At 65.8% G+C, this 56349-nt stretch carries 51 protein-coding genes (1 of these 51 running past the window's edge); 24 read left to right on the plus strand and 27 right to left on the minus strand.

Annotation, left to right across the window (positions count from 1 at the left end):
• From msrB to C8E02_RS04155, 5 genes are all read right to left on the minus strand, one after another.
• Positions 1-137, minus strand: the beginning of a protein-coding gene (msrB, locus tag C8E02_RS04135; RefSeq protein WP_120809754.1) for a peptide-methionine (R)-S-oxide reductase MsrB. The gene continues 277 nt to the left of window position 1, outside the view; 137 of the gene's 414 nt are visible here — the first part of the coding sequence; its start codon is at positions 135-137; the stop codon falls past the left edge of the window.
• A gap of 73 nt (positions 138-210) precedes the next feature.
• Positions 211-846, minus strand: a complete 636-nt coding sequence (locus C8E02_RS04140) for a histidine phosphatase family protein (RefSeq protein ID WP_120809755.1) — start codon at positions 844-846, stop codon at positions 211-213.
• A 12-nt stretch (positions 847-858) separates the two neighbouring features.
• Positions 859-1734: an AEC family transporter gene (locus tag C8E02_RS04145; protein WP_120809756.1), complete on the minus strand. Its 876-nt coding sequence runs from the start codon at positions 1732-1734 to the stop codon at positions 859-861.
• Positions 1735-1854: 120 nt separating this feature from the next.
• A complete protein-coding gene (locus C8E02_RS04150; protein ID WP_120809757.1) occupies positions 1855-3204 on the minus strand; it encodes a deoxyguanosinetriphosphate triphosphohydrolase in 1350 nt (449 codons plus the stop codon).
• A 111-nt stretch (positions 3205-3315) separates the two neighbouring features.
• Positions 3316-4197, minus strand: coding sequence for a hypothetical protein (locus C8E02_RS04155; protein WP_120809758.1), 882 nt, complete (start codon positions 4195-4197; stop codon positions 3316-3318).
• 340 nt (positions 4198-4537) lie between these two features.
• On the opposite strand from C8E02_RS04155, the gene C8E02_RS04160 reads away from it, so the two are divergent.
• Positions 4538-5020, plus strand: coding sequence for an AtaL-like protein (locus C8E02_RS04160; RefSeq protein ID WP_170152097.1), 483 nt, complete (start codon positions 4538-4540; stop codon positions 5018-5020).
• A gap of 115 nt (positions 5021-5135) precedes the next feature.
• Complete coding sequence (locus tag C8E02_RS04165) at positions 5136-5711, plus strand: lysophospholipid acyltransferase family protein (RefSeq protein WP_120809760.1); 576 nt, start codon at positions 5136-5138, stop codon at positions 5709-5711.
• Between the two features lie 51 nt (positions 5712-5762).
• Here the strand turns inward: C8E02_RS04165 and C8E02_RS04170 are convergent, their stop codons facing one another.
• Together C8E02_RS04170 and C8E02_RS04175 are read right to left on the minus strand one after the other, a co-directional pair.
• Positions 5763-6329, minus strand: coding sequence for a DUF1415 domain-containing protein (locus tag C8E02_RS04170; RefSeq protein ID WP_120809761.1), 567 nt, complete (start codon positions 6327-6329; stop codon positions 5763-5765).
• Positions 6330-6413: 84 nt separating this feature from the next.
• Positions 6414-6617 carry a cold-shock protein gene (locus tag C8E02_RS04175; RefSeq protein ID WP_047965275.1) on the minus strand — a complete coding sequence of 68 codons (204 nt, stop codon included), beginning with the start codon at positions 6615-6617 and terminating at the stop codon, positions 6414-6416.
• Positions 6618-6948: 331 nt separating this feature from the next.
• Here C8E02_RS04175 and C8E02_RS04180 point away from each other — a divergent pair, with 331 nt between their 5' ends.
• Positions 6949-8058 (plus strand): HD-GYP domain-containing protein, encoded by a 1110-nt coding sequence (locus C8E02_RS04180; RefSeq protein WP_170152098.1) that lies wholly within the window; start codon positions 6949-6951, stop codon positions 8056-8058.
• 72 nt (positions 8059-8130) lie between these two features.
• Here the strand turns inward: C8E02_RS04180 and ubiT are convergent, their stop codons facing one another.
• The 14 genes from ubiT to C8E02_RS04250 form a co-directional block, all read right to left on the minus strand.
• Entirely contained in the window at positions 8131-8565 is a 435-nt protein-coding gene (gene ubiT / locus C8E02_RS04185) for a ubiquinone anaerobic biosynthesis accessory factor UbiT (protein ID WP_120809763.1), read from the minus strand.
• A complete protein-coding gene (locus C8E02_RS04190) occupies positions 8552-9475 on the minus strand; it encodes a U32 family peptidase (RefSeq protein ID WP_245961059.1) in 924 nt (307 codons plus the stop codon). The genes ubiT and C8E02_RS04190 overlap by 14 nt, the downstream gene beginning before the upstream one ends.
• Before the next feature lie 18 nt (positions 9476-9493).
• Positions 9494-10501 carry a ubiquinone anaerobic biosynthesis protein UbiU gene (gene ubiU, locus C8E02_RS04195; RefSeq protein ID WP_120809765.1) on the minus strand — a complete coding sequence of 336 codons (1008 nt, stop codon included), beginning with the start codon at positions 10499-10501 and terminating at the stop codon, positions 9494-9496.
• A gap of 177 nt (positions 10502-10678) precedes the next feature.
• Positions 10679-10990: a pyrimidine/purine nucleoside phosphorylase gene (gene ppnP, locus C8E02_RS04200; RefSeq protein ID WP_120809766.1), complete on the minus strand. Its 312-nt coding sequence runs from the start codon at positions 10988-10990 to the stop codon at positions 10679-10681.
• Positions 10991-11171: 181 nt separating this feature from the next.
• Positions 11172-12020, minus strand: a complete 849-nt coding sequence (locus tag C8E02_RS04205; RefSeq protein ID WP_170152099.1) for an SPFH domain-containing protein — start codon at positions 12018-12020, stop codon at positions 11172-11174.
• Positions 12021-12126: 106 nt separating this feature from the next.
• Positions 12127-13239 (minus strand): 2-methylaconitate cis-trans isomerase PrpF family protein, encoded by a 1113-nt coding sequence (locus C8E02_RS04210; RefSeq protein ID WP_120809768.1) that lies wholly within the window; start codon positions 13237-13239, stop codon positions 12127-12129.
• Positions 13236-14471, minus strand: a complete 1236-nt coding sequence (locus C8E02_RS04215; protein ID WP_120809769.1) for a multifunctional CCA addition/repair protein — start codon at positions 14469-14471, stop codon at positions 13236-13238. The genes C8E02_RS04210 and C8E02_RS04215 overlap by 4 nt, the downstream gene beginning before the upstream one ends.
• Positions 14468-15418 (minus strand): complex I NDUFA9 subunit family protein, encoded by a 951-nt coding sequence (locus C8E02_RS04220; protein WP_120809770.1) that lies wholly within the window; start codon positions 15416-15418, stop codon positions 14468-14470. Before C8E02_RS04220 ends, C8E02_RS04215 begins: the two co-directional genes overlap by 4 nt.
• A gap of 24 nt (positions 15419-15442) precedes the next feature.
• Positions 15443-17281 carry a lytic transglycosylase domain-containing protein gene (locus C8E02_RS04225; RefSeq protein WP_245961060.1) on the minus strand — a complete coding sequence of 613 codons (1839 nt, stop codon included), beginning with the start codon at positions 17279-17281 and terminating at the stop codon, positions 15443-15445.
• A 2-nt stretch (positions 17282-17283) separates the two neighbouring features.
• The gene (locus C8E02_RS04230; protein ID WP_211329152.1) at positions 17284-18738 is read right to left on the minus strand and encodes a TrkH family potassium uptake protein; all 1455 of its coding nucleotides are present in this window, start codon (positions 18736-18738) and stop codon (positions 17284-17286) included.
• Positions 18732-19130, minus strand: a complete 399-nt coding sequence (gloA2, locus tag C8E02_RS04235) for an SMU1112c/YaeR family gloxylase I-like metalloprotein (protein WP_120809772.1) — start codon at positions 19128-19130, stop codon at positions 18732-18734. Before gloA2 ends, C8E02_RS04230 begins: the two co-directional genes overlap by 7 nt.
• Position 19131: 1 nt before the next feature.
• The gene (gene trkA, locus C8E02_RS04240) at positions 19132-20502 is read right to left on the minus strand and encodes a Trk system potassium transporter TrkA (RefSeq protein WP_120809773.1); all 1371 of its coding nucleotides are present in this window, start codon (positions 20500-20502) and stop codon (positions 19132-19134) included.
• Between the two features lie 392 nt (positions 20503-20894).
• Positions 20895-21074, minus strand: coding sequence for a cbb3-type cytochrome oxidase assembly protein CcoS (gene ccoS / locus C8E02_RS04245; protein WP_120809774.1), 180 nt, complete (start codon positions 21072-21074; stop codon positions 20895-20897).
• On the minus strand, positions 21074-23497 hold the full coding sequence (locus C8E02_RS04250; RefSeq protein ID WP_120809775.1) for a heavy metal translocating P-type ATPase: 2424 nt from the start codon (positions 23495-23497) through the stop codon (positions 21074-21076). The genes ccoS and C8E02_RS04250 overlap by 1 nt, the downstream gene beginning before the upstream one ends.
• A gap of 48 nt (positions 23498-23545) precedes the next feature.
• Here C8E02_RS04250 and C8E02_RS04255 point away from each other — a divergent pair, with 48 nt between their 5' ends.
• Positions 23546-24538 (plus strand): NAD(P)H-quinone oxidoreductase, encoded by a 993-nt coding sequence (locus tag C8E02_RS04255; protein ID WP_245961061.1) that lies wholly within the window; start codon positions 23546-23548, stop codon positions 24536-24538.
• A 248-nt stretch (positions 24539-24786) separates the two neighbouring features.
• Here the strand turns inward: C8E02_RS04255 and C8E02_RS04260 are convergent, their stop codons facing one another.
• Positions 24787-25650, minus strand: a complete 864-nt coding sequence (locus C8E02_RS04260; protein WP_120809776.1) for a hypothetical protein — start codon at positions 25648-25650, stop codon at positions 24787-24789.
• A gap of 116 nt (positions 25651-25766) precedes the next feature.
• Here C8E02_RS04260 and typA point away from each other — a divergent pair, with 116 nt between their 5' ends.
• The gene (typA, locus tag C8E02_RS04265) at positions 25767-27584 is read left to right on the plus strand and encodes a translational GTPase TypA (protein WP_047965291.1); all 1818 of its coding nucleotides are present in this window, start codon (positions 25767-25769) and stop codon (positions 27582-27584) included.
• Positions 27585-27718: 134 nt separating this feature from the next.
• Here typA and fliW read toward each other — a convergent pair whose 3' ends face one another.
• Positions 27719-28159 (minus strand): flagellar assembly protein FliW, encoded by a 441-nt coding sequence (gene fliW / locus C8E02_RS04270; RefSeq protein WP_120809777.1) that lies wholly within the window; start codon positions 28157-28159, stop codon positions 27719-27721.
• Between the two features lie 98 nt (positions 28160-28257).
• Between fliW and C8E02_RS04275 the strand changes: the two genes are divergently transcribed.
• From C8E02_RS04275 to argS, 5 genes are all read left to right on the plus strand, one after another.
• Positions 28258-29094, plus strand: coding sequence for a ferritin-like domain-containing protein (locus tag C8E02_RS04275; protein WP_120809778.1), 837 nt, complete (start codon positions 28258-28260; stop codon positions 29092-29094).
• Between the two features lie 4 nt (positions 29095-29098).
• Positions 29099-29314 carry a hypothetical protein gene (locus C8E02_RS04280; protein ID WP_047965294.1) on the plus strand — a complete coding sequence of 72 codons (216 nt, stop codon included), beginning with the start codon at positions 29099-29101 and terminating at the stop codon, positions 29312-29314.
• Between the two features lie 157 nt (positions 29315-29471).
• Positions 29472-29891 carry a hypothetical protein gene (locus C8E02_RS04285; RefSeq protein ID WP_120809779.1) on the plus strand — a complete coding sequence of 140 codons (420 nt, stop codon included), beginning with the start codon at positions 29472-29474 and terminating at the stop codon, positions 29889-29891.
• Positions 29892-29912: 21 nt separating this feature from the next.
• A complete protein-coding gene (gene trhP / locus C8E02_RS04290) occupies positions 29913-31262 on the plus strand; it encodes a prephenate-dependent tRNA uridine(34) hydroxylase TrhP (RefSeq protein WP_120809780.1) in 1350 nt (449 codons plus the stop codon).
• Between the two features lie 133 nt (positions 31263-31395).
• Positions 31396-33114, plus strand: coding sequence for an arginine--tRNA ligase (gene argS / locus C8E02_RS04295; RefSeq protein ID WP_120809781.1), 1719 nt, complete (start codon positions 31396-31398; stop codon positions 33112-33114).
• 271 nt (positions 33115-33385) lie between these two features.
• Here the strand turns inward: argS and C8E02_RS04300 are convergent, their stop codons facing one another.
• Entirely contained in the window at positions 33386-34279 is an 894-nt protein-coding gene (locus C8E02_RS04300) for a LysR family transcriptional regulator (protein WP_120809782.1), read from the minus strand.
• A gap of 205 nt (positions 34280-34484) precedes the next feature.
• Between C8E02_RS04300 and C8E02_RS04305 the strand changes: the two genes are divergently transcribed.
• Positions 34485-35561 carry an alpha/beta hydrolase gene (locus C8E02_RS04305; RefSeq protein ID WP_120809783.1) on the plus strand — a complete coding sequence of 359 codons (1077 nt, stop codon included), beginning with the start codon at positions 34485-34487 and terminating at the stop codon, positions 35559-35561.
• Positions 35562-35564: 3 nt separating this feature from the next.
• On the plus strand, positions 35565-36785 hold the full coding sequence (locus C8E02_RS04310) for an MFS transporter (RefSeq protein WP_170152100.1): 1221 nt from the start codon (positions 35565-35567) through the stop codon (positions 36783-36785).
• A 275-nt stretch (positions 36786-37060) separates the two neighbouring features.
• Here the strand turns inward: C8E02_RS04310 and C8E02_RS04315 are convergent, their stop codons facing one another.
• The 3 genes from C8E02_RS04315 to C8E02_RS04325 all read right to left on the minus strand — a co-directional run bounded on the left by C8E02_RS04315 (position 37061) and on the right by C8E02_RS04325 (position 40727).
• Positions 37061-39163, minus strand: a complete 2103-nt coding sequence (locus tag C8E02_RS04315) for a methyl-accepting chemotaxis protein (protein WP_245961062.1) — start codon at positions 39161-39163, stop codon at positions 37061-37063.
• Positions 39164-39357: 194 nt separating this feature from the next.
• Positions 39358-40023 carry a class I SAM-dependent methyltransferase gene (locus C8E02_RS04320; RefSeq protein ID WP_120809786.1) on the minus strand — a complete coding sequence of 222 codons (666 nt, stop codon included), beginning with the start codon at positions 40021-40023 and terminating at the stop codon, positions 39358-39360.
• Positions 40024-40145: 122 nt separating this feature from the next.
• Positions 40146-40727, minus strand: coding sequence for a DNA-3-methyladenine glycosylase I (locus C8E02_RS04325; RefSeq protein ID WP_120810086.1), 582 nt, complete (start codon positions 40725-40727; stop codon positions 40146-40148).
• 142 nt (positions 40728-40869) lie between these two features.
• Here C8E02_RS04325 and C8E02_RS04330 point away from each other — a divergent pair, with 142 nt between their 5' ends.
• The 12 genes from C8E02_RS04330 (at position 40870) to C8E02_RS04380 (ending at position 56225) form a co-directional block, all read left to right on the plus strand.
• Complete coding sequence (locus C8E02_RS04330) at positions 40870-41448, plus strand: ANTAR domain-containing response regulator (protein ID WP_047965300.1); 579 nt, start codon at positions 40870-40872, stop codon at positions 41446-41448.
• Positions 41433-41618, plus strand: coding sequence for a hypothetical protein (locus C8E02_RS17150; RefSeq protein ID WP_147424431.1), 186 nt, complete (start codon positions 41433-41435; stop codon positions 41616-41618). Before C8E02_RS04330 ends, C8E02_RS17150 begins: the two co-directional genes overlap by 16 nt.
• Before the next feature lie 181 nt (positions 41619-41799).
• Positions 41800-43068: a CmpA/NrtA family ABC transporter substrate-binding protein gene (locus C8E02_RS04335; RefSeq protein ID WP_120809787.1), complete on the plus strand. Its 1269-nt coding sequence runs from the start codon at positions 41800-41802 to the stop codon at positions 43066-43068.
• 11 nt (positions 43069-43079) lie between these two features.
• A complete protein-coding gene (ntrB, locus tag C8E02_RS04340) occupies positions 43080-43979 on the plus strand; it encodes a nitrate ABC transporter permease (protein ID WP_120809788.1) in 900 nt (299 codons plus the stop codon).
• A 1-nt stretch (position 43980) separates the two neighbouring features.
• On the plus strand, positions 43981-44772 hold the full coding sequence (locus C8E02_RS04345; protein WP_047965303.1) for an ABC transporter ATP-binding protein: 792 nt from the start codon (positions 43981-43983) through the stop codon (positions 44770-44772).
• Positions 44773-45151: 379 nt separating this feature from the next.
• Positions 45152-46363: a nitrate/nitrite transporter gene (locus C8E02_RS04350; protein WP_120809789.1), complete on the plus strand. Its 1212-nt coding sequence runs from the start codon at positions 45152-45154 to the stop codon at positions 46361-46363.
• Positions 46364-46473: 110 nt separating this feature from the next.
• Entirely contained in the window at positions 46474-48138 is a 1665-nt protein-coding gene (locus C8E02_RS04355) for a bifunctional protein-serine/threonine kinase/phosphatase (RefSeq protein ID WP_120809790.1), read from the plus strand.
• A 305-nt stretch (positions 48139-48443) separates the two neighbouring features.
• Positions 48444-50891 (plus strand): nitrite reductase large subunit NirB, encoded by a 2448-nt coding sequence (nirB, locus tag C8E02_RS04360; protein WP_120809791.1) that lies wholly within the window; start codon positions 48444-48446, stop codon positions 50889-50891.
• A 67-nt stretch (positions 50892-50958) separates the two neighbouring features.
• On the plus strand, positions 50959-51276 hold the full coding sequence (gene nirD, locus C8E02_RS04365; RefSeq protein WP_047965307.1) for a nitrite reductase small subunit NirD: 318 nt from the start codon (positions 50959-50961) through the stop codon (positions 51274-51276).
• A gap of 39 nt (positions 51277-51315) precedes the next feature.
• A complete protein-coding gene (locus C8E02_RS04370) occupies positions 51316-54000 on the plus strand; it encodes a nitrate reductase (RefSeq protein WP_120809792.1) in 2685 nt (894 codons plus the stop codon).
• A 109-nt stretch (positions 54001-54109) separates the two neighbouring features.
• Positions 54110-54862, plus strand: a complete 753-nt coding sequence (gene cobA, locus C8E02_RS04375; protein WP_245961063.1) for a uroporphyrinogen-III C-methyltransferase — start codon at positions 54110-54112, stop codon at positions 54860-54862.
• Positions 54863-55028: 166 nt separating this feature from the next.
• The gene (locus tag C8E02_RS04380) at positions 55029-56225 is read left to right on the plus strand and encodes an amino acid aminotransferase (RefSeq protein WP_120809793.1); all 1197 of its coding nucleotides are present in this window, start codon (positions 55029-55031) and stop codon (positions 56223-56225) included.
• The last annotated feature ends 124 nt before the right edge of the window (positions 56226-56349 follow it).

Raw genomic sequence — 56349 nt, forward strand, 5'->3', positions numbered from 1 at the left:
TAATTGCCGATCTGGCTGTGTAGGTAGTAATCCCCGCTGAACGGGCGCTCGGTGCCGGCCTCGCGGGTGACATAGTATTGTTCCGGTGTGAGGATGGCGCGCCATTCGGCCGGGGTCTTGAAAAGCTTGTCGGGCATGATGGATCTCCTTTGCGGCCAACCTTGGGGACTTCTTGGGCACTGGCGGATAGTCGTGCCGGCGGCGGTTTTCTTACAGCTCATCCAGGGTTTGTGCCAGATGGCGCTGGTCGGCCCATTCGATGATAGACCATTGCGCGGCGTCGACGCCCAGCCAGTTGAGCGCGGCATTGGGGATTGGCACCGCACGCTGCGCCGTCAGCGGCTGGCCGCTGGCCAGGCGGTAGGCCATGTCCAGCACCCCGCCGTGGGAGACCAGCAGGATACTCTGGCCGTGGTGTTCCGCCGCCAGCCGTGCCAGCGCGTGGTGTACGCGCGCGGAGAACGCTAGCAGGCTTTCGCCGCCGCTCAGGTCGTGCGCCGGTTCGCGCTGGCTGTAGCCGTGCCAGGCGTGCGGCTGCTGGCTCGGGCCCTGATCCAGGGTGACGCCCTGCAAGGCGCCGAAGTGGCGCTCGCGCAGCTCCGGCAAGGCGGACACCGCCAGCCCCAGCTGCTGTGCAATCGGCGCCGCGGTGCTGGCGGCGCGTTGCAGATCGCTGCTGTACAGCGCGGCAAACGGGTGGGCGGCCTGCTTGAGGGCGGCGGCGAGGCGGATAGCCTGCTGCCGGCCGTTGTCGTTCAGCGGGATATCCAGCTGGCCTTGCAGGCGCCGCTCGGCGTTCCAGTCGGTTTCGCCGTGACGAACCAGGCAGATGCGGGTAACAGTCATGTCGGTGGCACTCTAGCGCAAGGCAAAAGCCAAGCCTAACGGTACAAACAGCAGGCTGGCAAGGTTGCCGATCAGCACGATGGACGCCATGCGCTCCGGCTCCTGCTGGTACAGCTCGGCCATCAGGAAATTCAGCACCGCCGGCGGCAGAGCGCCGAACAGCACCACCAGCGCCGTCTGCTCCGGCGCCAGCTGCAGCAGCGGGATCGCCAGCGCGGCACCGGCCAGCCCGGTCAGCGGGCACAGTACGGCGCCGAGCAGGCCGACGCGCCAGCCGGCAAGGCTGACATCCACCATGCGCACGCCCAGCGCGAACAGCATCAGCGGAATGGTCATCTCGCCCAGCATCCTGATGCCGGCCATCAGCCACGCCGGCAGGGTGATGCCGCTCAGACCAAAGACAAGGCCGAGCAGGGTGGCGATCACGATCGGGTTGCGACGCAGCCCGGCCAGGCTGGTGTGATGGCTGAAAATGAAGGCGCCGAGGGTGAAGTGCAGCAAGTTGGAAACGATGAACAGCACCACGAAGGCCTGGAAGCCCTGCTGACCGAAGGCCAGCAGCGCCAGCGGCAGCCCCATGTTGCCGCAGTTGTTGAACATCATCGCCGGCAGCAGGGTGCGCGGGTCGATGCGGCACAGTCGCGCCACCGGCCAGCTCAGCACACCGGACAGCAGCACGATCAGCGCCGCCGCCGGCACCAGCTTCCAGTGCGCCAGCAGGTCGAAATCCTTGGCCGCCAGCGCGGAAAACACCAGCAGCGGCACACAGACATCCATGTTCAGCTTGTTGGCGGCGCGCATGTCCGGGCGCACGCGGCGGGCGTACACGCCGCCGATCAGCACGATGACCAGAACCGGCAGGATGATGGTAAGGATGCGTTCGAACATGGACGGGCTCGCGAGGGTGGGGCAAACATTGTGGCGCAGCGCCCGGACGTCGTGTGCAAGGGTAAACCCTTGTGCGGGGTGGGGCTGGCAGAACAGCGTGTTCTGCCAGCACGGGCGGGATTACAGGATGCCGACCCCGGAGATTTCGCGCGCAAGGTTGGCCGCATAGTTGTCGGTCATGGCGCCGATGTAGTCCAGCACCTGCATGTAGGCGTGGTACAGGCCCTGTTCGGCGTGCAGCGGCGTCGGCAACAGGTTCAGTGCCAGCTGGTGGCGGGCGCTGAGCGCGTTTTCGCCCAGGGTCAGGCGGGTGTGGATCGCCGGCACCAGCACGTCCAGCACCGTGCCGATGCAGGGGTAGGACGCCAGCTCGGTGACCAGCTTGGTGCGGTGGCGGTATACCTTTTGGCTGGCAAGTAGCTTGGCGGCGAGCAGGGTTTCCTTGATCTGCGGCGCGCAGACGTCGATCAGGTCCTTGCCGGGGAAGCTGCCGCGCAGCAGGGTGTCCTGGTGCACCATGAATTTCTCGGCGACCTCGGCGACGCAGCGGCCGATGGCGATGCCGCGCAGCATCGCGCACTTCTGGCGCGGATCGTCGGTGTGCCACAGCCGCTCGGTTTCGCCGAAGTGGCTGAACAGCGCCTCGAACTCGCGCACGTCGAGTATGCCGATTTCCACCGCGTCTTCCAGGTCGAGGATGGCGTAGCAGATGTCGTCGGCGGCTTCCATCAGGTAGGACAGCGGGTGGCGTGCCCACTCGTGCGCGCCCTTGCGAATCAGCCCCAGCTCGGCGGCGACATGCTCGAAGTAGGCCAGCTCGGTGCGGTAGATATTGAACTTGCCGCGCGCCTGCGCCCGCGGGGCGTCCGAGGTCCACGGGTACTTGATCAGCGCGCCGAGCGCGGCAGAGGTCAGCCGCATGCCGCCTTCGCTGCCGTACATTTCCAGGCTGGCGACCATGCGCAGGCCGTGGGCATTGCCTTCGTAGGTCTGAATGTCGGCCTGCTCCGCCGCAGACAGACCGTGCAGCAGGTGGGCATGTTGCGGGTCACGGAACCATTCGCGCAGCGCGTCTTCGCCGGTATGGCCGAACGGCGGGTTGCCGATGTCGTGGGCCAGGCAGGCGACCTGCACCACGCTGCCGATGTCGAACGGGGTGTAGCCGGCCGGCAGCAGCTCGGCGTGCTGCATCATGGCGCCGACGCGGTTGCCGAGGCTGCGGCCAACGCTGGCGACTTCCACGCTGTGGGTGAGACGGTTGTGGGTGTGGTCGTGGCTGGCCAGTGGGTGCACCTGGGTCTTGCGGCCGAGGCGGCGGAAGGCGCTGGAAAACACCAGCCGGTCGTGGTCGATGTGAAAATCGCTGCGCAGGCCTGCCGCAGCCTCCAGCGTGGCGGGTGCCTGCGACGCCAGCACCTTTCCGGCCTGCAGTTTGAAACGGCGGGTGGAAAGCAGCGCTTCCCAGTTCATTACATGATCAGTCACGGCGGCATGGTCCTTGAGGTCGGCAGGCATGGCAACCGTGCGGTCACCATGCTCCGATCATGCCAGAAACGCGGGGGACGTGCAGGCGGGGCCGCCTCAGTCGGTCAGCAGGCTGCGGCCGGAGCGGGCCGGTTTCTTGGCCAGCGGGATGTCATAGCCGATCATGAACAGCGCGGCCTCGACGCGGCGCAGGCCGGCGTCGCCCTTGCACCAGTCGCTGCTGGCGGCGTCGCAGGCGGCACCCAGCACCCAGCCGGCGCGGATTTTCCATTCGGCGTGGAAGCGGCTGCGGTTGGCCAGCTGCTTGAAGTGCAGCAGCTCGGTGCTTGGGTTGCGGTTCATGGTGGACGCGCCCGGTGCCCACGGGAAGCACAGGTTCGGGTCCAGCAGCAGGCGGTTCTTTTCGCAGAACTGGCGCACCAGATAGCCCAGCGCGGCGCCGGTGCGACCGTCATAGGCCAGCAATCGCGGCGCGGCCAGGGTGTACACTTTGGTAAAGCCGGCGTTCATGCGCAGTTCGCCGTCGAAGGCGCTGCAATCCGGTGTGTCGCTGGCGAAAATGGCGAGGCTGCGCTGCAGCTTGACGGCAAGGTTGGCCGCATGGCTGCGGGCCCAGTCGCGGTTCAGGGTGTACAGCTTGATCACCTTGCCGCCGGAGGCCCACAGCAGGGTGTCGTCGATGATGTCGACCAGCGCGTCGTGCTGCTGGCTCAGTGCCAGGCTCAGCCGTTCGCGCAGCGACTGCTGGATCGCCAGATGCTGGTCGTAGTGGCGGCCATTCCAGTAAAAGCGCTGGAAGGCCTGCTGCAGGGTGTCGGCACGGAAAGCGCGGTCGTAGCCATCCGGCAGGATCTTGTCGCGGATGTAGAACCGGTGTTCGCCAAACGCCTCGCCATCCAGCCAGCCGGCCAGCTGGGCCACAAACTGGCTGACGCTGGCATTGCCGAGGTACGACGCTTTTTGTAATGGTGCAATCATGGGAAGAAGCGAACCCGTGTCTCGATGTTGGTGTGGGGTTGATCTTCTGTGCTGCTATGGCCGGCCGCTGCGGTTGGTAGCCGGCTGGCGGTGCCACAACATGGCCTTATGGGCATGCTCTGTTATGGCATAGCGTATGCAATTAAAGCATGTCTAAATGTTTATTTATGGGCGTTATCGGGATCGCTTAATAATGTGTAATTAATCGATTTAAGCTGCTGTGTTGTTTGATTAAAGAATGCCGTGGATGCCGGCTTTTTATGTTGCGAAATTGCAACCAAGCTACAATGGCCGGCATCAGAACATCACCGGCGGAACCGCCACTGTGAGGATTGTTGTCATGCAGTTTGAACATTTGATTCGCATCTCTCCCGCCGATAGCAGCCAGGCGCCGGCGTTGACCCGGCAGCAGTTGTGGCAGGGACTGGTATTGCGCGCCGAGCTGCCGATGCAGTTCGACGAAAACATCACCAGTGCGCGCATCGTGGCGCGCGAGGGCAGTGTCTGGCAGCGCGAAATCGCCTTCGGCACCTTGATCGTGCACGAGCGTATCGAGCTGGAGGTGGAGCAGGAGGTGCGCTACCACGCGCAGGCCACGGAGCTGCACCCGGGCGGCTCGCGCATCATGCGCATCGAGGAGCCGGAGCCGGGCGTGTTGTTCGTGCGCTTCATCTACGACATGTCGGCACTGACCGCGAATGCCAGCGAAGCGGAACTGGCGCGCCTGCTGCCCTACGTCAAGTCGGCCTACCAGCAGGCGGACATGGACACCGCCGAGCGCATCATCGAACTGATCGTCACCGGCCAGCTGACGGCGCAATAAGCCTGTGCCGCGACACATGGTGTACACTCTCGCCCTCTTTGCGCCGGCCACCCTGGTGGCCGGCAAGCTGATCGGATTGCGCTAGCCCCTGCGGTTATCGCCTTTGGGGCGTTGCATGCACTACACCATTTTCGATACGCCGGTCGTGCGTACCCTTTGTCGCTGGTTTTCCGTTGCCACCCTGCGCCTGCTCGGCTGGCGGCTGGAAGGCGACTTTCCCCGTCTGCAGAAGTACGTGCTGATCGGTGCGCCGCACACCAGCAACTGGGATTTTCCGCTCACCCTGATGTTCTGCTTTGCCGCCCGAGCCCGGATCTACTGGATGGGAAAGCACACCCTGTTCAGCGGGCCGTTCGGGCCGCTGATGCGCTGGCTGGGCGGCGTGGCGGTTGACCGTCGCCAGAACAATTCGCTGGTGGAGCAGATGGTGGCCGAATTCCGCCAGCGTGATGCGCTGGTGCTGGCGGTGCCGCCGGAGGGAACCCGTGGCCGGGTGACGGAGTGGAAGAGCGGTTTCTATTACATCGCGCAGGGGGCCGGCGTGCCGATTGCTTTGGCGTATCTTGATTACCCCAGCAAGCGTGGCGGCATCTTGGCGCTGTATCAGCCCGGTGGCGATATCGCGGTGGACATGCCGCAGATCCGTGCCTTTTATCGCGACATCACCGGCAAACATCCGCGCAACCAGTAAGCGACGCCACGGACGATAATGGAAAAACATCACGCCAGGCGTGATGTTTTTTTATGGCTTATTGCGCTCCGGGCCGACATCCAGTGCCGCCCAGCCGGTGTGCCCCAGTTCTTCCAGCACCTCGATATTGCGCTCGAAGATCGCCTCCGCCTCCGGAAAGGCCTCCACTGCCCGCGCGATGCTGCTTTCGCGGATCAGGTGCAGGGTCGGATAAGGCGAGCGGTTGGTGAAGTTGCCGATATCGTTGATGGTGGTATCGGCAAACTGGAATTTCGGGTGGAAGCTGGCGACCTGGAGTTCGCCTTCCAGGCCCATGTCGGCCACCGCGGCATCGACAATTTCCAGGAAGTCGTTGAAATCGAGAAAGCGCTGCAGCGTGTGCGGATGCACCAGCAGGGTGGTGTCGATTTCCTGTGGGTCGGTTTCCTGCAGCAGGCGCAGTTCCAGCATCAGCTGTTCCAGCAGGGTGGCCGGATCGCGGGCTTCGCTGACGATGATGCGCACCTGGTTCTTGACGTAGACCGACTTGGCAAACGGGCACAGGTTCAGCCCGATGACGGCATTTTCCAGCCAGCGGCGAGTTGCATCAAGAATGGCGTCTTGGTCGGTAGGGTTCATGGCAGTGCCTTGTGCGCGGTGACAAAACAAAAAACCCGGACATGATCCGGGTTTTTTTCGGCTTTCGTTCAGCCAGCGACAGAATTACTCTGGCTGGATGTTGGAAGCTTGCTTGCCCTTAGGGCCGTCAACGATGTCAAAGCTTACACGCTGGTTTTCAGCCAGGGTGCGGAAGCCTTTGGAGTTGATCTGGGAGAAGTGAGCGAAAACGTCGTCACCGCCGTTGTCTGGAGTGATGAAGCCGAAGCCCTTGGAGTCGTTAAACCATTTAACGGTACCGGTTGCCATGTTCTGTTCCCTTTGGAGAATAGGTAAATTGAGAAAAGCGCATGTCAATCAAGAGAAATGACAAACTGTGGTACGGGCAGGGCCACTACAACAACTGACAGATCACATCTTGAAAAACTGCAGAACGCAGTCTGCCTGTTGGTGTCGTCCTCGGCAAGTGTTTTTTGGCGTGCGGGGAGAAAATTGTCGGAAATCCGGGGCGGAAGCGGGCAATCATTGCGTCTGGTCAAGCTTTGGCGGCGCGTTGCCGCCGGCTATGGCACATTGGCCTGTCATTGGCTATACAGCATCGATAAGCCAAACAAGACCCGACATTCTCCGGAGGCGTGGCGTGGCCAATTTACCTGCGTATTACCGCATCGAAGACGAAGAAAGCTTTACCGATTTCCAGAATGCGCTGGAAGACTATGCGCCGCGGATCGCCCATTTGCTGACTGCGCTGCGGCAAAAACCGGGCGACACGGCGCTCTTGGGCGAACTGATGCGCCTGCTGCACACCATCAAGGGCGATGCCGGGCTGTGCCGGCTGGGCTTCGTGGCGCCCTTGCTGCACGGCATGGAGGAAGTGCTGGTACGGGTGCGCAGCGGCGAGCTGCTGTTCGGCTACAACATCGAGCAGGTGCTGTTTCTGGCGCTGGACCGGCTGGAATTGCTGATGCAGACGCTGGAGCTGCACAGCGAGGCGCAGCTGGCCGACTTTCACCTGCTGTGCCACGAGCTGACGCAGGTCGCGCAAACGCCACCGGCGGCGCTGGACGAGGCCATTGCCCACCTGATCGAGACGGTGACCGGCTACAAGCCGGTGGTGCCGTACCAGGCCGATGCCCGTGCCGCCGCGCTCAGCGCCAGCCAGCGCGATGACCTGCGCCTGTTCCACCAGCTGGCGATGCAGTTCGAGCAGCGTTCGCTGTTGTTCCAGGGACGTACCGAGCGCAACCTGCTGCTGGCGCGCGCCTGCAACGAGGCGGCCGGCTTTGCAGTGAACCCGCTGCAGCTGGAGGCGGCAATCTACCTTCACGATCTGGGCATGATGTTCCTGCCGGAAGCGCTGTGGCTGAAGCAGGGGCGCTTGAGTGAGGAAGAGCGGGTGCAACTGGCGCATCACCCGCAATGGGGCGCCGACCTGCTGGCGCGGATGGCGGGCTGGGAAGAGGCGACGCTGATGGTGCGCCAGCATCACGAACGGCTGGACGGCAAGGGTTATCCGGCCGGGCTGGGCGGCGACAGCATTTGCGACGGCGCGCGGCTGATCGCGATTGTCGACGCGTTCGAGGCGGTGATCCTCAAGCACAGCCAGCGCCAGCAAGCCCGTTCGCTGCTGCGCGCGGTGGCGGAGCTGAACGCCTGCGAGTCGCAGTTCGACCGGCGCTGGATCGGGCATTTCAATGCCGTGGTGCACCAGCGCATTGCCAGTGGCGAAGGGCTGTCGCACATCCGCTAGCAGTGCATGGCTGACAAACAGACAAAAGGTTGGCCGCAACGCTGCAAGGCGTTGCGGCCAACCTTTTGTTATCTAGTGCTGCATGAAGCGGCGGAGCGGTGTACTGTCCCAGTCGACGCTGTCGAGCAGGTTTTTCACGATCAGCCCCAGCTCGGTGTCGCCCTCGATGCGCAGCCGGCGCGAGAAGAACAGCGTGTCCGGGTCTTCCTCGCGCAGCATCAGCCGCAGGAAGTCGGCCAGGTTGGCGGCCAGCCGCAGGTCGGGCGCGTCGCCGCTACTGCCGGTGTGGAAGCGCTCGTCATCGGCACAGAAGGTCAGCGTCAGGCCGGCGTCGCAAATCTCCACCGCGAAGGTCTTGCCGCTGAGCAGGCTCATGTCGGCGGCCAGCACCTGCCGCTTCTGCAGCTGGTTGAGACTGTGCACCAGCAGCCACGCCGGTGGCGTTGCCGGCAGGCGTTGCAGCCAGCGGCGGCCGAAGGGCGGCAGGGTAAAGTCAGGAACAGGCATGGTGGTCTCCCTGGTAGGCAATGCCGGCCTCGCCGCGCCAGTAGCCGTCGGCCAGCGGCATCGCGGACAGCGACTGCAGGCGGTTCGCGGCAGCGGCGGCGGTCGCCGGCTGGGTCAGCACGTCACGGAACTGCTGCACGATGGCGGCCATGTTGTCGGCCTGCGGGCTGAGACGCAGGATGTCGACGCCGCTGTGCTGCAGCGCCGGATAGTGCGCCAGCAGCGATTGCCGCGCCGCGGACTGGGTCTGGATGCCGTTGATGGCGAGGAAGGGCTGGCCATCCTGGGTGTGCATGGTCATGCCTTCCGGATGCTCCAGGCACTTGAACTGGCAGTCGTCCTTGTTCAGCCGGTAGTGGCGGGCGGTAAAGCAGCGCGCGGAGTAGGCCAGCGGCAGCCGGCCCCAGGCGAACAGCTCGGTCTGTGGCAGGTCTTCCTCATCACCGAGGATGTCGCGCAGCAGGCTGGCGCTGCACTCCAGCGGGCAGACCCAGCGATAGGCGCCCAGTTGCTGGAACAGGCGCAGGGTGTCGCGGTTGTAGATGTTGAGGTGCGGCCCGGCGACGAACGGCAGCTGGCGCTCGTGCAGCAGGCGCACCGCGCCCAGGTCGTTGGCCTCCAGTCGCACGGCACCGTGTTCGATCAGCTGGCGCAGGCGTTTGAGGTCGCTTTCGCTCTCCAACAACACCTGGCTTGAGAGAATGATCTCCTTGCCGCTGTCGGCGAGGTCGGCGGCGAGGGCGATCCAGTCGCGGGTGCGCAATTGCTGGCGCCGCGAACAGACCACTTCGCCCAGATAGATGATGTCCAGCGGCCAGCCGGCGGCTTCGGCGTAAAACGCCATTACCTGGTCGCGATACCAGAAGTACTGCAGCGGCCCGAGCGAGAGCCTCATGGCGGGATGTGACATGACTGAAGCGTCTCCTTGTTATTTCCACGGTCGGTCGTAGGCACCGAGGGTGACCTGCTGGCCTTCCGATACCTTGGCCAGCGCCTGTTGCCATGCCGGCTTGACGCTGAAGCGCTGCGTACTCTGCCCGGCCTGGTCCAGTGCCTCGCGCAGCGCGCGGGTGACCTGCGCGACGTAGGCTGGGCTGCGCTGGCGGCCTTCGACCTTGATCGCGGCGACGCCGGCGTCCAGCAGCTGCGGCAGCATCGCCAGCACGTTGAGGCTGGATGGCTGTTCCAGCACGTAATCGGTATGGCCTTCCACCTCGAAGCGGCCCTTGCACAGCGTCGGGTAGCCGGCGGTTTCGCTGGCGCCGTAACGGTCGATCAGGATGTGGTTGAGGCGGGCGTCCATGCCCTGGCCGTTGTCCTCCCAGCGCACGAAACGCGCCGGCGAACAGACGCCGTGGCTGTTCGGCGATTCGCCGGTGGCGTAGCTGGACAGCAGGCAGCGGCCTTCCACCATCACGCACAGGCTGCCGAAGCCGAACACCTCGATCTCGACGCTGGTATTGGCGATCACGTGGCGCACCTGATCCAGCGTCAGCACCCGCGGCAACACCGCGCGCTGCACGCCGAACAGCGATTGCGCCAGATTGATGGCTTCGTAGTTGGTGGCCGAGCCCTGTACCGACAGGTGCAGGCGCAGCGCCGGGTGGCGTTCGTGCGCGTAGGCGAGCAGGCCCATGTCGGCGAGGATCACCGCGTCGACGCCCAGCGCGGCGGCCTCGTCGATGGCGGCGCGCCAGCGCAGGCTGTCGCCGCCGCGGGCGTAGGTGTTGATCGCCATCAGCACCTTGCGCTTGCGATCGCGGGCGTAGCGGATGCCCTCGCTGGCACTGCGGTGGTCGAAGTTCAGGCCGGCAAAATTGCGGGCGTTGGTGTCGTTCTTGAGGCCGAGATAGACCGCGTCCGCGCCATTGTCGATGGCGGCCTTCAGTGCGGGCAGGCTGCCCGCCGGGCAGATCAGTTCGGGAAGACGTTGCATGCTGTGTTTCCGTCAGTCGGGACCGGCGCACAGTAGCAAGCGGCAAGGCGGGCGGCCTTGTCCTGGGTCAAGGGCGACCATCCGGCGGAAGCGGCCACCACCAATGGCGTAGTCAAGGTTGGCCGCAATGAAAAAGGGGCCACCGAAGTGGCCCCGCTGGTCTTGGCGGCGTGCGGCTCAGCCGAAGTGGCAGACGTAGTGCACGGTATCGCTGACCTCGATCTGGAACGAGCTTTCGCCCGGCACCTTGAACGAGTCGCCGGCCTTGTAGCTGCTGGCGCTGGTTTCGCCGGCGAGGGTGACCTTGCATTCGCCGGCCAGGATTTCCATGATTTCCGGGGCGCCGGTGCTGAACAGCAGCTTGGCCGGCAGGATCACGCCGACGGACTTGCGGCTGCCGTCCGGCATGATGATGCCGTGGCTGACGCACTTGCCGTCAAAATAAACATTGGCTTCTTTTACAACGCTGACGTTGTCGAACTGACTCATGGTTTCTCCGATTCCTTTGTCTGCAGCACGGGTGAATCCCGCTGTTTTGCGCTCTGGCATCATGCCCGCTGCCGCGGTGCAACGTCAACAAGCTTGCCGCATTGTGATGGCGGCCGAAATGCAAAAAAGCTTGGCCGCAATATGGCGGCCAAGCTTGCTCTGCGCTGCGGACGGGTCCGGCTCAATCCAGCGGAATCTGCAGCCCGGCCTGGCTGGCCGGCGCGCGCAGGTCCATCAGCACCAGCTTGCCCTTCTCGCTGGCGTATTTCACGGTGTCGAGGCGGTTGGTTTCCAGCAGCAGGTACATGATGTCGTTCTCGCTGATGCCGCTGCCCTTGGCCTGGGCGATGGCCTCGGTCAGGCTGGCGGCCAGCACCGTGCGGGCGCGGGCGAGGCCCTCGGCGCGCAGCTGCTGCGATTCGGCCTCGGCGCGGGCTTCACCGACGATCAGGATGCGCTTGGCTTCCGCCTCCTGCACCGCCGCCTCGCGCTTGCGCTCGGAGGCGATCACGCTGTTGAACGCGTGCTGCACCTCTTCCGACACCGTCGGCTGGTCGATCAGCACGCTGACGATCTCGTAACCGTAGGTGCCCATGCGCTCGGCGAGACTGGCCTGCATCTGTTGCGCCAGCTCGTCGCGGTCCTCGTACATGTTCATCAGCGTCATCGCCGCGGTGGACGAGCGCAGGGTGTTGAGCACCCAGGTCTTGACTTGCTCCTGCGGCGACGCCAGCTGGTAGTAGGCATCGGCGGCGCGCTCAGGAATCACCCGCACCATGATCGCCACCGGCAGGGTGACGAACATGTTGTCGCGGGTCTTGACCTCGACCTGCGCCGACAGCTCCTGCACGCGCAGGTCCATGAGGCAGGCGATGCGTTGCACGCCGGGGATGATCCAGTTCAGACCCGGGGTGAGCACACGCGAGAACTTGCCGAAGGTCTCGACGATGGCCAGCGTCTGCTGGTCGATGACGCGCAGGCCGGCGATGACGATGAGGGCGACGAGGCCGAACAGGATAAGGATGGCCATGGGGGCTCCTGATGCTAGGGGAAAGCCGCAGTATGCCAGCATGTGATGACAAAGGGCTAACGGGGCACCGTTGCGGCCAACCTTGCGCCAGGGTTGGCCGCAACCGTCAGTACTGGCTCGGCAGGAACAGGCTGCCCTGCAGCAGCGGTCGCGCGGTGCGCGTCATCACCACTTCGTCGATGTGCCAGCCGGCCGGCGTGGACGACAGCCGCGCCTCCAGTTGCTGCTGGCCGCTGGCGTGGGCAAAGCGCAGCGCCTCGCCGCGCACCACGCCGCCGCAGGCTTCGGCCACCAGCGTGCCGTCGATCGCGGCGGCGGCTGCCAGTGCGATGGCACCGGTGCCGGTGTAGGCGTGGTGCAGCCTGCCCATCGACAGGATGCGCGCGGTCAGTGCCACGCCGGGCTCGGTGCTGGGCGACACAAAGCTCACCTTCGGCGTCGCCGGCCGCTCGCGGCTGGCGGTGGCGATGTCGGCACAGAGGCCCATCGCCACCGCACCGGCGGCGCGCGCCCATTCCAGGCGCCGGTTGACCGCGGCATCGGCGATGTCGCCGCGCTCGTCACCGGCGAGGCCGATATCGGCGGCGCGCACGAACACGGTCGGGTTGCCGGCGTCGATCAGCGTGGCGGCGAGGGTGCTGCCGTCCGGCAGACTCAAGCTGTCGCAGACGCGGCCGGTGGGGAACAGCCGGCCGCTGGCACCGCCGGCGGGATCGAGAAAGCGCAGCGTCAGCGGCGCGCCGGGAAAGGCGACGCCGTCGATGCGGTAGTCGCCTTCCCACACCGGCCGGCCGTTGCGCATGCTCAGCTCGGCGATGATGGTCTTGCCGATATTGGCCTGCCAGATGCGCACGCTGACGGCGCCGTCGCGCGGCGCGTGCGCCACCATGCCTTGCAGCAGCGCGAACAGCGGCACCGCGGCGCTGAGGTTGCCGCAGTTGCCGGACCAGTCGATCAGCGGCTCGGCGATCGACACGTGGCCGAACAGGTAGTCGATGTCGTGGTCGTCACGTAGCGACGGTCGCAGCAGCACCACCTTGCTGGTGGTGGAGATGCCGGTGCCGAGGCCGTCGATCTGCTTGCCGTAGGGGTCGGGGCTGCCCAGCACGCGCAGCAGCAGCGCGTCGCGCGCCGCGCCGGCCGGCGGCAGATCGTCGTGGCGGAAAAACAGGCCCTTGCTGGTGCCGCCGCGCAGCAGCGTGACGTCGAGCGTGCTCACGGCTGGCTTTCGGCGGGGAACAGCTGGCGCCGGCAGGCGGCGATGGCGGCGACGCGGGCGCGGTCCACCGCCTGCGGGATGTCGCGCTTGTCGGCGCAGTCGCGGGCAACGGCACCGGCATCGACCGACTGCGCCGCGGCCAGCAGCTGGCGCAGCCACTCGGCCTGCGGGTAGTCGCAGGTCTCGAAGTGCAGCCGGCCGCGGGCGTCGGCGAGACAGACGTCCAGCAGTTGCAGGAAGCGCTCCGGCCGTCGCAGCGCGTCGCAGTCGCGCAGCAGGCGCAGCACGGTGTCGGCGCGCAATTCGGCGGCGCGGTGGATCTTGGTGTGGTAAAGCGTGGCCAGGCGCGCCAGGTCACGACAGTCGGCCGGTACCCGCAGTCGTTCGCACAACGCCAGCAGTGGCGCTTCGCCGTGTGCCTCGTGGCCGAGGTGGCGCGGCAGGATGTCGGCCGGCGTGCGCGCCTTGCCCAAGTCGTGCATCAGCGCGGCAAAGCGCACGCTCAAAGGTTGGCCGCAGGCGGCGGCGTAGTCCAGCACCCGCATGACGTGGTCGCCGGTGTCGATCTCCGGGTGGTAGTCGGCGCGTTGCGGCACGCCGAACAGCGCGTCCAGCTCCGGCAGCAGCCGCGCCAGCGCGCCGCAGTCGCGCAGGACGGTGAACATGCGCGACGGTCTGGCCGTCATCAGGCCCTTGGCCAGCTCCTGCCATACCCGCTCCGCCACCAGCGCGTCGGCCTCGCCGGCGGCCACCATGTCACGCATCAGCTGCATGGTCTCCTCGGCGACGGCGAAGTCGAAGCGCGCGGCAAAGCGCGCCAGGCGCAGGATGCGCACCGGGTCCTCGGCGAAGGCCGGGCTGACGTGGCGCAGCAGCCGCGCCTGCAGGTCGGCCTGGCCGCCGTAGGGGTCGGTCAGCGCGCCGTGTTCGTCCTCGGCGATGGCGTTGATGGTGAGGTCGCGGCGGATCAGGTCTTCTTCCAGCGTCACCTCCGGCGAGGTGTGGAACACGAAGCCGTGGTAGCCGCGCCCGCTCTTGCGTTCGGTACGTGCCAGCGCGTATTCCTCCTGCGTTTGCGGATGCAGGAACACCGGAAAATCCTTGCCCACCGGGCGGAAACCGCGCGCCTGCATCATCTCCGGCGTGGCGCCGACCACCACCCAGTCACGGTCGGCCACCGGCAGCCCCAGCAGGCGGTCGCGCACGGCACCGCCAACGATGTAGCACTTCATCGGCGGGCGGCCTGTTTGCGGTAGCGGTCGAGCTGGCGGTTGAATTCCTGTTCGCCGAGGTAGAGCGGCGCCACCGCCTCCAGTGCCGTCGGGCTGAAGCCGAGCAGCGCCGGGAACGGCTGCTGGCTGACGTTATCGACCCGCAGCGAGCGCACATTGTCGCGGCTCAGCGGCGGCTTGCCGGGCAGCAGCTCCATCAGCGTCGCCTGCAGCATGGCGAGGCCTTCCGGTAGCGCGATCAGCGTGCGCGGATGGCCGGCAAGGTTGGCCGCATAGGCCACCAGCTGGCGCAGGGTGTAGGTCTTGGGGCCGGTCAGCTCCAGCGTCTGGCCGATGCTGGCGTCCTGCTCCAGGCAGACGCGCACCGCGCGGGCGACGTCCTCGACCCACACCGGCGCGAAGCGGGTGTCGGCGCCGGCCAGCGGGATGAAGGGCGCGACGGCGGCCAGACTGGCAAACAGGGTCAGGAAGCTGTCGCCGGCGCCGAAAATCACCGACGGGCGCAGGATGGTGACGTCCAGCCCGCTGTCGCGCAGCAGGCGCTCGGCCTTGCCCTTGGTCTGCTGGTAGTCGCTGGGCGCGCTTTCGCCGGCGCCCAGCGCGCTGATGTGGACGATGCGCCGGATGCCCTGGCTCTTGCAGGCGGCGATGATCTTGCCGGTCAGCTGCACGTGCGCCTTTTCGAAGTCGTTACGCGAGCCGTGCAGGATGCCGACCATGCTGATCACCGCGTCGTGGCCGGCGAGGAACTGTTCCAGCTGGCCGGCATCGTGGACGTTGGTTTCGACCAGGTCCGCGCTTGGCAGGTGCAGCAGCAGGCCCTTGTGCCGCTCGCGGCGGCGGGTGGCGATGCTCAGTTGTGCACCGTAGCGGGTCAGCTCTTCGGCAATGTAGCTGCCGACGAAGCCGGCGCCGCCGATCACGGCGATTCTGTTGAATTGGTGCATGTTATCTCCCTGTCGGAACGCCGGTCAGCGTGCCGGGATGGTACCCAGTCGCGATTTCAGCGTGTTGCCGGGCTGGCGGAACGCGCCGGCGTAATAGACCGCATTGGCCATCACCTTCTGAACATAGTCGCGGGTTTCGGTAAACGGAATGGTTTCCGCGTAAATGGCGCCTTCCAGCGGCATCGCCGCCTGCCAGCCGCGGGCGCGGCCGGGGCCGGCGTTATAGGCGGCGGTGGCCAGTACCGGGTGGCTGGACAGGTTGTCCAGCACGTGGCGCAGGTACCAGGTGCCGAGGCGGATATTGGTGTCGACGTCGTTGACCTGGTAGCTCGGCAGGCCCATCTTGCCGGCCACCCATTTCGCGGTCGCCGGCATCAGCTGCATCAGGCCGCTGGCGCCGACGCCGGAGCGGGCGACGTTGAGGAAGCGGCTTTCCTGGCGGATCAGGCCGTAAACCCAGGCTTCGTCGATCTCCAGCTGGCTGGCGTAGCGGCGGGTGGTGTCGCGGTACGGAGTCAGGAAGCGCAGGCTGAAGTCATGGGTGCGCACGGTACGCTCGGCGGCGTAGATCGCCATGTCGTAGAGGTTGCGCTCCAGCGCGATCTCGGCGGCGGCCAGCAGCTGCTCGTCGTTGCGGCCGCGCAGCGCCCAGCGCCACACGCGGCGGCCGTCTTCGCGCCATTCCGGCTTGTTGTTGCGCAGTGACAGCTCGAACAGCGCCAGCGCGTGCTGGATGTCGGGGTCGGCCAGCAGCTGGCGTTGCAGTGTCAGCGGGGTCGGGCTGCGGCTGAGCGGGGCTTCCAGTGTGGTGCCCAGTTCTTCCTTGGCCAGCAGGCCGTAGTAGTTGTGCTCGAAGCTGATCTTGATCAGCAGCGGCGTGGCCTCGTTGCCGCGGCCCAACGCCTGCAGGCTGCGTGCGCGCCAGTACTGCCAGGCGCCCTTGCCGGCCAGCGTTTCCGGCAGGCGACGGCTCAGCTGTTCCAGCCGGCCCCAGTCCTGCTGGCGCAGCGCGGCGCGCAGCCACCATTCCCATTGCTCGTCGGTCAGCTGTTGCGGGTCGGCGTGCTCGAAGGCGTCCAGTGCCTGCGGCATGTTCAGCCGCTGTGCGCTGCGCAGTGCCAGCTGGCCGTAGAGGAAGCCGCTTTGCGCCTTGCTGAACATCGCCTCGCTGGCGGCGGCCCGTTCCAGCGCCGCCACCGGGTTGTTCTTGCCGAGGGTCAGCAGTTGCTGCACCAGCTGTTCGGCACCGCCTGCCGTGAAGAAGCGTTCGCCAAGGTTGGCCGCAGCCGCCAGTCGCCGCGCCACGGTCAGATAGTTGCCGGCCAGCAGCAGGCGCATGCGCGCCTCGGTCTGCGCCGGGGTCAGGACGCCGCGGGCGGCCTGTTCTTCCACCAGTCGCGCGCAGCCGTCGGACAGGCGCACGTTCTGCCACAGGTCCGGCGCGCTGGCCACGGTCTGGCGGCGGTTGAGGGTGGCGACGTCGAGCCAGCAGCTGCTGTCGGCGTCGCGCGCCTCGCCGGACAGCGCCGGCGCCACGCGCAGGATGCCGTCCCAGTCGCCGCGCTTGCCCAGCGACTGTACCCAGTCGTTGAGCAGCCGCTCGCGCAGGAAGGCGTTGCCGCCGTTGCTGATGAAGGCGCGGCTCGGGTTGTCGTCGCCGTTGTCGAGTGCCAGTCGTGCCTGCCAGTAGCCCGGCCACGCGGCGAGCGGGTCGCGGTCGCCGCTGCCATTGCCGAGGCTGGCCAGCTGCGCGCTGTCGTTGTTGCGGAAGGCTTCGCGCGCGGTCAGCAGCGTGCTGTCGCTGATGGCGTGGGCAAAGCAGGGCAGCAGGGCGAAAGCCAGCAGGGATAAGGAATGTCGCATGGTCATTTTCGCCAGAAAGTAGGGGTAAACAAAATCAGGACGCTAAACACCTCGAGGCGGCCCACCAGCATGGCCAGCGTGCACACCCAGGTTTGGAAATCGCTGAGACCGGCGTAGTTCCCGGTCGGGCCGATCTGCCCCAGCCCGGGGCCGATGTTGTTGATGCAGGCCAGGCTGGCGGTAAAGGCGGTGATGAAATCCAGCCCGCTGCCGATCAGCACGAAGGTAAACACCACCACGCTCATGAAGTAGACAAAGATGAAACCGAGCACCGAAAAGGCGACCGCTTCCGGAATCACGCGGTTGCCAATCTTTAGCGGCAGCACCGCTTTCGGGTGCAGCAGGGTGCTCATCTCGCGGTAGCCCTGCCGCGTCAGGATCAGGGTGCGGATCATCTTGATGCCGCCGCCGGTGGAGCCGGAGCTGACGGTGAGGCAGGACAGGAACAGCATCCATAGTGGCACGAATATCGGCCACTGTGCGTAGTCGGTGCTGGCGTAGCCGGTATCGGTGGCCACCGAGATCAGGTTGAACGACACGTAGCGCAGCGCGGTGGTGAAGGTGTAGATCTGCTGCCACCACAGGTACAGGCTCATCGCCAGGATGCTGCCCAGCAGCAACAGCACCACGTAGCGCGCCTCGATGTCGTGCCAGTAGCTTTTCAGGCTGCGGCGCTGCCAGCTGAGAAAGTGGGTGGCGAAGTTCATCGCCGCCAGGATCATGAACACGCACAGCACCGCCTCGATCTGCCAGGAGTCGAAGTGGCTGATGCTGCTGTCCTTGGTAGAGAAGCCGCCCAGCGCCACCGCGGTAAAGGCGTGGCATAGCGCGTCCAGCGGCGCCATGCCGGCCAGCAGCAGGCAGGCGTAGCAGGCGAGGGTCAGCGCCGAGTACACGTACCACAGGCTCTTCGCGGTCTGGCCGATGCGCGGCGCCAGCTTGTTGTCCTTCATCGGGCCGGGGGTTTCCGCCTTATACAGCTGCATGCCGCCGATGCCCAGCAGCGGCAGCACCGCCACCGCCAGCACGATGATGCCCATGCCGCCGAGCCAGGTCAGGAAGTGACGCCAGAAGTTGATCGACGGCGGCAGCCGGTCCAGCCCCTGCATGGTGGTGGCGCCGGTGGTGGTCAGTGCCGACATCGACTCGAAAAAGGCATTGGTCACCGTCATGCCCGGCAGGTAGAACAGCATCGGCAGGCAGGCGGTGACGGCAAAGGTGATCCACAGCAGCGTCACCAGGATGAAGCCGTCCTTCGGCTTCAGCTCGCGTTCGAAGCGCGCGGTGGCGATCCACAGCAGGAAGCCGGCGATGCCGCTGGCGGCCGCGGCGCGGACAAAGTAGGGCAGCGTGCCATCGTCGTAATACCAGGACACCAGCGCCGGGAAGGCGAACGTACCGGAAAACAGCATGATCAGCTTGGCCAGCACGTGGATGACGGGCAGGATTTTCAGCATGGTGACGCCATTTCGTACAGCTCCAGCGGCAGGCCGTCCGGATCGGCGATAAAGGTAAAGCGGCGGCCGGTGTATTCGTCGGTGCGCACCGCTTCGCTGGCCACGTTGGCCGCAGCCAGCGTGGCGATGACGCGGTCGAGATCGGCGACGCGGAAGGCGAGGTGGCGCAGGCCGCAGGCCTCCGGATGGCTGGGGCGCGGCGGTGGCGACGGGAAGCTGAACAGCTCCAGCTGGCTGCTGTCGGGCAGTGCCAGGTTGAGCTTCCACGATTCGCGCCCGGCGCGGTAGTGCTCGCTGACGATGGGTAGCCCCAGAGTGTCGTGGTAGAAGGCGCGGCTCTGCGCGTAGTCGCGGCAGATCAGCGCCACGTGGTGGATGCCTTGCAGCAGCATGTCAGAAGAACCCCATCTTGACCTGCACCAGCTTCTCGATCTGGCGCAGCTGGCGGCGACGTGACACGAAGATGATCAGGTGGTCTTCGCTGCACAGCACCAGGTCGTGGTGCGCCATCAGTACCTGCTGGCCGCGGATCACCGCGCTGAGGGTGCAGCCGGTTGGCATGTTGATGTCTTCCACCTTGCGGCCAACCAGACGCGAGGTGCGTTCGTCACCGTGAATGATGACTTCGATGGCCTCGGCGGCGCCACGGCGCAAGGGGTGCACCGCCACCACGTCGCCACGGCGCAGGTGCGCCAGTACCGAGCCGATGGTGGACAGGTGCGGCGAGATCACCACGTCGATGCGGTTGCCCTCCAGCAGGTCGACATAGCTGGAGCGGTTGACCAGCGCGATGACGCGGTGGGCGCCCATGCGCTTGGCCAGCAGCGTGGACATCACGTTGTCCTCGTCGTCGTTGGTCAGCGCGCAGAACACGTCCATCTCGTCGATGTTTTCGTCTTCCAGTAGCGCCTCGTCGGTGGCCTCGCCGTGCAGCACCAATGCCTTGTCCAGGTTTTCCGACAGCCACGTCGCGCGCTCGCCGCGCGCCTCGATCAGCTTGACCTCGTAGTCGTCCTGCAGCAGCCGCGCCAGGCGGTAGCCGATGTTGCCGCCGCCGGCGATCATCACCCGGCGCACCGGCTTCTCGCTGCTGCGCAGCTCGCCGAGCATGGTCGGCACGTCGGCCTTGGCGGCGATGAAGAACACCTCGTCGCCGGAGGCGATCACGGTGTTGCCGTCCGGCACGATCAGCTTGTCATTGCGGTAGATGGCGCAGATGCGCGAGTCGCTGTCCGGCATGTCGTCGCGGATCTGCTTCAGCGGGCGGCCGACCAGCTTGCCGTCGCTGCCAGCGCGGGCCACCACCAGCTGGGCGAGGCCGTGGCCGAAGTCCAGCACCTGCAGCGCACGCGGGTAGGACAGCAGCTGGTACAGGTTGTTGGTGACGATCTGCTCCGGGCAAATGGCGTGATCGACCGAGAACTGCTTCAGCACCGCGTGGCGGCCCTCCACGTAATCGCTGGCGCGGATGCGCGCGATACAGGTGGGGATGTTGAACTGGGTGCGGGCCAGCGCACAGGCCAGCAGGTTGGTGTCGTCGTTGCGGGTCAGCGCCAGCAGCAGCTCGGCGTCTTCGGCGCCGGCATTGAGCAGCACCGACGGATGGGCGGCGTTGCCGAGCACGGTGCGGATGTCGAGGCGGTTCTGCAGCAGCTTGAGCAGGTTGGCGTCCTGATCGACCACGGTGACGTCGTTGCCTTCGTTGGTCAGGCTTTCCGCCACGCTGGCGCCAACTTGTCCTCCTCCCAGAATCAGGATTCTCATCCGTGTCGTGTCCTTGCTGGCCGCGCTGGCGGCGTTACTCGTATTGATTGGCTATGACGGGCAACGCCATTGGCATTGCTGCGTAAGGCCGGCCATTTTAGCGGCTGCCTGCCGCCTTGTGCCGCGGCAGAGTGATTGAAAAACATAATCGCCAGTTTGGCGACAATTAATTGGCCGAATGATGGGGCGCTGTGCACAATGGCGGCAAGCCGATGGCCGCCGTGACGCGGTGGCGATCGGGGGTTGTGACCGTGCCGGCTGCGTGCCCTGCAACGGTGCGGTTTTCGAGGGGGAGCTTGCTCCCCCGTTTTTTTGCCACGCCGCGCGGCGGCAGGACAGAAAAGCACGACGCCACGCCGAAGCCTCGGCGTGGCGTCAGGGTGAGACGGTGCTCAGCGTGCGGCTGGCGGGGTGCCGGCGTCGTCGCTGGTGTCGTCGTCGTCCATCAGGATGCGGTGCGCCGGGCCTTCCAGATCGTCAAACTGGCCGGAGCGGGTCGACCACCAGAACAGCACGCCGATAAAAAACACCAGCACGATGCTCATCGGTATCAGCAAATACAGGCTTTCCATCATTTATCCCGTTTGATCAGGCGCAGGGCGTTGCCCACCACCAGTAAGGAGCTGAGCGCCATGCCGAGGCTGGCCAGCCACGGCGTGATCCAGCCGGCGATGGCCAGCGGCAGCGCCAGCAGATTATACAGCGCCGCCCACCACAGGTTCTGGCGGATGATGTGCATGGTGCGCTGCGCCAGTGCCAGCGTCGCCGGCAGCCGTCCCAGCTCGTCGTGGATCAGGATCAGGTCGCCACTGGCGCGAGCGACATCGGTGCCGCCGCCCATCGCCAGCGACACGTCGGCGCGCGCCAGCACCGGCGCGTCGTTGACGCCGTCACCGATCATCAGCACGCGGCGACCCTGTTGCTGCAGCTGGCTGACGTAGGCCAGCTTGTCTTCCGGCGTGGCCGCGGCGCGGGCGTGATCCAGGCCAAGGTTGGCCGCAAGGTGTTCGACCGCCGGTGCGGCGTCGCCGGACAGCAGGTGCAGGGTCAGGCCGCGGCGCTGCAGCTGCTGCACCACGGCGGCGGCCTCGGCGCGCGGCTGGTCGCCGATGGCGAACAGGGCGACGATCTCGTCGTCGTGGCCCAGCGCGATGCAGGTTGCCGCCGCCGGCCAGTCGGCCGGGATGATCGGGGCGCGACTGCTGACGAATTCCGGCCGTCCCAGGCGCCAGACGGTGTCCTGCAGGCGGGCGCTGATGCCTTGGCCGGGAGTGTTGACCACGTCGCCGAGCGCCGGCAGCGGCGCCTCGTTGGCGGCCAGCAGTGCCCGCGCGATCGGGTGTTCGGAGCCGGACTCCATCGCCGCCGCCAGTGCCAGCGCCGTGCTGTTGTCGAGCACGCCGAAGGTTTGCAGCTGCAATAGCTGCATGCGGCCGTGGGTGAGGGTGCCGGTCTTGTCGAACACCACGTCGGTAATCTTGCTCAGCGTCTCCAGCGCATGGCCGCGGGCAGTGAGCACGCCCAGCTGCGCCAGGTGGCCGGTGGCGGCGGTGAGTGCCGCCGGCGTTGCCAGCGACAGCGCGCAGGGGCAGGAGATCACCAGCACCGCGACGGTGATCCACAGCGCGCGTGCCGGCTCGTACCAGTACCAGCCGGCAAAGGTGGCCAGCGCCACCAGCAGCAGTGCGGCGACAAATACGCTGGCGAAACGGTCGGCCAGCAGCGCCAGCCGCGGTTTTTCCGCCAGTGCCTGGTCCAGCAGCCGCACGATGCCGGCGAGGCGGGTGCCCTGGCCGATGCGGTTGACCTCGATCACCAGTGGGCTGGCGCTGTTGACGCTGCCGGCGACCACTTCCTCGCCGCTGTGGCGCGCGACCGGGAGGCTCTCGCCGCTGAGCAGCGATTCGTCGATGCTGGACTGGCCGTCGCGGATGATGCCGTCGGCGGGGATGGTTTCGCCGGGTTTGACCAGTAGCAGGTCGCCCAGCGCAAGGTTGGCCGCAGCCACCTCGCTGCTGTTGCGCGAGGCCGGCCAGTTGTCGAGGCGGTGGGCGAAGGCCGGCAGCAGTTTGACCAGCCGTTCGGTGGCCTCGCCGGTCTTGCGTCGCGCCATGCCTTCCAGGTAGCGCCCGCCCAGCAGCAGGAACACGAACATCGATACCGAGTCGAAGTAGATGCCATGTTCGATGCGGTTGATCAGCGCCCAGAAGCTGGCGAAGAAGGCGGTGAGGATGCCGATGGTGACCGGGGTGTCCATGCCGGCGCGACGTGTCTTCAGGTCGCGCCAGGTGGCGCGGTAGAACGGAATGGCGGAGTAAATCACCACCGGCACGGTCAGCACAAAGCTGGCCCAGTGCAGCAGCCACAGGTATTGCGCCTCGATCTCGCCGTCCGGCGCCATGTACACCGGCACCGCATACATCATCACCTGCATCATCGACAGCCCTGCGACCCACAACCGGTTCAGCGCCTGCTTGCGTTCCTTCTGGTGCAGCGCTTCCTGACGCGAGGCGTCGTAGGGGTGGGCGCGGTAGCCGATGGCGGCGATGGCTTCCAGGATGGCGGACAGCTGCAGCCGGCTGTTGTCCCAGCGCACGCGGGCGCGGTGGGTGGCGTAGTTGATGTCCACCGTCAGTACGCCGGGCAGGCGGCGCAGTTGCTGCTCGTTGAGCCAGACACAGGCGGCGCAGGTAATGCCTTCCAGCATCAGCGCCGCTTCGCGGACCTGTTCGCTTTCGAGGTGGACAAAGCTTTTCTGCAGTTCGTCGTTATCGTACAGCTGCATCTGTTGCAGCAGCTCGGCCGGCAGCGCCTCGGCCTGGCGGCCGCCTTCGGTGCGGTGCTGGTAGTAGTCGTCCAGTCCGGCATCGATGATGGTCTGCGCCACGGCCTGGCAGCCGGCGCAGCAGGTGTGCTGCTGGAGTTGACGGTAACGGACGGGGTAGTCGGCATCGGCGGGGACGGGAAGCCCGCAGTGGAAACAGGGTGCGCTCATGGCGTGCTATTGTAATGCAAGTGCACATGCTTAGCTTGCGGAGGGTCAATGATGTCTATGCAGGCCGTGATTCAACAGGCCCCGGGCGGGGTGGAAACGCTGGAACTGGCGTTGATCGAAAAACCGCAGCCGCAGCCGGGCCAGCTGCGGGTCAGGGTGTTGGCCGCCGGCGTGAACCGGGCGGATCTGGTGCAGCGCGAAGGGCATTATCCGCCGCCGCCGGGCGCGTCGCCGCTGCTGGGGCTGGAGGTGGCCGGGATCGTGGACGAGGTGAACGGCCCATCGCGCTTTCAGCAGGGCGATGCCGTGTTCGGGCTGGTGGCGGGCGGCGGTTATGCCGAGTACGCGCTGCTGGACAGCGCGGTGGCGATTCCGAAGCCGGACTGGCTGAGCTGGGTCGAGGCCGCCAGCCTGCCGGAGGCGTGGATGACGGCGTGGCTGAACCTGGTCGAGCTGGCCGAGCTGCAGGAGGGCGAGCGGGCGCTGATACACGCCGGCGCCAGCGGTGTCGGCGCGGCGGCGATTCAGCTGGCCGGTTTGCTCGGCGCCGAGGTGGTGGCCAGCGCCGGTAGCGAGGAGAAGCGCTGTTACTGCCAGTCGCTGGGCGCGATGCTGACCATCGACAGCCGCCAGCCAGGCTTTGCGGCCAACCTCAAGGCCGCCGGCGGTGTCGACGTGATCCTCGATCCGGTGGGCGCGGCGCTGTTTGCCGACAATCTGGCCAGCCTGCGCGCCGACGGCCGGCTGTTGCTGATTGGGGTGATGGGCGGCAGCAAGGGCGAGATCAATCTGGCGCAGCTACTAATGAAGCGCTTGCGGGTGCAAGGCTCGACCTTGCGCACCCAGCCGCTGGCGCGGCGCGCCCAGCTGGCGCAGGCGCTGGAAACGCAGGTACTGCCGGCGCTGCAGTCCGGCCGCGCGCGCGTGACGCTGGACAGTAGCTATCCGCTGGCAGCGGTGGCCGAGGCGCACCAGTATCTGGCCGACAACCGTAACCTCGGCAAGGTGGTGCTGACGCTGTTCCCTGTCACGGCGGCGTAATCTGGCGCCTCTAAGATGCAGTGCATCAGCAAACGGTGTTCACTTTCTGCTGAATGGATAGGGGTGGGGGCAATCTTTGGACGGATTGCCCCGTTTTTTTGCTTAGAACGTGTTCACGATCTCGCGAGCTAGAGCGAGACAAGGCGAAAACGGCTGAGGAAGCGGAGTTGACATGGGGTCAATGAGCATTCCGAAGGCGTACTCACCGTGTAACGTTTCACGAAGCGCAGCAGGTCGTGAACAGGTTCTCAGTCCTGCGCCGGTGCCAGCGCCTCGATCAGCGCCACTTCCTGGGTGTAGCTCAGCTGTTGCAACTGGCGCAGCAGTGCGGCGCCATCGACGCCGTGCTTGCGGTCCAGCTCGTCCTGCAGCAAGCGGTTTTCCACCGCCAGCCACAGGCCGCGGCAGGATTCGGCGGATTCGAAGGTCACGCCGCGCAACACCTCGGCAATCAGCAGCAGTTCCTCGTCGCTGAACTGGCGCGACAGCAGTGCCTGCTCGCGGCGGACGATCTCGGCGTAGCGCTCGCACATCTGCTGGATGCGGGCGTCCAGCGGTGGTTCGGCCGCGTGCTGCTCCAGTGCTTCGGCGTTGAACCAGGCGGCGGCGTCGAGAGTGACGGCCTCGGCGGCTTCCTGCCAGCTGTCGCGCAGCGCGGCGGCGAAGCGGGCATCGTCGGCAAAGCTCAGCTCGGGCCAGTCCATCAGCGGCGGCTGTTCGTGTCGCAGCAGGGCGTTGTTGGCCAGCAGTTCGCCATCCTCGCTGCAACGGACTTCGGCGCGCCAGCTGCCGGCTTCGCCGGTGGCGAGGTTGTCGACCAGCACTTCCAGGTAGGGCAGCGCCAGCGCCTGACCCTCGTCGGCGGTGACCAGACGGATGGCAATGTCGAACAGGACGCGTTTTTCCAGGCGCAGCAGCTGCAGCCCCTGGTCGTGGCGCAGCAGGCTGTAGTGGTCGCCGTGGTCGTAGACGGCGATGTCGTGCGGGTTGCGTGCGGCGCGATGCAGCGTGGCGCCCAGTTCCGGGGCCAGCTGGTTGATGTCCAGCGTCTCGCTCGCAAAACGCTGCTGCTTGCCGGCATGAGTGTGCCAAAGCGCATTCCAGTCGTACATTGTGTTGTTCTCCTGATGAAACGCCGCCAGTGTACCGAAATAAAGCCACCCCAGGCGGTGAACTGTAACCCTGTTTGTGCTATGATTCGCGCGACTTTCTAAAACTACGTGTTCCCATGACCCGACAAATTCGTAACATCGCCATTATCGCCCACGTTGACCACGGCAAGACCACTCTGGTTGACCAGCTGCTGCGTCAATCCGGTACTTTCCGTGAAAACCAGCAAGTTGACGAACGTGTAATGGACTCCAACGATCTTGAAAAAGAGCGTGGCATTACCATTCTGTCCAAAAACACCGCCGTCGAGTACGAAGGTGTGCACATCAACATCGTTGACACCCCTGGTCACGCCGACTTCGGTGGTGAAGTAGAGCGCGTTCTGGGCATGGTGGATGGCGTACTGCTGCTGGTGGATGCCGTTGAAGGCCCGATGCCGCAAACCCGTTTCGTGACCAAGAAGGCCCTGGCCCTGGGCCTGCGTCCTATCGTGGTGATCAACAAGGTAGACCGTCCGGGCGCACGTCCGGACTGGGTGGTAGACCAGACTTTCGACCTGTTCGACAAACTGGGTGCCAACGACGAACAGATGGACTTCCCGGTGATCTACGCTTCCGGCCTGAACGGCTTTGCCAAGCTGGAACTGGAAGAAGAATCCGACAACATGCGTCCGCTGTTCGAGACCGTGCTCAAGCACGTACCGACTCCGGCCGGTGATGCCGACGCCCCGCTGCAGTTCCAGATCTCCGCGCTGGACTACTCGACCTACACCGGTCGCATGGGTATCGGCCGCGTGCTGAACGGCCGCATCAAGCCGGGCCAGCAAGTCGTGGTAATGAACCACGAAGACCAGGTTGCTGCCGGCCGTATCAACCAGGTGCTGGGCTATCGCGGCCTGGAACGTGTACCGGTTGAAAGCGCCGAAGCTGGCGACATCATCATCATCTCCGGTATCGAAGACATCGGTATCGGCGTGACCATCTGCGACAAGGACCAGCCAGTTGGCCTGCCGGTGCTGGGTGTGGACGAACCGACCCTGACCATGGACTTCATGGTCAACTCCTCGCCACTGGCCGGTACCGAAGGCAAGTTCGTGACCTCGCGCCAGATTCGCGATCGTCTGACCAAAGAGCTGCTGACCAACGTGGCGCTGCGTGTTGAAGACACCGAAGACTCCGACGTGTTCCGCGTGTCCGGTCGTGGCGAACTGCACCTGACCATCCTGCTGGAAACCATGCGTCGTGAAGGCTTTGAAATCGCCGTGGCCAAGCCACGCGTGGTGTACAAGGACATCAACGGCGAGAAGTGCGAGCCGTACGAAAACCTGACCATCGACCTGGAAGACAACCACCAGGGCGGCGTGATGGAAGAAATCGGTCGTCGCCGTGGCGAACTGACCAACATGGAATCGGACGGCATGGGTCGTACCCGCCTAGAATACCATATTCCGGCCCGCGGTCTGATCGGCTTCCAGTCCGACTTCATGACCATGACCCGCGGTACCGGCCTGATGAGCCACGTGTTTGACGACTACGCACCGGTGAAGCCGGACATGCCAGGCCGTCACAACGGCGTGCTGATCTCGCAGGAAAACGGCGACGCCGTGGCCTACGCTCTGTGGAAGCTGGAAGACCGCGGCCGCATGTTCGTGTCGCCAGGCGACAAGCTGTACGAAGGCATGATCATCGGCATTCACAGCCGCGACAACGACCTGGTGGTGAACCCGGTCAAGGGCAAGCAGCTGACCAACGTGCGCGCCTCCGGTACCGACGAAGCCGTGCGCCTGACCACCCCGATCAAGATGACGCTGGAATCGGCTGTGGAATTCATCGACGACGACGAGCTGGTGGAAATCACGCCGAAGTCGATCCGTATTCGCAAGCGTTTCCTGAACGAATCCGATCGTCGCCGCATGAACAAGGCTGCCGCCAACTAAATGGCTGACCGGAACCGGCAACGGTTCCAGCTAAAACCGCCCGACAGGCCAGGCCTGTCGGGCGGTTTTTTATGGTGGCGGGGACAAGGTTGGCCGCAAGTGTTGCGGCCAACCTTGTCCTCTTGCGATCTGACTCAGCGGTTGTGGAACACGATGTCGCAGGCGAGACCGGTTTTCTGCAGCGCTTTCTGCGTTGCCAGATTGATGATCAGCGGGTTGCGGACATTGGCGCGCAGCTGCGACAGCGCCGGGTTGGCTTCGTCGCTCGGCAGCTCGCGGTAGATGGTCAGCAGGATGGCGGCGTCTTCCTGGCGGCTCAGCGCCAGCGCTGCGACTTCGTCCTGGCTCAGTTCGATCTCGTAGCGGATGCCGAGTTTTTGCGGGTCGGTCACGCTGAACAGCACATCGGGGTTGTCCAGCGACTGCATCCAGAACACGCTGGGGCTGTCGCTGTCGGCCTCATGGAACAGCTTGAAGCGGGTGCAGTTCTCGAAGGCAGGCAGGCCGGCCTCGAAAGTGATGATGGTGTTTTCATCGACTTCGACCTGGCCGAGCAGGCTGGAATTGAACAGCATGGTGCGTCTCCTCATGACATCGTGAACCGGCATTATGCAATAGCTGCGGGCGTTGTTGGCTGACAAATGTCAGCCGGCAACGGGTAAAATGCCGCGCCATGACTTCCTCTCTCTATCCTGCCGTCTATCAGGCGCTGTGCAGCAGCGATATCGACGCCAAACCTCGGCTCGCCAGCCTGTGTCATCAGCAGTGGCTGGCCGGCCGGCTACCGCGCGCGGCGGATGCGCTGCCCTTGCCGCATCCGCTGCCGGCGCCGGGGCGCCCGGCGCGGCCGCAGCTGGTGTCGCCGTTCGAGGTGCAGCGCCAGGGGCTGGGCAGCGTCGCCGGCCGTGCTGGCCTGATCCACGCCATCGCCCATATCGAATTCAATGCCATCAATCTGGCGCTGGACGCGGTCTGGCGCTTTCGCGACATGCCGGACGCCTTTGTCGAGGACTGGCTGCGGGTGGCGGCGGAAGAGGCGAAGCACTTCAACATGCTGCGCGAGCGGCTGCAGCAGCTGGGCTTCGACTACGGCGATTTTGTCGGCCACAACAGCCTGTGGCAGATGGCGGTGGACACCGATCACGACGTGATGGTGCGCATGGCGCTGGTGCCGCGGGTGCTGGAGGCGCGCGGCCTCGATGCGGTGCCGCCGATCCAGAAAAAGCTGGCGGCGCTGGGTGATAGCGCGACGGTGGCGATCCTCGACCAGATCTTCGAGGACGAGATCGGCCACGTGCAGATCGGCAACTACTGGTTCACCACGCTGTGCGACGCGCGCGGCATCGAGCCGCTGGCCTGCTTCCGCCAGTTGCTGATCGACTACGAAGTCGATACCCTGCGCGGTGCTTACAATTGGGAGGCGCGCCGGGCGGCGGGCTTCAGTGAATTCGAACTGGCGATGCTGGAAGACTTTGCCGTCACCCGGCGGCGCCTTTCAGCCGGAGCGTAATGCCATGCTGCAACAACTGTTTCGTCACCTGTGCGCACGACGGCCGCTGGCCATCGGCTGCATGATCATCGGCAGCCTGCTGTTCGTGCTGGCTTCTGCGCTGCAACAAGCGGCGGCCGGCAGTGTGCCGCTGCTGCTGCTGTCCATCGTGCTGATGGTGCTGGGCGTGGCCGGCCAGATGCTGGGCCTTCTGGCGCTGATGCGTGGTGGAAAACGCTAAAAATGCTACAAAAACAGTAACTTGATGTCGCTGTTGTGCGCTGTGGCCGGCTTGACGCTGCGCAGGGCGGCGCGCATAATCGCAGCGCAACAAAAAATTCATCAAAAGGCTCCGTCGCGGGGCCTTTTGCTTTGGCTTGACTCCGGGACAATCAAACATGGATGCACAGGCGTTTCTGCTGCAGCTGGAAAGCAATACCCTGCCAGCGGCCGAGTTCAATCATCGCGCGCACCTGCTGGCGGCGTGGTCGTACCGCCAGTTTTATCCGGCGCGCGAGGCGGCGGCCCGCTGCGCGCGCGCGTTGTCGCGTTACGCGATGGCACAGGGTGCGGCGGAGAAGTACCACCACACGCTGACCATGGCCAGCCTGACGCTGGTCTACGACCGTCTCGACGCCATGCCAGAGTGCCTGGACAACTGGCAGGATTTTGTTGCGGCCAACCCCGATCTGCTCGATGGCCTGCCTGCGCTGCTGCGGCAGCACTATTCCGAACACAAACTCAACGACGACATCGCGCGCCGGGCTTTTGTCGAGCCCGACCTCGCGCCGCTACCGATGTCCTGTCTGTTGCACTGAACCACTGAAGAAGCCTCCCCGATGAAAGCTCCCGAGCTGCTACTGCCTGCCGGCACGCTGGACAAAATGCGTGCCGCCTACGATTTTGGTGCCGATGCGGTGTACGCCGGCCAGCCGCGCTACAGCCTGCGTGCGCGCAACAACGACTTCAAACTGGAAGAGCTGCGCATCGGCATCGAAGAAGCGCACGCCCGCGGCAAGAAGCTGTTTGTGGCCAGCAACATCCTGCCGCACAACAGCAAGATCAAGACCTATATGTCCGACATGGAACCGGTGATCGAGATGAAGCCGGACGCGCTGATCATGGCCGACCCCGGCCTGATCATGATGGTGCGCGAACGTTGGCCGCACGTGCCCATCCACCTGTCGGTGCAGGCCAACACCACCAACTACATGGGGGTGAAGTTCTGGCAGAAGATGGGTGTGGAGCGCATCATCCTGTCGCGCGAGCTGTCCCTCGACGAAATCGCCGAGATCCGCCAGCAATGCCCGGACATGGAGCTGGAAGTGTTCGTGCACGGCGCGCTGTGCATTGCCTACTCCGGCCGCTGCCTGCTGTCCGGCTACTTCAACCACCGCGACCCGAACCAGGGCACCTGTACCAACGCCTGTCGCTGGGACTACAAGGTGCACGACACCCAGGGCGACGATGCCGGTGACGTGAAGCCGCAAAAGATCGACTTCGACTTCGGCAAGGCGCTGGAAGAAGCCAACCAGAGCTTCTCGTCCTGCGGCAGCCAAGAGCGTCACCCGCTGGCCGACAAGACCTATCTGATCGAGGAAGCCAACCGTCCGGGCGAGATGATGCCGATCATCGAGGACGAGCACGGCACCTACATCATGAACTCCAAGGACCTGCGCGCCGTCGAGCAGGTGGAGAAGCTGGTGAAGATCGGCGTGGACTCGCTGAAGATCGAAGGCCGCACCAAGAGCCTGTACTACGTGGCGCGCACCGCGCAGACCTACCGCCGCGCGATCGACGACGCCGTCGCCGGCCGCCCGTTCGACTACAGCCTGCTGGCCGAGCTGGAAGGCCTCGCCAACCGCGGCTACACCCCGGGCTTCCTCGAGCGTCACCAGACACAGGAACACCAGAACTACCTGTCCGGTCACTCCATCGCCAAGCAGAGCCAGTACGTCGGCGATGTGATGGAAGTGGACGCCGACGGCTGGGCGCTGATCGACGTGAAAAACCGCTTCGCCGTCGGCGACCGCGTGGAAATCATCCACCCGAGCGGCAACCGCACCGTGGAGCTCACCGCGATGACCCGCAACGGCGAAAGCGCCAGCGTGGCACCGGGCAATGGCGTGAAGGTGAAGATCCCCGGCATGGCCGGCATGGAGAAGGCACTGCTGGCGCGCCTGTTCTGAGCCGTATCCCCGCCGTTGCGGCCAACCTTTGTGGTGCAAAGGTTGGCCGCGGCCACGGTTAGCCCGTACAATTTGTGCATTGCATCCCAGCCGGGCGCCCCTTGCGTCCGGCCTTTGATTTTTCAGGACCGATATGACCATTCAGCAACTGATCAATGACCGTGTAGTGGCCGCGCTGGCCGCCGTCGGCGTCGAGGGCGCCAATGCTGCCATCCAGACCGCCTCCAAGCCGGAATTCGGCGACTATCAGGCCAACGGCGTGATGGGCGCGGCCAAGGCGCTGAAGACCAACCCGCGCGCGCTGGCGGAGCAGGTGGTGGCCAAGCTGGACCTGGTCGGTATCGCCAGCAAGATCGAGATCGCCGGTCCCGGCTTCATCAATATCCACCTCGACCCGGCCTTTGTCGCCGCACGCCTGCAAACCGCACTGCACGACGACGCGCTGGGCATCAGCAAGCCAGAGCCGCAAAAGGTAATGGTCGAGTATTCCTCGGTCAACCTGGCCAAGGAAATGCACATCGGCCACCTGCGCGGCGGCATCATCGGCGATGCGCTGGTGCGGGTGAACAGCTTCATCGGTCATGACGTCATTCGCCAGAACCATGTCGGCGACTGGGGCACCCAGTTCGGCATGCTGGTGGCGCACATGGTGGAATCGCGCGCCGCGGGCGAGGCGGAGCTGGAGCTGAAGGACCTGGACGTGTTCTACAAGCACTCCAAGAAACGCTTCGACGAAGACCCGGCCTTTGCCGACCTGGCGCGCGACTACGTGGTGCGCCTGCAGTCGGGTGACGCCGAGGTGCTGGCGCTGTGGCAACAGTTCGTCAAGCTGTCGCTGGCACACTGCAATGCCATCTACCACAAGCTGGGCCTGCTGCTGACCGACGACGATGTGCGCGGCGAGAGCTTCTACAACGACGACCTGCCGGTGCTGGTGGAAGAGCTGCGCCAGCAGGGGCTGCTGACCGAGAGCCAGGGCGCGCAGGTGGTGTTCCTCGACGAATTCAAGAACAAGGAAGGCGAGCCGGCGGCCTACATCGTGCAGAAGCAGGGTGGCGGCTATCTGTACGCCACCACCGATCTGGGCGCAATCCGCTTCCGTACCCGCCAGCTGGGGCTGGATCGCTGCCTGTACGTGGTCGATTCGCGCCAGAGCCTGCACTTCCAGCAGCTGTTCACCACCGCGCGCAAGGCCGGTTTCCTGCGCGCCGACGCACAATTCGAGCACATCGGCCACGGCACCATCATGGGCCCGGACGGCAAACCGTTGAAAACCCGCTCCGGCGACAGCGTGAAGCTGGTCGACCTGCTGGACGAGGCCATCGAGCGCGCTTACCTGCTGGTGAGCGGCAAGAGCCCGGAGATGGCGGAAAGCGAACGCCGCCAGATCGCCGAGGCGGTGGGTATCGGCGCGCTGAAGTACGCCGACCTGTCCAAGAGCCGCAATACCGACTACATCTTCGACTGGGACGCGATGCTCAGCTTCGAGGGCAATACCGCGCCTTACCTGCAGTACGCCTACACCCGCGTGCAAAGCGTGCTGCGCAAGGCCGAGGACTACAACCCGGCCGCCTCCATCGTCATTAGCGAAGCAGCGGAGAAGCAGCTGGCGGTAGCGCTGTCGCAGTTCGAGGACGTGCTGTCCACCGTGGCCGAAGGCAGCCAGCCACACCACCTGTGCAGCTACCTGTACAACGTGGCGACGCTGTTCTCGCGCTTCTACGAAGCCTGCCCGATCCTGAAGAGCGAGGGCGAGGTGCGCCACAGCCGCCTGCAGCTGGCGGCGCTCACCGGCAAGACGCTGAAAACCGGCCTCGGCCTGCTCGGCATCGCGGTGCTGGAAGCGATGTAAGGAATGCCGTACTGGCCAAGGTTGGCCGCAAGGCCAGCCGTGTGCCACGCCAGTCCATGAAAAAACCCGCCGACTGGCGGGTTTTTTCATGGTGCCCGCTGGTGGCGGGGCTGCCGGGGCCAGGCTGGCGCGGGATTGCTTGCGGCCAACCTTGCTGGCCCGATATCTGCGCCTGTGCGCCGGACAGGCGGGTAGACCCCACAAGGCACCCGCTCCGATGGCAGAAACAACCCGGGCAGCGCGTCGCCTGGCCGCACGCAGCGTGGCGGGCTCAGCCCCGGTAGCGCAGCGCCTCGACGAAGGCGAGGAAGGCGGGGGAGGTTTGCCGCCGGTTAGGGTAGTACAGGTGGTAACCCTGGAAGGACGGGCACCACTCGGGAAGCACCTCCACCAGCCGCCCGTCCGCGATGTAGGGCGCGACCAGTTGCTCCGGGATATAGCCTAGACCCAGCCCGTCCAGCGCGCCGTTGAGCACGTGCATGATGTTGTTGAACACGAGTTGTCCCTCCCCCCTGACGGTGAAGGCCTTGCCGTCCTTCTCGAATTCCCAGGCATAGATGGCGCCCGATGGGCGGTGCCGGATATTGATGCAGGCGTGCCCGGTCAGCTCGTGGGGCGTTTCCGGGCGGGAGCGTGTCTCGAAATAGGCCGGCGAGCCCACGACGGCGAGGCGCCAGTCCGGCCCGACGCGCACGGCAATCATGTCCTTGCTGACGGACTCGCCCATGCGTATGCCCGCGTCGAAACGCTCTTCGACGATGTTGCGGAAGCCGTAGTCGACAAAGAGCTCCAGCGTGATGTCCGGATACTGGCTCAGGAACGCGGAAAACTTCGGTCGCAAACATAACTCGATCTGGTCGTCGGTACAGGTGAGACGGATGGTGCCCGCCGGTTTGTCCCGCAATTCTCCCAAGGCCTCAACCTCGGCTGCGATCTGCTCGAACAGCGGGGCCAGCGATCGGAGCAGACGCTCGCCGGCTTCGGTCGGGGAGACGTTGCGGGTCGTGCGCGCTAGCAGGCGGATGCCCAGCCGTTCCTCAAGCGTCCTGATCGTGTGGCTCAGCGCCGAGGGCGTCAGATCAAGCCTTGCCGCCGCCTTCGAGAAGCTCTGCTCGCGGGCGACGGCGACAAAGGCCTGCAGGTCGTTCACTTTGCTTGGTTTCATTGATGAAAAATTCTCATAAGTGCATGAAGACTATACCGGCTAATCGGATTGACGTCGATGCGTCACTATCTGCCTGCACCGCGATGACGGTGCTGGCAGGTAGCCTGCACGCAAACGTGTGGAGTGATTTGCAGGGGGCTGCCTGCTCGGTGTGTGCCCGGTAACGGCCAGTTTTTCGTTTTCAGATACCACAAGGAATACTCAAATGGACGCCGCAATCTCCAGGAAAAACTTCATCAAGGGCGCGCTGCTGACCGGCGCTGCCATGCTGATGAGTGCGCAGCCGGTGTTGGCCAGCGCATCGCTACCCGCAACAGGAAATACCATGCAACTGACCCAGAAGTGGGACAAGACCTTCCCCCAGAGCGACAAGGTCGATCACCAGAAGGTGACTTTCAAGAACCGCTACGGCATTACGCTGGCGGCGGACCTGTACCTGCCGAAAAGCCGGGGCAGCAAGCGCCTGGCGGCGCTCGCGATCAGCGGCGCGTTTGGCGCGGTCAAGGAGCAGTCTTCCGGTTTGTACGCGCAGACCATGGCCGAGCGCGGTTACGCGACGGTTGCATTTGACCCTTCGTACACCGGCGAAAGCGGCGGCGAGCCGCGCAATCTGGCCTCCCCGGAGATCAATACCGAAGACTTCAGCGCAGCGGTCGACTACCTCGGCCAGCAGCCCTTCGTCGACCGCGAGCGGATCGGCATCATCGGCATCTGCGGCTTCGCCGGCATGGGCCTGAATGCGGCAGCGGTGGACAAGCGCATCAAGGCCGTTGCCACTACCAGCATGTACGACATGTCGCGCGTGATGGCGAAGGGTTACAACGACAGCCTGGGCAAGGTGCAGCGCGGGCAAATGCTGGAGAAGATGAGCCGGCAACGCTGGACCGACGCCTCCGCCATCGGTCCGCGCATTCTGCCCGAGACGCTGGATGGCGTGACCGACCCCGTGGTGCGGATGTACTTCGACTACTACCGCACGCCGCGTGGTTTCCACGAACGCTCGCTGAATTCCAATGGCGGTTGGACGGCATCGATGCCCATGTCCTTCATGAACATGCCGCTGCTCACCTACATCAACGAGATCTCGCCGCGCCCCATCTTGCTGATCGCGGGAGAAAAGGCTCATTCACGCTACTTCAGTGAAGACGCCTACAAGGCCGCGGCAGAGCCCAAGGAGCTGCTGATCATCAAGGACGCGATCCACACCGACCTGTACGACCAGGTCAACATCATTCCCTGGGACAAGCTGGACGCGTTCTTTGGCAAGCATCTGGCGAAGTGAGCGATGACGAATCAGCTTGTTGACGCGCCGATAAGCCGCGCCGAGGACCGGGAAGCAAGCGGTGACCGGCGCGCCTGCTGGAGCGGTGTCTTCGCGATGACGCTTTGCGTCTTCGTGCTGATCGCTTCGGAATTCATGCCGGTGAGCCTGCTGACCCCGATGGCAGCCGAACTGCAGGTCAGCGAAGGGCTGGCGGGCTACGGGCTCGCCATCTCCGGCGTGTTCGCGGTGGCCAGCAGCCTGTCGATCGCGTCGCTGGCCGGCGCGATGAACCGCAAGACGCTGCTGCTGTGGCTGACCGGGCTCATGGGTGTGTCGGGGCTGGTGGTCGCGATGGCACCCGACTACCCGACCTACATGGCAGGCCGCGCGCTGATCGGCGTGGTGGTCGGCGGGTTCTGGTCGATGTCGGCTGCCGTCGCCATGCGGCTGGTACCCGCCCAGCAGGTGCCGAAGGCCCTGGCCGTCTTCAACGGTGGCAATGCGCTGGCCACCGTGGTGGCGGCGCCGCTGGGCAGTTATCTTGGCGGCATCATCGGCTGGCGCGGGGCCTTCTTCTGCCTGCTGCCGGTGGCCTTGATCTCGCTGCTGTGGCAGTGGCGCAGCCTGCCCGCCATGAAGGTGGTCGCCCGCCCGGCGAATGCGGGCGGTGTCTTCAGGCTGTTGCAGCGGCCCCAGATCGTGCTGGGCATGCTGGGGGTGGGCACGTTCTTCATGGGCCAGTTCGTGCTGTTTACCTACGTGCGCCCCTTCTTGGAAAACGTCACCCAGGTGACCGTGTCGACACTGTCGATGATCCTGTTGCTGATCGGTGTCGCGGGTTTCGTCGGTGCCACGCTGATCGGCCGCTTCCTGAGGGCAGGTCTCTACCGTACGCTGGTGTGCATTCCGGTGCTCATGGCCGCGATCGGGCTGTGTCTGGTCGCCTTTGGCAGCTCTGTGGCCGCGGTCTGCCTGCTGCTGTGGCTGTGGGGGCTGGTGGCCACGGCCGCGCCGGTGGGCTGGTGGACGTGGCTTGCGCGTTCGTTGCCGAAAGACGCCGAGGCGGGCGACGGCCTGATGGTGGCCGTGATCCAGCTGTGCATCGCGCTGGGCTCCGTCATCGGCGGTCTGTTGTTCGATGGCAGTGGCTATCGCGCTACTTTCATGGCCAGCGCGGCATTGCTGCTACTGGCCGCGGCATGGGCTTACCTGACTTCGCGCATGCAAGCGCCGGATGCCTGAGTCGGGCTCCACCGCCGGGGTGCTGCATGACGAGGCAACAAGTTATGCGCCACGCCAGTCCATGAAAAAACCCGCCAACCGGCGGGTTTTTTCATGGTGCCCGCTGGTGGCGGGGCTGCCGGGGCCAGGCTGGCGCGCGATCGCTTGTCGCGGCCAACCTTGCGGATATTGTGCTCACTGCCGGTGGGATGGACCGGCGGGCGCGGGCTGCATGACCGGTCGGGTCGGCAGCCGTTACGGGTGGCCGGGTGGGGCCTGCCGCGTTGCCGGTGTGTTCAGGCGACCTTGAACTGCTGCATCAGCGCGGCCAGGCGCTGGCTGGCGGCGGCGGTCTGTTCCGCGCTGTGCTCGCTTTGTAGCAGCACGCTGCTGATGTTCTGCGTGGCGCTGTCGACGTGCTGCACCTTGTCACCATAACCGCGGCTGGCGCTGGCGATGCCGTCGATGGCGGAGATCAGGGTAGCGATCAGCTGCTGCGCGTCGCCGTTGTCGTGGGCGGCGTCCTCGGCCAGTTTCAGGCCGTCTTCCATCTTGCTCATGCCGCTGCCCATGCTGCTGACGGCGCCGGCCGCCTGCTGCTGGATGCCGCTGATCATGCCGCCGATCTGCAGCGTGGCGCTGGCGGTGCGATCGGCCAGCTTGCGCACCTCGTCGGCGACCACGGCGAAGCCGCGGCCGGATTCGCCGGCCCGCGCCGCCTCGATCGCCGCGTTCAGTGCCAGCAGGTTGGTCTGGTCGGCGATGTCGCGGATCACCGCCACGATCTCGCCGATCTCGCTGGCGCTGGCCTGCAGCTGTTGCAGGGTCAGCGACGAGCCGAGCACCGATTCGCGGATGCCCTGCGAGCGCTCGCGAATCAGCGCCACCTGCTGCGTGCTGCCCTGCGCCAGCGCTTCCATGCGCTGCAGGATGCTGGCGGCGCTGTCGCTAGCATGGTCGATCTGCTGCTGTTGCTGCCCCAATAGCGGGCGCATCTCCGCCATGCGCTCGACCACGCCCATCACGCTGTCGCGGGTGTCGTGGCGGCTGCCCTGCAGCTGCTGGTTGGCGATGCCGATCTCGTGCGAGGCGTGCACCACCTGGCGGATGGTGCCTTCCAGCTTGTCGATGAAGCTGTTGAACCAGCTGGCCAGCGTCGACAGCTCGTCCGGCTTGCGGCTGTCCAGCGCCAGGCGCTGGCGCAGGTCGCCGCCGCCCTCGGCGATGCTGCGGATGGCGCGGATCAGCGAGGTGACGCGCCCGGTCAGCTGCTTGGCGCCGAGGTGGTAGAACGCCAGCACCCCCAGCGCCTGCGCCACCCAGAACACCGGCAGCGACAGCGCCGCCGGCAGCCCGGCAAAGTGGTCGATGGCCCAGCCGGCGAGGCCGGCGGGAATGGCGGTCAGCAGGTACAGCCGCGTCAGGCGGTAGCCCAGCGGCCGGCTGCGGTACACCTCTTCCAGATCGGCCTCGCACATCATGCCCCAGGTGTCGTCGCTGCCGGGCAGCTGGAAGGTGACGCCGCGGCCGACCACCGGGATGTAGCGGTAGTCGGCGTAGCCGGGATAGCTGACGAAGGTGTTTTCGCCGCAGCGGATGGTTTCGCGCACGCCGGGGTGCAGCTGGCCGCTGGACGGGTCGTTGAAGCGTAGCTCCAGCTCGGTGTGCCTCTGCACCCGCACGCTGCCGAACGGGGTGGCAACGCCGTCCTTCAGGTTGTCGCCGAGGCTGAAGGTCTTGTCCTCGAAGCGCGAACGCGACAGCGCGGTGCCCGGCACCACGCCGGGATCGAACACCGGTTTGGCCATGAACAGGTAGTTGTCGCCGGAGTCGCGGAAGATGTGCCCGGCCTCGCGCTGGATCAGGTCGCCGAGCACGTCGTTGGGCACCCGCCCGCACAGGCAGCGGCTGCCATTGTCCAGCGGCAGGTAGAACATCAGCGTCACTTCGTCGTGAAAGCGCGAGGTGGACGGCCCCAGCTGTTCGGTGACGGGGTCGTTGTAGGGGCCGTGCAGGAAACGCTGGCGCAGGCCGCGCTGCAGCGCCGCCGGCTGCGTCAGACGTTGGCCGCAGCGCTGCGTGGCGGTGGACGCCAGCACCACGCCGGTGGCGTCGACGATGAACAGCTCGGAGAAGTCCGGCGCCAGCTGCTTGCGGCGTGCCAGCAGCGCCTGCGGCTGCGCGCTGCTGCGGCACTGTTGCGCCAGCGTCTCCAGCTGCACCCATTGTCCGCTGGCCCAGCGCTGCAGGATGTCGACGCGGTTGGCGGCGAGGCTGCCGAAAATCTGCGCCATCGCGTCGTGGCGGTGACGGTTGAGCAGGCAGCTCCAGCGCATGGCCAGCTTGCCGGTGCCGCCGAACCACGGCAGCCAGTGTTGCTCTTTGCGACTCAGGGACATGGTAGGACTTGGTGCAGTCATGGCGATCCTGTCAGCGGAGGGGGATGCCGTGTTGCAGCAAGAATCAGGCCATTATTTCGATAAATAATGCTGCGCCGGTCGCGCCGTCATGGTGCAGCGCGATGACCGGGAACGTGCCGCTGCGCCGAACTGGTGCGCCGCTGCCGCCTGCGGCCAACGTTGGCCGCAGGCGTTCAGCTGTCGATGCGGCCGCGGGTGTAGGTCAGGAAGTGGCCCTTGTAGGCCTCGCCGCTGTTCTGCCGCCGTGCCGCCGCGCGCTCGCTGAAGCGGTAGCCGCGCGCCTGCATCGCGTGGGTGAACGCATTCTTGTTGCCGCGGCCGGGGTCGAGCACGATCACCTCGGCGTTGTCGGCGCAGTGGCGGTCGAGAAAGCCGGCCAGCTGCGACGGCAGCTCGCGGTCGTAGAGCAGGTCGCTGCCGATGATCAGGTCGAACTTGCCCAGCGCCGGATTGGCGGTGGCCCAGTTGCCATTCTGGTACGGCACCGCCGGCAGGCCGCAGCGCAGCGCGTTGTGCTGCAGGAAGCTGTCGGTCAGCGGGTGGCAGTCGCTGGCGGTGATGTCGCCGCCGCGCTGCTGCAGCACCAGGCTGGCCAGCCCCAGGCCGCAGCCGACCTCCAGGATGCGCTTGCCGCGGATGTTCTTGCTGAGCATGGCGTCGGCCATGATGCGTGCCGACGGCCACACCAGCCCGAACAGCGGCCACGCCGCTTCCGGAATGCCGGCCGCGGCGGCGGCGCCGTCGGGATCGTGGTACTGGTTGCCATCCAGCAGCGAGCGGATGGGATAGCGGGTGTCTCCGATGAGCACGGATTCGAATTTGACCTGATAGCCGGGCATGGGCACTTTCGGGCGATAGAGGGATCGGCACTGATCAACTTATCGCGCCAGGTGCGCAGCAACAGGAAGAAGAGTCTGGGTCGGGCTGCCGGCGGCGTGGCGGCCGCCGGGGTGTTCGGGTGTTACGCGCCGTGCTGGCGGTGTTGCGGGTGCTGCGGGCAAGTGCAGAGATGGTCGTTGACCACGCCGGTGGCCTGCAGGAAGGCGTAGATCACCGTGCTGCCGACAAAATTCATGCCTTCCTTTTTCAGCGCCTTGCTGATGCGGTCGGACAATTCGGTACTGGCCGGGCATTCGCCCAGGCTGGCCCACTGGTTTTGCAGCGGCTGGCCATCAACATGATCCCACAACCAGCGTGCAAAGCTGCCATGTTTTTGCTGCATTGCAAGAAAAACGCGGGCGTTGCGGATCGCGCTGTTGATCTTCAGCCGGTTGCGCACGATGCCGGCATCCTGCAGCAGCCGCTCGACGTCGGCCTCGTCCATCGCTGCCACCCGTTGCGGGTCGAAGTGGTGGAAGGCGCGGCGGTAGTTGTCGCGCTTTCTCAGGATGGTGATCCACGACAGCCCGGCCTGGGCGCCTTCCAGCACCAGCATCTCGAACAGCTTGCGGTCGTCGTGTACCGGCTGCCCCCATTCGGTGTCGTGGTAGGCGATGTACAGCGGGTCGTCGCTGCACCAGCCGCAGCGTTGCAGAGTGGTCATGGTGGCGGGTTCCTTGTGGGTGATGGCCGGTTTGCCGTTCATGACAGCATTGTAATGGCGATCTGCTGCCAGCGTGCTGTCAGCACATGGCATGGCAATTGCTGCGCTCCAGTGCAATAACAAATTAAAAGGGAGACCCAAGGTGCTGACAGTCATGCTGGTGAAGGACGGTTCCGGCAAGGCCGCGTCGTTGCGGACGCTGCTGGAGCAGGCTGGCGTGCGCGTGGTGGCCGAGGTGGAGGCGAACCTGCATCTGGCCGACGTGCTGGCGGCGGCGCGTCCCGACGTGGTGCTGATCGACAGCGATGCACCATCGCGCGACATGCTGGAGCAGGTGTGCGTGATGGGCGCGCAGAGCGAGCGGCCGGTGGTGATGTTCACCGACGACGGCAGCCGCGACACCATCCGCGCCGCGCTCAGCGCCGGCGTCGCCGCCTATGTGGTCGGCGACGTGGAAAGCAGCCGCATCCAGCCGCTGCTGGAGGTGGCGATCGAGCGCCACCAGATCGACGTCTCGCGCCGTGCCGAGCTGGCCGACGCGCAACGGCAGCTGGCCGACCGCAAGGTGGTGGAAAAGGCCAAGGGCCTGCTGATGGAGATGAAGGGGCTGGACGAGGCCACCGCCTACAAGCAGCTGCGCGAGCGGGCGATGAAGCAGCAGAAGAAGCTGTCCGAGGTAGCGCAGGAGATTATCAGCCTGGCGGAGTGGCTGAAAAGCTGAACCCGCCGCTGTCGCACAAGGTTGGCCGCAACAGGCATGCTGTTGCGGCCTTTTGCTTTCTGGCGGCGCCACTCGTGGTGCACGCCGGTACCGAGCTGGTGCCGCGCGGTGCTGTTGCAGTGCAAAATAATTGCCGCAAAATAAAAAACCCATTAAAAACAAGGCATTGATGGCTGGCATGACCCTTGCTAAATGAATGGCGAGACGCGAACACGCGTCACAAAGCAGGAAGGTGCCAACGGCGGCGCAGGCCTGGTAACACGGACAACGGCGTCCGTTGCCCTTTCTGATGAAGGGGTGACGGGCGCTTTTTCTTTTGCACTTGCAGTCCACTCACTCTGGGAGCAGCACATGGAAAAGCGTCACGAACTCGATCACCACCCGCATGCGGCGGGCAACGAACGTCGCGACTTCCTCAAGGGAGCCTTGTCACTGATGGCCTCAACCGCCTTGCCTGCCGGCTTTGCCACCTCCGCCTTTGCCGCGGCCACCGGCAAACCCGAAAAGACCGAAGTCAAAGTCGGTTTCATCCCGCTGACCGACTGCGCGTCGGTGATCGTGGCGTCGAAGCTGGGCTTCGACAAGAAGTACGGCATCACCATCGTGCCGTCGAAGGAGGCCAGCTGGGCCGCGGTGCGCGACAAGCTGGTCAACGGCGAGCTGGACGCCTCGCACGCGCTGTACGGCATGATCTACGGCGTGCACCTCGGCATCGGCGGCCCGAAGAAGGACATGGCGGTTCTGATGACGCTGAACCAGAACGGGCAGGGCATCACGCTCTCCAACCAGCTGAAGGAGAAGGGCGCCACCACTGGCCCGGCGCTGGCCAAGCTGATCAAGGCCGAGCCGCGCGAGTACACCTTCGCGCAGACCTTCCCCACCGGCACCCACGCCATGTGGCTGTACTACTGGCTGGCGGCGCACGGCGTCAATCCGCTGTCGGACGTGAAGACCATCGTGGTGCCGCCGCCGCAGATGGTGGCCAATATGCGTGTCGACAATATGGACGGCTACTGTGTCGGCGAGCCGTGGAACGCGCGCGCCATCGCCGACGGCATCGGCTTCTCGGTGGCCACCACGCAGCAGATCTGGCCGGATCACCCGGAAAAGGTGCTCGGCACCACCGGCGAGTGGGTGAAGAAGTATCCCAACACCGCGCGCGCTCTGGTGGCGGCGCTGCTGGACGCCTCGCGCTACATCGACGAGGTGAAGAACCGCGCCAGCGTCGCCAAGCTGATTGCCGAGAAGGCCTACGTCAACGCGCCGGAGGCGGTGATCGCCGGCCGCTTTGCCGGTGCCTACGAGGACGGCCTCGGCAAGAAGTGGCAGGACCCGAAACTGATGAAGTTCTTCGACGGCGGCAAGGTCAACTTCCCGTATCTGTCCGACGGCATGTGGTTCCTGACCCAGCACAAGCGCTGGGGCTTGCTGAAGACCGATCCCGACTACCTGGCGGTGGCGAAGCAGATCAACCAGATCGCCATCTACAAGGACGCGGCAGCGATGGCCAGGGTGCCGCTGCCGGCCAGCGATATGCGTAGCAGCAAGCTGATTGACGGCGTGGTGTGGGACGGCAAGAACCCGGCCGCCTACGCCGCCAGCTTCAAGATCAAGGCCTGAGGAGCGACATCATGAGTGCTGCAGAAACTTTCTCGCCAACGTTGGCCGCAGGCCAGCCCGCCACCGCCGCGCGCAGCGCCCGCCCGCGCAAGCGCAAGACCCTGCTCGCCGCGGCGCCGCCGTCGCTGCAACCGCTGGTGCGCTTCATCCGCTGGCTGGTGCCGCCGCTGCTGGGGCTGATCGCCTTCGTGCTGCTGTGGTCGCTGGTGTCGCAGCTCAGCCGCGGCAGCCTGCCGGGGCCGGTCAGCACCTGGGCGTCGGCCACCGAGCTGTTCGCCGATCCGTTCTACCAGAACGGCCCCAACGACCAGGGCATAGGCTGGAACATCCTGATGTCGCTGGGCCGCGTCGGCGTCGGCTTCGGCCTCGCCGCCGTGGTTGGCATTCCGCTCGGTTTCATGATCGGCCGCTTCGGTTTTCTGGCACGGATGACGGCGCCGGTGATCAGCCTGCTGCGCCCGGTATCGCCGCTGGCGTGGTTGCCGATCGGCCTCTTGGTGTTCAAGGCCGCCAGCCCGGCGTCGATCTGGGTGATCTTCATCTCCAGCATCTGGCCGATGATCCTCAACACCGCCGCCGGCGTGCGCGCGGTGCCGCAGGATTACCTCAACGTGGCGCGCGTGCTGCGCCTGTCGGAGTGGAAGGTGTTCAGCGTCATCCTGCTGCCGGCGGTGCTGCCGCACATGCTCACCGGCGTGCGCCTCGCAATCGGCACCGCCTGGCTGGTGATCGTGGCGGCGGAGATGTTGACCGGCGGCGTGGGGCTGGGCTTCTGGGTGTGGGACGAGTGGAACAACCTGAACGTCGAGCACATCCTGATCGCCATCTTCGTGGTCGGTCTGGTGGGGCTGGCGCTGGAACAGGCACTGGTATGGCTGGCGAAGAAGGCCAGCTTCGGACAGGGAGAGTGACATGGAACGCTTCGTCGAGCTGGAAAACGTGCAAAAGCACTTCGATACCAAGAAAGGCCGCTTCGTCGCGCTGCAGGACATCAATCTCACCATCCGTCAGGGCGAGGTGGTGTCGCTGATCGGTCACTCCGGCTGCGGCAAGTCCACGGTGCTCAACATCATCGCCGGGTTGCTGGAGCCGTCCGACGGCATCGCGCTGTGCAACGGCCGCGAGATCGACGGCCCCGGCCCCGAGCGCGCGGTGGTGTTCCAGAACCACAGCCTGCTGCCGTGGCTGTCCTGCTACGGCAACATCCTGCTGGCGGTGGAACGCGTGTTCGGCGCGAAGGAGGACAAGGCGCAGCTGGCCGCGCGCACCGACGCCGCGCTGGCGCTGGTGGGGCTGAGCCACGCCCGCGACAAGCATCCGCACGAGATCTCCGGCGGCATGAAGCAGCGTGTCGGCATCGCCCGCGCGCTGGCGATGGAACCGAAGGTACTGCTGATGGACGAGCCGTTCGGCGCGCTGGACGCGCTGACCCGCGCCAACCTGCAGGACGAGATGGTGAAGATCGTCGATGCCACCGGCAGCACCGTGGTGATGGTGACCCACGACGTGGACGAGGCGGTGCTGCTGTCCGACCGCATCGTGATGATGACCAACGGCCCGGCGGCCACCGTCGGCGAGATCCTGGAAGTGCAGCTGCCACGGCCGCGCAACCGGCTGGCGCTGGCGGGTGACGCCGACTACCACCGCTATCGCGGTGCGGTGCTGGATTTCCTGTACCAGAAACACCGCAAAGAGGCAGCCTGAGCGGCAATGGCAGGCTGCATCCCCTGACGTGGCGACACGTTGTTGACACCGGGCCGCTGGCCCGGTTTTTTCATGGGGCCTGCGATCAGCCGCCTGCTTTTGGTGCTGCTGTGCACCATCGGCAGGCGCAGGTGGCGGCAAAGGTGGCGATTGGGCAGCCAAAATGCCGTATTCGGCTGGCACGGCACTTGCTCAGATAATGCTGCAGATGATTGTCCCGGTTGCCAATGGCGGCGATGCGGGCTTGGACAAAGAGGTCCGTTGCGCGTGGTGCGATACCGCGGGCAACGGGCCTCTTTGCTTTTTTGCGGCACGGACCGCCGCGGCGCCCCCGGCGCGCCGCCTGATCGATCACGGACATCTTTCAAGGAACAAGACAATGAGCAAGGACTTCTGGAAGGCAGGCCATACCCCGACACTGCTGGTGTCGTTCCTCTATTTCGACCTCAGCTTCATGGTGTGGTACATCCTCGGGCCGCTGGCGATCCAGATCGCCGAGGCCTTGCAGCTGTCGGCGCAGCAGCGCGGGCTGATGGTGGCGACGCCGATCCTGGCCGGCGCCCTGCTGCGCTTCGGCATGGGCCTGCTGGTGGACCGCTTCTCGCCGAAATTCGCCGGCATTCTCGGCCAGGTGGTGGTGATGCTGGCGCTGGGCTTTGCCTGGCTGCACGGCATCCAGTCGCTGTCGCAGGCGCTGCTGCTGGGGGTGTTCCTCGGCGTTGCCGGCGCTGCCTTTGCGGTGTCGCTGCCGCTGGCGTCGCAGTGGTATCCGCCCGAGCACCAGGGCAAGGCGATGGGTATCGCTGGCGCCGGCAACTCCGGCACCGTGTTTGCCGCGCTGCTGGCGCCAACGTTGGCCGCACTCTATGGTTGGGAAAACGTGTTCGGCCTCGCGGTGCTGCCGCTGGGTGTGGTGTTCGTGCTGTTCTGCCTGTTTGCCAAGAACGCGCCGCAGCGTCCCAAGCCGAAGGCGCTGGCCGACTACCTGCGCGTGCTGGGCGACAAGGACAGCTGGTGGTTCATGTTCTTCTACTGTGTGACCTTCGGCGGCTTTGCCGGCCTCGCCAGCGCGCTGCCGGGCTACTTCCATGACCAGTATGGTCTCAATGCCGTCACCGCCGGCTACTACACCGCCGCCTGCGTGTTTGCCGGTTCGCTGATGCGGCCACTGGGCGGCGCGCTGGCCGACCGTATCGGCGGTATCCGCACCCTGCTGGTGATGTACACCGCCGCGGCGCTGCTGATCGCGGTGGTCGGCTTCAACCTGCCACAGGTCAACGTGGCGCTGGCGCTGTTTGTCGGCGCGATGCTGGCACTGGGCAGCGGCAACGGCGCGGTGTTCCAGCTGGTGCCGCAGCGCTTCCGCAAGGAAATCGGGGTGATGACCGGGCTGATCGGCATGGCCGGCGGCATCGGTGGTTTCCTGCTCGCCGCCGGGCTTGGCCTCGTCAAGCAGCACACCGGCAACTACCAGCTCGGGCTGTGGCTGTTCGCCAGCCTCGGCGTGGTGGCGTGGATCGGCCTGCACGGCGTGAAACTGCGCTGGCGCACGACCTGGGGCGCCAGCAACGTGACCGCGGCACGAGTGTAAGCGGCAAGCACTGGCCATCAGCGGGGCGGGATCACGGATCCCGCCCCGTTACGCCGTGCTGGAGCAGGGCATCATCTTCAAGCGGGCATTATTTCTAGCAGGGAAGCACCATGAGCTTGCAACTTGCAGTCGGCCACGCCAGCGACGCCGGCCGCCGTGAACGCAATGAGGACGCACTGGGCTGGAGCGTGCCACAGGACGGGCTGCTGACCAGCAAGGGCGCGCTGTTCGCGCTGGCCGACGGCGTGTCCGGCTGTGCCGACGGCCGCCTGGCGGCGCAGTCCACCATCCGCGCGGTGTGCGCCGACTACTACGCCACGCCGGAAACGTGGGCAGTGTCGTCGGCGCTGGACCGGCTGCTGGCAGCGCACAACCGCTGGCTGCGCGCGCAGGGCAAGCCGCTGGTGGCGGCGCTGTCGGCGCTGGTGTTGCGCGGCCACCGCTACACCGTCGCCCACGTCGGCGACTGCCGCGTCTACCTGCTCAGCCAGGGGCGGCTGACGCAGCTGACCGTCGATCACGTGTGGGAGGAAGCGTCGCTGTCGCACGTGCTCAAGCGCGGCATGGGGCTGGACGAGCACGTGATGCCGGATTTCTGCGACGGCGACCTGCACGCCGGCGACGTGTTCGCGCTGCTGTGCGACGGCGTGTGGCAGGCGCTGGGCGACAAGCGCATCGACGAGATCCTGCACCTGCACCTCGATGTGCAGCGCGCCGCCAGCGTGCTGTGCGAAGCGGCGCTGGCCGCCGGCGCGCAGGACAACCTGTCGGCGCTGGTGCTGCGGGTGGAGGCGCTGCCGCAGGGCGCGCTGGCCGACGAGCTGGCGCGCGGCACCAGCCTGCCGCTGCCGCCGAAGCTGCGCGACGGCCAGCCGTTCGAGGGGCTGACGGTGGTCGTCAGCCTGCACGCTTCGCCCGGCGGGCTGGCCTATCGCGTCGCCGACGCCGCCGGCCGCCACTGGGTGCTGAAGACGCTGCCGCCGCTGCTGGCCGGCGATCCGGGCGCGGAGCAGGCGCTGCTGGTGGAGGAGTGGCTGCAGAAGCGCATCAGTTCGCCGTATTTTGCCGAGGTTGCCACCGGCGTCGAACGCCAGCACCTGTACTACCTGCAGCGCTGGCACGACGGCGAAACGTTGGCCGCACGGCTGGCGCAGCAGCGTTTCGGCATCAGCGAGGTGGTCGCCATCGGCCTCGCGCTGTGCCGCGCGATGTCGGCGCTGCACCGCCTCGGCATCGTGCACCGCGACATCAAGCCGGACAATGTGCACCTGGGCCGCGACGGCCAGCTGCGGCTGCTCGATCTCGGCGTCGCCTACTGCGCCGGGCTGACGCCGGAGCACGACGGCCCCGGCCCCGGCACCGCCAGCTACATGGCGCCGGAGCGTTTTGCCGGCGGCAAGGCGAGCAGCAGCAGCGACCTGTACGCCGCCGGCGTCACCCTGTACCAGCTGCTGACCGGCCGCTATCCCTACGGCGAGATCGAGGCGTTCCAGAATCCGCATTTCGACGCGCCGCAGCCGGCCTCGCGCCAGCGCCCGGACGTGCCGCTGTGGCTGGATAACCTGCTGCTGAAGGCGGTGGCGCGCGAGCCGGGGCAGCGCTTCGAGACCGCCGAGGAAATGCTGCTGGCGCTGGAGCGCGGCGACAGCGTGCCGCAACGCCAACTGCGGCGTGTGCCGTGGGCGGAGCGGGCGCCGCTGCGGCTATGGCGCACGCTGGCGCTGGTTTCGCTGCTGGCGAACCTGGTGTTGCTGTATGCGCTGCTGCTGCGCTGACTGGTGCGGCTGCCTGTTTTTGGTGCTGCCGTGCACCATAGACAGGCAGGCCAAGACATAACAGGCCAGGGTTGGCCGCAATAAAGGGGTTTGCAGGCTGGCACGGCCTTTGCATTAAGACAGGCACAATCAGATTGTCCGGGTCGCCAATGGCGGTGACCGGGACAGGGACAATGAGGTCCGTTCGGCGTGGCGCAAGTCACACCGGCGGACCTTTTTTCGTTTCGGCACCGCTACGGCAATGACGACGGGCGGCGCAGGCAGGACACCGCGCAATGCGTCGCAAATCAGACAAAGGAAACACCATGAAGAAGCTCAAATTGGTAATGGTCGGCAACGGCATGGCCGGGGTGCGCACGCTGGAAGAGCTGCTCAAGCTGACCCCGGAGCTGTACGACATCACCGTGTTCGGTGCCGAACCGTACGCCAACTACAACCGCATCCTGCTGTCGCCGGTGCTGACCGGCGAGCAGACGCTGCCGGAAATCATGCTCAACGATGTCGACTGGTATGCCGAGCACGGCATCACCCTGCATCTGGGCAAGGAAGTGGTGGACATCGACCGCGGCCGCCGCATCGTGCGCGCCGCCGACGGCACCACCGCCGAGTACGACCGCCTGCTGCTGGCCACCGGCTCCAACCCGTTCATCCTGCCGGTGCCGGGCAAGGAACTGGACGGCGTGGTCACCTTCCGTGACATCCACGACGTCAACACCATGATCGATGCCGCGGCCAACCATCAGCACGCGGTGGTGATCGGCGGTGGCCTGCTGGGGCTGGAAGCGGCCAACGGTCTCGCCGCACGCGGCATGAAGGTGACCGTGGTGCACCTGGGCGAATGGCTGCTCGACCGCCAGCTGGATCGCACCGCCGCCGCCATGCTGCAGGACACGCTGCAGGAACGCGGCCTGACCTTCCTGCTGCAGAAGCAGACCGCCGAGCTGGTGGCCGGCAGCAGCGGCCGCGTCGCCAGCGTGCGCTTCAAGGATGGCGAGGAAGTGCCGGCCGATCTGGTGGTGATGGCGGTCGGCATCCGCCCCAACTTCAGCCTGGCGGAACAGAGCGGCATCTACTGCGACCGCGGCATCGTGGTCAACGACTTCATGCAGACCTTCGACCCGCGCGTCTATGCGGTGGGCGAGTGCGTCAGCCACCGCGGCGTCAGCTACGGCCTGGTGGCGCCGCTGTTCGACATGGCGAAAGTGGTGGCCAACCACCTGGCCAACTTCGGCATCGCCCGCTACGTGCCGGCGGCGACCAGCACCAAGCTGAAAGTGACCGGGGTGGACCTGTTCTCCGCCGGCAACTTCATGGGCGGCGACGGTCATGAGGAAATCACGCTGTCCGATCCGGTCGGCGGCATCTACAAGAAGCTGATCGTTAAGGACGACAAGCTGGTCGGCGCCTGCCTGTATGGCGACACCGCCGACGGCGGCTGGTATTTCCGCCTGATCCGCGAAGGGCACGCCATCCACGAAATGCGCGAACAGCTGATGCTGGGCGAGGGCGCCATCGGCGACGTCGGCCACGCCGGCCAGAACCGCGCGATGGGCATGAGCGACGATGCCGAAGTGTGCGGCTGCAACGGCGTGTGCAAGGGCAGCATCGTCAAGGCGATCCAGGAGAAGGGCCTGTTCACCGTCGACGAGGTGAAGAAGCACACCAAGGCGGCCAGCTCCTGCGGCTCCTGCACCGGCCTGGTGGAGCAGATCCTGATCAACTGCGTCGGCGGCGCCGCCGACGTGAAGCCGAAATCGGAAAAGGCGATCTGCGGCTGTACCGAACTCAACCACGGCCAGGTGCGGCAGGCGATCCGCGAACAGCACCTGACCTCGCTGGCGGACACCTTTACCGCGCTGAACTGGCGCTCGATGGACGGCTGCAGCAGCTGCCGCCCGGCCATCAACTACTACCTGATCTCCAGCTGGCCGGGCGAGGCGAAGGACGATCCGCAGTCGCGCTTCATCAACGAACGCGTGCACGCCAACATCCAGAAGGACGGCACCTACTCGGTGATCCCGCGGATGTGGGGCGGCGTCACCAACCCGTCCGAGCTGCGCCGCATCGCCGATGTTGCCGACAAGTACGACATCCCGATGGTGAAAGTCACCGGCGGCCAGCGTATCGACCTGCTGGGGGTGAAGAAGGAAGACCTGCCGAAAGTGTGGGCCGATCTGGACATGCCGTCCGGCCACGCCTACGGCAAGAGCCTGCGCACGGTGAAAACCTGTGTCGGCAGCGAGTTCTGCCGCTTCGGCACCCAGGATTCGACGCAGATGGGCATCGATCTGGAACACGACCTGTTCGGCATGTGGAGCCCGGCCAAGGTCAAGCTGGCGGTGTCCGGCTGCCCGCGCAACTGCTCCGAGGCCGGCATCAAGGATGTGGGCATCATCGGCGTCGACTCCGGCTGGGAGCTGTACATCGGCGGCAACGGCGGCATCAAGACCGAGGTGGCCGAGTTCCTGTGCAAGGTGAAAACGCACGACGAGGTGATGGTGTACAGCGGCGCCTTCCTGCAGCTGTACCGCGAGGAGGCGTTCTATCTGGAGCGCACCGTGCACTATCTGCACCGCGTCGGCATGGAGTACATCAAGCAGCGGGTGCTGGCCGACGAGGTTGGCCGCAACGAGCTGTACGCGCGACTGAAGTTCGCGCTGACCTTTGAGCAGGACCCGTGGGCGGAGCGCACCAAGGGTGGCGTGGCCCGTCACGAGTTTGAAGCGCTGAGCATCGAAACGGTTACCGCCTGAACCGGCGACTTGTCCATCAGCCACGGCAGCCCCGCGCCGCCGTGGCCACCACCGAAAGGATCACATCATGAGCCGCAACTGGAAAACCATCTGCCAGCTGAACGACATCCCGGCGCAGGGCGCCCGCGTGCTGAAGCGTGACGACGGCGACGACATCGCCATCTTTCGCACCATCGACGACCAGGTGTTCGCGCTGGTCGACAAGTGCCCGCACAAGGGCGGGCCACTGTCGCAGGGCATCGTCTCCGGTCGCACCGTGACCTGCCCGCTGCACAACTGGAATATCGATCTGGCCACCGGCCAGGCCTGCGCGCCGGACGAGGGCTGTAGCGGCCACATCCCGGTGAAGCTGGAAGCGGGCGCCATTTTTCTGGCGCTGGATTGAGCATTGCATCAACAAGGTTGGCCGCAAGGAGACTAGAACATGACTGAAACAACGGGACACCACCACACCGTCTCCTCCATCTGCTGCTATTGCGGCACCGGCTGCGGCGTCGAGATCACCACCGACGGCAGCCGCGTGCTGGCGGTGACCGGCGACGGCGCCCATCCGGCCAACTTCGGCCGCCTGTGCAGCAAGGGCCGCACCCTCGGCGACACCACCGGCCGGCCATCGGCACGGCTGTTGCGGCCAACCTTGCGGCTGTCCAAGGATGAACCGGCGCAGGAAGTCAGCTGGGATAGCGCGCTGGAGGCGGTCAGCGGCAAGCTTGCCGACGCCATCCGCCAGCACGGCCCGGATTCGGTCGGCTTCTACCTGTCCGGCCAGCTGCTGACCGAGGACTACTACCTGTTCAACAAGCTGGCGCGCGGCCTGGTCGGCACCAACAACGTCGACACCAACTCGCGGCTGTGCATGTCCAGCGCCGTCACCGGCTACAAGCTGACGCTGGGCGCCGACGCGCCGCCGGCCTGCTACGACGACTTCGACCACGCCGAGTGCGTGCTGATCGCCGGCTCCAATATGGCGTTCGCCCACCCGGTGCTGTTCCGCCGCCTGGAAGACGCCAAGGCCGCCAACCCGGCGATGAAGATCATCGTCGTCGATCCGCGCCGCACCGATACCGCCAGCATCGCCGACCTGTACCTGCCGGTGCTGCCCGGCACCGACGTGGCGCTGTTCCATGGCATGCTCAACGTGATGATCTGGGAAGAGCTGATCGACCGTGCCTTTATCGAACAACATACGGAAGGCTTTGCCGTGCTCAAGCAGCGGCTGCAGGAATTCACCCCGCGCGCCGCCGCCGAGCTGTGCGGCATCAGCGAGCAGGACCTGGTCACCGCCGCGCGCTGGTTTGCCCAAAGCGCGGCCACGCTGTCCTGCTACACCATGGGCCTGAACCAGTACAGCAACGGCAGCGACAAGAACGCGGCGCTGATCCACCTGCATCTGGCTACCGGCCACATCGGCCGTCCCGGCTGCGGCCCGTTTTCACTGACCGGCCAGCCCAACGCGATGGGCGGGCGCGAGGTCGGCGGTCTCGCTACCGCGCTACCCGGCCACCGTGAGCCAAGCAATGCCGCGCACCGCGCCGAAGTGGCCGCACTGTGGGGCGTGCCGGCGCTGCCGGCCACGCCGGGGCTGGCGGCGGTGGAGCTGTTCGAGGCCGCGGCGGAGGGCAAGATCAAGGTGCTGTGGATCGTGTGCACCAACCCGGCGCAGTCGATGCCGGAGCAGGCGCTGGTGCGCGCCGCGCTGGAAAAGGTGGACTGCGTGATCGTGCAGGAAGCGTTCAACACCAGCGAGACGCTGGCCTACGCCGACATCGTGCTGCCGGCCGCCACCTGGCCGGAAAAGGACGGCACCGTCACCAATAGCGAGCGCCGCATCAGCCGCGTGCGCGCCGCGCTGCCGGCACCGGGACAGGCGCGCGAAGACTGGCGCATCGCCGACGACGTGGCGCAAAGGTTGGCCGCAAGCATCGCGCCGGAGCGGCTGCCGGCGTTCGGCTTTGTCGATGCCGCCGCGGTGTTCGCCGAGCACGCCACCACCACCGCCGGCCGCGATCTGGATTACAGCGCGCTCAGCTACGCGCTGCTGGACGAGCGCGGGCCGCAGCAGTGGCCGTTCCGCGACGGCCACGGCACCGCGCGGCTGTACGGCGACGGCATGTTCGCCACCGCATCCGGCCGCGCGCAGTTTGTCGATGTCGCCTGGCGCACGGTCAGCGACAAGGTGTCGGCGCATTTTCCGCTGCGGCTGACCACGGGCCGCCTGCGCGACCACTGGCACACCATGAGCCGTACTGCGCTGGTGCCGGCACTGACCCGTCACGTGGAAGAGCCGCAGCTGGCGATGCACCCGCGCGACCTGCAGCGCCAGCGCCTGAACAGCGGCGACCTGGTCAAGGTGCGCAACAAGCGCGGCGCGATCTACCTGCCGGTGGTGGCCGACGACACGCTGCGCCCCGGCGTGGCTTTCATCCCCATGCACTGGGGCGGCGCCGCACTGGGCGGGCAGGGCATCAATGCGCTGACCACCCGCGTAGGCGATCCGCTGTCGCGGCAGCCGGAGCTGAAGCACGCCGCGGTGGCGGTGGAAGCGGCCAAGTTGCCGTGGCGCGCCACGCTGCTCTTGAAGGGCGACGCGCTGGCGGCACGGGCGCGGCTGGACGCGTTGCGCGCGCTGTTCCCGTACGCGGTGGCGGTGCCGGTGATGCTCGGCGGCGTGGAAGCGTTGCGGCTGCGGCTGGCCGCCAGCTGGGCTCCGGACGCCGCCGTACTGCAACAGCTGGCCAGCGTGCTGGAGCCGGCCGGCAGCCTGTCGGCAGCGCTGGACGACCCGGCGCGCGGCATCCTGCGGCGGGTGTGGCTGCAGGCGAAACAGCCGCTGGGCTTTGTGCTGGCCGGCGACGTGCGCGCCGATGAGGCGCTGAGCAGCTGGCTGGACGGCGGCGCGGCACCGGACAGCCTGTCGGCGCTGCTGACCGGGCAGGCGCGCGGCGCGGTGCGTTCGCGCGTGGTGTGCTCCTGCGAAGGCGTGCGCGAGGACGCGATCTGCGCCGGTATCGCCAGAGGGCTGGACGTGGACGGGCTGAAGCGCGAGCTGCGCTGCGGCACAGGCTGCGGCTCCTGTGTGCCGGAGCTGGTGCGCATGGTGGCGGCGTAATAGCGCTGGTTTTGCGATATTTGGTTATAAAACATTGGTCTAATCGAACTTTTTGTTTCAGGTATGGTGGCCGTCAGGGCCAACAGGCCGCACACGCAAAGGAAACATCATGAACGGCAAGGTATGGTTGATCGGCGCAGGTCCCGGCGATGCGGAATTGCTGACCCTGAAGGCGCTGCGCGTGCTGCAGTCCTGTGACACCTGGCTGGTGGATGATCTGGTTGGCCGCGACATTCTCGATTTTGCCCGTCCCGGCACCCGCATCGTGCACGTCGGCAAGCGCGGTGGCTGCAAGTCGACGCCGCAGGCCTTCATCCTGCGGCTGATGGCGCGTTACGCTCGGCAGGGCAAGACCGTGGCACGGGTGAAGGGTGGCGACCCGTTCATCTTCGGTCGCGGCGGCGAGGAGTGGGCGTGGCTGGCGGAGCGCGGCGTGGACGTGGAGGCCGTCGGCGGCATCACAGCCGGTCTCGCCGTCGGCCCGGCGCTGGGCCTGCCGCTGACGCACCGCAGCGTCGCCCGCGGCGTGGCGCTGGTCACCGCGCACACCGTGGACGGCTCGCGTCCGGACTGGCAGGCGCTGGCTGCCTCGCAGCTGACCGTGGTCTGCTACATGGGCATGAGCGATGTCGAGGCGCTGGCCAGCGAGCTGATCGCCGCCGGCTTTGCTGCCAGCCTGCCGGTGGCGGTGGTGCACCGTGCGGGCTGTGCCGAGCAGCGCCACATCGTCACCCGATTGCAAACCTTGGCCGCCGATGTGGCGCGCAGCGGCCTGGCCAGCCCGGCGGTGATCGTGCTGGGCGAGGTGGCGGCGCTGGCGCAGGTAGAGGCAGCCGAGCAGGCGTGGCCCATCGCGGTGTAAGGCCCTGGCGGGTGGCTGGCAATTTAGTGGCCTGAAAATGATATTTGCGGCAATGTTGCTGCGGATTTGGCGGCTTGTTGGTGTCGATGCTGTGAAAAATCAGGCTTTATGTTAGGTTTATGGCTTGTTTGCCACCCGATCCAGACAAGAGAGAAACAGGAAAACTATGTTCCAGCATGTCGAAGCCTACGCCGGCGACCCGATCCTGACCCTGGTTGAAACCTTCAACAAGGACACCCGCAATCCGAAAGTCAACCTCGGCATCGGCCTGTACTACGACGAGGAAGGCCGTATTCCGCTGCTGCCGTCGGTGCAGAAGGCCGAAGCCGCGCGCGTGGCCAGTGCCGGTGCACGCTCCTACCAGCCGATGGAAGGCGCCGCCAACTACCGCACCGCGGTGCAGCAGTTGCTGTGGGGCGCCGGCCACGAGGCGGTGACCGCCGGCCGCATTGCCACCATCCAGACCATCGGCGGCTCCGGCGCGCTGAAGATCGGCGGCGATCTGCTCAAGCGCTACTTCCCGGACAGCGAAGTGTGGGTCAGCGCGCCGACCTGGGATAACCACCGCGCCATGTTCGAAGGCGCCGGCTTTGTGGTGCACGACTACCCGTACTACGACGCCGCCACCGGCGGGGTGAAGTTCGACGAGATGATCGCCTGCTTCCAGGCGCTGCCGGCCAAGACCATCGTGCTGCTGCACCCGTGCTGCCACAACCCGACCGGCGTCGATCTCTCCAATGCGCAGTGGGAGCAGGTGATCGAGGTGGTGAAGCAGCGTGACCTGCTGCCGTTCATGGACATCGCCTACCAGGGCTTCGGCGACAGCCTGGAGGATGACGTCTTCGCCATCCGCGCGATGACCGCCGCCGGCGTCAGCTTCTTTGTCAGCAACTCGTTCTCCAAGAATCTGTCGTTCTACGGCGAGCGCTGCGGCGGCCTGTCGGTGGTGTGCCACGATGCCGAAGAAGCCGGCCGCGTGCTGGGCCAGCTGAAGGCCACCGTGCGCCGCAACTATTCCAGCCCGCCAACCCATGGCGGGCAGGTGACCGCCATGGTGATGATCGAGCCGGCACTGCGCACCGAGTGGGAAGGCGAAGTGACCGAGATGCGCGAGCGCATCAAGGCGATGCGCCAGAAGCTGTACGCGGTGCTGTCGGCCAAGGTGCCGGGCCGCGATTTCAGCTACTTCATCAAGCAGCGCGGCATGTTCAGCTACACCGGGCTGACGCCGGAGCAGGTGGATCGCCTGCGCGAAGAGTTCGCGGTGTACCTGGTGCGCTCCGGCCGCATGTGCGTGGCCGGCCTCAATAGCCGCAACGTGGAATACGTTGCCGATGCGATGGCGGAAGTACTGAAAGCCTGATTGCGGCCAACCCTGGCTTGCCAAAACGCCCCGTGTGGTCACGAGGCGTTTTTTATGGCGTACTTAATTATGGCGTGGTTCTGGTTTGGTACTGGCGTGCCGGCTCTGCTAAGCTGTTTGGCAT

Source organism: Vogesella indigofera (assembly GCF_003633895.1).
In the GTDB taxonomy this organism is placed as follows: Bacteria; Pseudomonadota; Gammaproteobacteria; order Burkholderiales; family Chromobacteriaceae; genus Vogesella; species Vogesella indigofera.

Excerpts from the sequence above, each read along its gene's own strand:
- C8E02_RS04140 (WP_120809755.1), bottom strand. The coding sequence starts at position 846 with ATGACTGTTACCCGCATCTGCCTGGTTCGTCACGGCGAAACCGACTGG.
- C8E02_RS04145 (WP_120809756.1), bottom strand. The coding sequence starts at position 1,734 with ATGTTCGAACGCATCCTTACCATCATCCTGCCGGTTCTGGTCATCGTG.
- C8E02_RS04150 (WP_120809757.1), bottom strand. The coding sequence starts at position 3,204 with ATGAACTGGGAAGCGCTGCTTTCCACCCGCCGTTTCAAACTGCAGGCC.
- C8E02_RS04155 (WP_120809758.1), bottom strand. The coding sequence starts at position 4,197 with ATGATTGCACCATTACAAAAAGCGTCGTACCTCGGCAATGCCAGCGTC.
- C8E02_RS04160 (WP_170152097.1), top strand. The coding sequence starts at position 4,538 with ATGCAGTTTGAACATTTGATTCGCATCTCTCCCGCCGATAGCAGCCAG.
- C8E02_RS04165 (WP_120809760.1), top strand. The coding sequence starts at position 5,136 with ATGCACTACACCATTTTCGATACGCCGGTCGTGCGTACCCTTTGTCGC.
- C8E02_RS04170 (WP_120809761.1), bottom strand. The coding sequence starts at position 6,329 with ATGAACCCTACCGACCAAGACGCCATTCTTGATGCAACTCGCCGCTGG.
- C8E02_RS04175 (WP_047965275.1), bottom strand. The coding sequence starts at position 6,617 with ATGGCAACCGGTACCGTTAAATGGTTTAACGACTCCAAGGGCTTCGGC.
- ubiT (WP_120809763.1), bottom strand. The coding sequence starts at position 8,565 with ATGCCTGTTCCTGACTTTACCCTGCCGCCCTTCGGCCGCCGCTGGCTG.
- C8E02_RS04190 (WP_245961059.1), bottom strand. The coding sequence starts at position 9,475 with ATGTCACATCCCGCCATGAGGCTCTCGCTCGGGCCGCTGCAGTACTTC.
- ubiU (WP_120809765.1), bottom strand. The coding sequence starts at position 10,501 with ATGCAACGTCTTCCCGAACTGATCTGCCCGGCGGGCAGCCTGCCCGCA.
- ppnP (WP_120809766.1), bottom strand. The coding sequence starts at position 10,990 with ATGAGTCAGTTCGACAACGTCAGCGTTGTAAAAGAAGCCAATGTTTAT.
- C8E02_RS04205 (WP_170152099.1), bottom strand. The coding sequence starts at position 12,020 with ATGGCCATCCTTATCCTGTTCGGCCTCGTCGCCCTCATCGTCATCGCC.
- C8E02_RS04215 (WP_120809769.1), bottom strand. The coding sequence starts at position 14,471 with ATGAAGTGCTACATCGTTGGCGGTGCCGTGCGCGACCGCCTGCTGGGG.
- C8E02_RS04220 (WP_120809770.1), bottom strand. The coding sequence starts at position 15,418 with ATGCACCAATTCAACAGAATCGCCGTGATCGGCGGCGCCGGCTTCGTC.
- C8E02_RS04225 (WP_245961060.1), bottom strand. The coding sequence starts at position 17,281 with ATGCGACATTCCTTATCCCTGCTGGCTTTCGCCCTGCTGCCCTGCTTT.
- C8E02_RS04230 (WP_211329152.1), bottom strand. The coding sequence starts at position 18,738 with ATGCTGAAAATCCTGCCCGTCATCCACGTGCTGGCCAAGCTGATCATG.
- gloA2 (WP_120809772.1), bottom strand. The coding sequence starts at position 19,130 with ATGCTGCTGCAAGGCATCCACCACGTGGCGCTGATCTGCCGCGACTAC.
- trkA (WP_120809773.1), bottom strand. The coding sequence starts at position 20,502 with ATGAGAATCCTGATTCTGGGAGGAGGACAAGTTGGCGCCAGCGTGGCG.
- ccoS (WP_120809774.1), bottom strand. The coding sequence starts at position 21,074 with ATGGAAAGCCTGTATTTGCTGATACCGATGAGCATCGTGCTGGTGTTT.
- C8E02_RS04250 (WP_120809775.1), bottom strand. The coding sequence starts at position 23,497 with ATGAGCGCACCCTGTTTCCACTGCGGGCTTCCCGTCCCCGCCGATGCC.
- C8E02_RS04255 (WP_245961061.1), top strand. The coding sequence starts at position 23,546 with ATGATGTCTATGCAGGCCGTGATTCAACAGGCCCCGGGCGGGGTGGAA.
- C8E02_RS04260 (WP_120809776.1), bottom strand. The coding sequence starts at position 25,650 with ATGTACGACTGGAATGCGCTTTGGCACACTCATGCCGGCAAGCAGCAG.
- typA (WP_047965291.1), top strand. The coding sequence starts at position 25,767 with ATGACCCGACAAATTCGTAACATCGCCATTATCGCCCACGTTGACCAC.
- fliW (WP_120809777.1), bottom strand. The coding sequence starts at position 28,159 with ATGCTGTTCAATTCCAGCCTGCTCGGCCAGGTCGAAGTCGATGAAAAC.
- C8E02_RS04275 (WP_120809778.1), top strand. The coding sequence starts at position 28,258 with ATGACTTCCTCTCTCTATCCTGCCGTCTATCAGGCGCTGTGCAGCAGC.
- C8E02_RS04280 (WP_047965294.1), top strand. The coding sequence starts at position 29,099 with ATGCTGCAACAACTGTTTCGTCACCTGTGCGCACGACGGCCGCTGGCC.
- C8E02_RS04285 (WP_120809779.1), top strand. The coding sequence starts at position 29,472 with ATGGATGCACAGGCGTTTCTGCTGCAGCTGGAAAGCAATACCCTGCCA.
- trhP (WP_120809780.1), top strand. The coding sequence starts at position 29,913 with ATGAAAGCTCCCGAGCTGCTACTGCCTGCCGGCACGCTGGACAAAATG.
- argS (WP_120809781.1), top strand. The coding sequence starts at position 31,396 with ATGACCATTCAGCAACTGATCAATGACCGTGTAGTGGCCGCGCTGGCC.
- C8E02_RS04300 (WP_120809782.1), bottom strand. The coding sequence starts at position 34,279 with ATGAAACCAAGCAAAGTGAACGACCTGCAGGCCTTTGTCGCCGTCGCC.
- C8E02_RS04305 (WP_120809783.1), top strand. The coding sequence starts at position 34,485 with ATGGACGCCGCAATCTCCAGGAAAAACTTCATCAAGGGCGCGCTGCTG.
- C8E02_RS04310 (WP_170152100.1), top strand. The coding sequence starts at position 35,565 with ATGACGAATCAGCTTGTTGACGCGCCGATAAGCCGCGCCGAGGACCGG.
- C8E02_RS04315 (WP_245961062.1), bottom strand. The coding sequence starts at position 39,163 with ATGTCCCTGAGTCGCAAAGAGCAACACTGGCTGCCGTGGTTCGGCGGC.
- C8E02_RS04320 (WP_120809786.1), bottom strand. The coding sequence starts at position 40,023 with ATGCCCGGCTATCAGGTCAAATTCGAATCCGTGCTCATCGGAGACACC.
- C8E02_RS04325 (WP_120810086.1), bottom strand. The coding sequence starts at position 40,727 with ATGACCACTCTGCAACGCTGCGGCTGGTGCAGCGACGACCCGCTGTAC.
- C8E02_RS04335 (WP_120809787.1), top strand. The coding sequence starts at position 41,800 with ATGGAAAAGCGTCACGAACTCGATCACCACCCGCATGCGGCGGGCAAC.
- ntrB (WP_120809788.1), top strand. The coding sequence starts at position 43,080 with ATGAGTGCTGCAGAAACTTTCTCGCCAACGTTGGCCGCAGGCCAGCCC.
- C8E02_RS04345 (WP_047965303.1), top strand. The coding sequence starts at position 43,981 with ATGGAACGCTTCGTCGAGCTGGAAAACGTGCAAAAGCACTTCGATACC.
- C8E02_RS04350 (WP_120809789.1), top strand. The coding sequence starts at position 45,152 with ATGAGCAAGGACTTCTGGAAGGCAGGCCATACCCCGACACTGCTGGTG.
- C8E02_RS04355 (WP_120809790.1), top strand. The coding sequence starts at position 46,474 with ATGAGCTTGCAACTTGCAGTCGGCCACGCCAGCGACGCCGGCCGCCGT.
- nirB (WP_120809791.1), top strand. The coding sequence starts at position 48,444 with ATGAAGAAGCTCAAATTGGTAATGGTCGGCAACGGCATGGCCGGGGTG.
- nirD (WP_047965307.1), top strand. The coding sequence starts at position 50,959 with ATGAGCCGCAACTGGAAAACCATCTGCCAGCTGAACGACATCCCGGCG.
- C8E02_RS04370 (WP_120809792.1), top strand. The coding sequence starts at position 51,316 with ATGACTGAAACAACGGGACACCACCACACCGTCTCCTCCATCTGCTGC.
- cobA (WP_245961063.1), top strand. The coding sequence starts at position 54,110 with ATGAACGGCAAGGTATGGTTGATCGGCGCAGGTCCCGGCGATGCGGAA.
- C8E02_RS04380 (WP_120809793.1), top strand. The coding sequence starts at position 55,029 with ATGTTCCAGCATGTCGAAGCCTACGCCGGCGACCCGATCCTGACCCTG.